A 57,671-nucleotide genomic window follows, 5' to 3' on the forward strand; every position below is an offset into this window, starting at 1 on the left:
AGCGGTCAAATGCTTGGATGGAAAGATGCAAAATCCTCGTCAAGAACTTTGAGAGAACTTTAGCGAATGCGACTGCCAAGGTTAATCTTTGTTTTATTCGGTTGATGGTTAAGAGGCTTGCTGCACCCTCTTAGATGTCAAATGGGTTCTCTAGAATGAACCTATCCCACTAATACCAGATTGTGGTAATCTATTTTTGACTTGAGTTGGGTATATTCGTTGATGGCTGGACGTTTTGAGGGCTTGAGCGACCTGGAATGGAAGTTATTTGAAGATATATTTCCTAAGCAGGCATCTAAGCGTGGTAAAGGAATGCCTCATGCACCATATCGTCATGTTTTAAATAGCCTGTTGTACATCCTGATTACTGGATGTAGATGGTGTGATATACCGCGTGGGGACATCTGGGCATCGAAAAGCTCATCCCACCGATGGTTGAAAAAATGGCGTTGTGATGGGACATTTGAACATTTACAAGGACGTATTCTAGCGATCGCAGATGAAAAAGGACTGATAAATTGGGAGTTTGGCGCGGTTGACGGGTCTTTTTCCCCCTGGGAAAGGAGGGGGTGAAGAGGTTGCCTATGGTGGCAAAGGCAAAGGTATTCTAATTCACACCCTGACTGAGGGTAATGGTATGCCTTTAGCTAACGCTACTACTCCCGCTAACGGTAATGAGAGAGAACAAGTTTTACCTCTGCTGGACAAGATAAAACTCAAAACTTTGAGGCGGGGCAGACCACGTAAGCGAATTAAGGTGCTGGCGGCGGACAAGGGTTACGACTCGAAACAAAAACGCGCTGACCTACGCTTTCCAAGTATTCGTCCTCAAATCCCCAAACGAGTCTGGAAAACCAAGAAAAATAAAGGAAGACCCATCAAAATCTCCGTAACGAGATTTCAGCAGGAACGGTGTTTTGCTTGGTATCAACGCAAATATCGTCGTCTGGTTGTTAGATGGGAACGTCAAAAGATTTATTTTGACGCATTTATTGACCTAGCTACCATCCACATCTGGATTAACAAAATATTATTAGTGGGATAGATTCGGCAATCACACCACGATTGTCAGCTCACTCTCAACCAGCAATCCAACACAAGTAGAACAACTCTACTTAGATACAGTGCAGCACAACTGGTTTTGGGCAAATGCAGCCAATGCCCTTGATCCAAGATTGGTGGCAACTCCGATTAAGCATGGCTGGCAGTTCGATGGTATTAAGCGATTTGCCACTGGAGCAAGCTTATCAGACAGGATGATTGTCAGTGCCTTAAGTGCTGATTCTAAACAGCCCGTAATTGCAGTTTTTCCTAGCGATCGCCCCGGCATTCGCTTTAATGAAGATTGGGACAACATGGGGCAACGTCAAACTGACTCAGGTAGCGTCACGTTTGAGCAAGTTTTGGTGACACCAGATGAAATTCTAACTTCTATTTATCCAAGTGACAGCCCGATCGCCAGCCTACTCAATATCTTCAAGCAACTCAACCAGGTCAACATTTATCTAGGCATTGTTCAAGGTGCGTTTACAACTGCACGAGAATATACTACAACTAGAACTCGCCCTTGGATTACATCAGGGGTAGAACAGGCGATTCTAGACCCTTACATTCTGCATCATTACGGTGAATTTTGGATGGAGTTAGAAGCCGCAAGCTTGCTTACGGATCGAGCAGCCCAAGTATTGCAAGCCGCCAGTGAAAAGGGCATTAATCTAACAGCCCAACAAAGAGGAGAAGCGGCGATGCCTGCGGCGAGCTTCGCTAACGCTGTTTACACGGCAAAAGCATTCGTCACCAAAATTGGTTTAGCAATTACAACGCAAATGTTTGATGTGATGGGTGCAAGCGCCACAGCACGGAGTTATGACTTTGATCGCTACTGGCGAAACCTCCGTACAGCAACGCTCCACGATCCTGTGGACTACAAAATTCGGGAAGTCGGCAACTGGGCATTGACAGGCACAATGCCAACTATCACACCTTACTCTTGATGAAATGATCTTTGCTTCTCTGTATAACGAGCGCTGTTTGCGATGAACTTTATCGTACATTCAAGGGTTTCAGACCCCTTCGTCTACACGTAGCAGATTTTCAGTGGGGGTTTAAATCCCCACTGAAAATGTCTTTAATGAGCGAATGTGTGAATTTTGAATTGTTAAAACTTTTTTTACCCTTGATAAATTGTTTAATTCCCCCCTTCTTCCCTATCTTGATAAAATTTCAGAAGATGAAAAATGTGATAGCTGGATTGCTGTATAGTTTGAGGTATGCCAGATTATAGTCTTGAGAGTTACCCTATGATTGCTCTACCTGGTATTAACATCCAAGACAATATCTACGAAAGTTCTAATTCTCTAGTGTACCGGGGCATCAGAGACGATGGAGTAGGGATCGTAGTAAAAATACTTAAGCAAGATTATCCCTCACCTCAAGAACTAACCCGCTACAGACAGGAATATAAAATTACCCGTTCCCTGAATCTGGAAGGAGTTGTCAAGGCATACAGCCAGCAGGACTATCAACGCACTCTGGTGATTATCTTAGAAGATTTTGGGGGAGAGTCCCTAGAGCAATGGATGCACAAGCGCCCAGATATCTTCTGCCCCATGCCTTTATCCACTTTTCTAGGTCTTGCGATCGCCCTCACCGACATTTTAGGCAGAATTCATGCAGCCAATGTCATTCATAAAGATATCAACCCTGGAAACATAGTCTTTAATCTAGATACTGGCGTTGTCAAAATTATTGACTTTGGGATTGCGACCCAATTTAACCGCACCAATCCGACGTTCAAAAGTCCCCATGTGTTAGAAGGCACGCTTGCCTATCTGTCGCCAGAGCAAACCGGGCGGATGAACCGGATGCTCGACTATCGCACCGATTTCTACTCGCTAGGCGTAACCTTTTACGAACTGTTAACTGGACAGCTACCGTTCCCCACTCAAGACATCCTGGAGCTAGTTCATTGCCATATTGCCAAACCGCCGATTCCTGTGCATGAATTGAACGCCACGATTCCCAAACCCATTTCAGGCATAATTTTGAAGTTGATGGCGAAAAATGCGGAGGATCGCTATCAAAGTGCCTGGGGCATCAAAGCGGATCTAGAACGCTGCGCCGGGAAACTGGCAGAAATGGGTCAAATCAACGCCATGTCGTTGGGACTGCAAGATGTTTCAGAACAGTTTTGCATTCCTCAGAAACTGTATGGACGAGAAGCCCAGACTAAAGCATTATTGGCGGCGTTTGACAGAGTGGTTAGAAAAGAGAGGTTTGGCGAAATTTGTCAACTAGAGTCAGGCATAGAAAATGCTCAATTCAATGTCGAACTTATGCTCGTTGCTGGTTACGCTGGCGTTGGCAAAACAGCATTGGTGCAAGAACTCTATAAACCCATCACAGCAAAGCACGGCTATTTCATATCGGGTAAATTTGACCAATTCAGGCGCAATATTCCTTACAGCGCCATTGTGGATGCCCTGCAAAAGTTGGTGCAGCAACTTCTGGGGGAACCGGATGAGCAAGTGCAACAGTGGCGATCGCGCCTGCTCACTGCTTTGGGAAGCAACGGACAAATTATCGTAGATGTCATTCCTGAAGTTGAATTAATTATTGGCAAACAGCCACCCGTACCCGAAGTTGGAGCAACGGAAGCTCAAAATCGCTTTAATCTCACGTTTCAAAGGTTTGTGCGGGTGTTTTGTGCAAAAGAGCATCCCCTGGTCGTCTTTTTAGACGATCTACAGTGGATCGATTCTGCGACGTTGAAGTTAATTGAACTCATATTACTTGACGAGCAAACTCAATCTCTGTTTTTGATCGGAGCCTATCGAGATCATGAAGTGTCTCCAACGCATTCATTAATTTTGATGCTGGAGAGCTTGCGAAACCAGGGGGCAGCGCTTCAAGAAATTACCCTGACTCCTTTAACGCCCGAACCGTTGACTCAACTGGTGGCTGAGACATTACATCGCAATCCTGATACCGTTCGTTCTTTAGCCCAAGTCGTGTTGCGTAAAACCGAGGGCAACCCTTTCTTTGTTGGTGAATTTTTGAAGCTGCTGCATAGCGAAAACCTGTTGACCTTTGATGCCCAACAGTTGAGTTGGCAGTGGAACCTAGCTGAGATTGAAGCTCAAGATATCACTGCTAATGTGGTGGAGTTGCTGCTGCGTCAATTGCAAAAATTACCGGAAGCAACACAGCAAGTTCTCTCCATCGCTGCTTGTGTTGGGTCTGAGTTTGATTTAGAAACGTTAGCGATCGTTTGCGAAAAATCACCGAAAGCAATTTTCCAGGATCTATTAGAAGCAATACAAGCGGGATTAATTCAACCTCTGTCTGAATTGGACGAAGATTTGTTAGTTCAAGAGTATAAGTTTCTGCACGATCGCGTTCAGCAAGCGGCTTATGCTTTGATTGATGATTCGCAGAAACATGTTGTTCATCTTCAAATCGGTCGCAATTTACTCGAAAAAACTTCACCAGAGCAACGATCCGATCGGTTGTTTGAAATCATCGATCATCTCAATCAAGGACTTAAGCTAGTCACTGCTCGATCAGAACGAACTGAAATTGCCAGATTGAATTTAATGGCAGGTCAGAAAGCAAAGGCAGCAACGGCTTATGAAGCAGCTTTTAAATATTTCAATACAGGGCTTAAACTCCTCAATTCAGAGAGTTGGCTCAGTGAGTATGATCTCACCTTAGTGCTGTACTCAGAAGCAGCAGAAGCGGCGTATCTCCAGGGTTGCTTTGATGAGATGGAACAGTTGGTAGAAGTGGTACTCGCTCGTGCCAAAACAGTGGTTGACAAAGTGCAGGCTTACGATAGCAGAATTCAAGGATATTCGTCACAGGGCAACCTGAAAGAAACACTAAAAACTGGGTTGGAAGCGTTAAAGCTCTTGGGAATAGATTTAATAGAAAATCCAAGTCGGGCAGATATTCAAAGGGAATTGGAGTCAACGGCTGCACTACTCGCCCAACGAGAAATCGAAGACTTGAGTAATTTACCAGAGATGACTGCACCAGAACCACTGGCAGCTATAACAATCCTATCGAATATGGGGTCTGCTGCATTTATAACGTTACCAGCACTGTGGATACTGATTATATGCAGAACGGTAAATTTATCAATCAACTACGGTAATACTATCTGGTCACCGCTGTATTATGCCTGCTATGGGTTTGTTCTATGTGGAGTTGTTCAAGACATTGAACTCGGCTATAAATTTGGTCAATTGGCTCTTACCTCGGCAGAACGATTGAATACCAAAAAAGGCAAGGCTAGAGCATTACAGGTATTTAGTGAGCATGTTATGCAATGGAAAGTACATCTTAAGGAGCCGATACCACTGCTGGTTGAGGCTTATCAGGAAGGAGTGGAAACCGGAGACTTTGAAATCGCTGGTTATGCTGCATATTACGTATGCCATAACTCATTTTTTGCTGGAGAGGAACTTACTCAACTGGAACAAAAAACAGTAATTTACAGCAAAGCGATCGATCAAATTAGACGAGAAAGTCCCTCGAATTGGCTGACAATATTGCGGCAGACTATTCTTAATTTGTTAGATAGGTCTCTTAATCCCAGTCGCTTAGTTGGTCGGGTGTGTAATGAAGAGGAGGCGTTATCACACGCTATTGCAGTTAAAGATGAAACTGCAATTCAAATACTCTATTTGCACAAAGTCATGTTGTGTTATCTATTTGAAGAACACCATCAAGCTGAACAGACTGCTATTTTGGCAAGGCAACATTTTGAAGAGGTGTCAGCAATAACGGTTCTACCTATATTCTGTTTCTATCATTCTCTAGCGCTTTTGAGCCTATCGCTCGATGCTTCAAACTCCCAAAGAGCAGCTTGGCTAAACTGTGTTAACACCAACCAAGAAAAGATGCAGAAATGGGCAGAACACGCCCCAATGAATTATCTACATAAATTTTATCTAGTCGAGGCAGAGAAAGCACGAGTCTTAGGGCAATTTCTTGAGGCTGAGGAGTTTTATGAACGGGCGATCGCAGATGCTACTGAGCATGAGTTTATCCAGGAAGAAGCACTCGCGTATGAATTAGCGGCTAAACATTATCTAGCGCGAGGTCGGGAGAAGATTGCTCAAACCTACATGAAAGAGGCGCACTATTGCTACGATCGCTGGGGCGCGACCGCTAAAGTTAAAGACTTAGAAAACCGCTATCCACAGTTCTTTTCTCAGTCGTCTAGAGCCGCTTCCACATCAATTCCTATTACTGCTGAAACTATCTCTAATCCCTTCCATACTGCTTTCGATTTAGCAGCAGTGATGAAAGCTTCACAGGCGATTTCTCGTGAAATTGAACTGAAGCAATTGCTGCGATCGCTGATGCAAACTTTAATTGAGAATGCTGGCGCACAAACCGGATATCTGATTTTAGAAAACTCAGGAGAATGGTCGATTGAAGCGGCTTGTGAACTCAATGCCGATGAGAATGCTTGTGCGACTCAGGTGTTACAGTCTATTTCAATTGCCGATCAATTGCCAGAATCAATCATTCAATATGTGATTCGGACTCTGAAGCCTGTCATCTTAAATGATGCGACTCGTGAAGGTGCTTTCATTAATGAGCCATACATTCAACAGAACCAGCCTCAATCTATTTTCTGTTTGCCGCTGCTGAATCAAGCCAAACTGGTCGGTGTATTGTATTTAGAAAATCGGTTAGCAGCTGGAGTATTTACACCAGAGCGATCGCAGGTCTTGCAGCTATTATCGACTCAAGCAGCGATCGCCATCGAAAATGCCAACCTTTACTCAGAACTACAGGCTAAGGAAAGCAAGATCACCCAGTTCCTCGAAGCGATTCCGGTGGGAATTGCGATCGTGGATGCGACGGGTTGCCCTTACTATACCAACCAATGCGGCAATCAACTCACGGGCAAAGAAACTGATACTTCCATAGCACCGGAGCAGATATCAGAGGCTTATCAGCTTTATGTAGCGGGAACGGATCAAATCTATCCAGCAGAGAACTTGCCTACTGTGCGGGCATTAAGGGGCGAACGCATCAGGACTGAAGATATAGAAATTCGTCGAGATCATGTCACAATTCTAATTGAGGCACGGGGAACACCAGTTTTTGATCAACAGGGCAATATCACTTATGCGATCGCTACCTTTCAGGACATTACAGAGCGCAAACAAGCCGAGAAACTCCTGGCTGACTACAACTGCACTTTAGAGCAACAGGTTGCAGAACGAACTGCTGCGTTACGACAAAGTGAAGCCAATTACCGTAACCTGATTCAAACTGCGAATTCAATCATCCTTCGCACGGATAGGCAAGGACGAATTCGATACATGAATGACTATGGGCTAAGTTTTTTTGGCTATGAGGAAGATCAGATTTTAGGGCGTACCCTACTGGAAACAATCGTTCCAGAAACCGAAACATCTGGACGTAATCTCAAGCAGTTTGTTCACAATCTGTTTCACAATCTTGAAGCTTCCTTGCCTCAAGCTTACTTGCAAACCGAGAATGAAAACCTCTGTCGAGACGGTAGACGGGTTTGGATTGCCTGGTCGAATCAAGTCATCTTCAATGACCAGGGAGAGGTCGTTGAAATCTTATCGGTGGGCAATGACACCACCCAGCGTAGACAAGCAGAAGAGGCATTACAACGCAGTGAAGCTAAGTTCCGCAATATTTTTGAAAACTCACAGGTTGGCATCTTCCGCACCCGCCTCTCGGATGGATTACTTCTCGATGCCAATCAACGCTATGCCAATCTGCTTGGCTTTGATTCATCAGAGGAGATGATTGGGCTTGAACTCGCCACAGACTACTATGTAAATCCCAGCGATCGCCAACAATTCCTTGAGGTGCTGAAGCGGGATCGGGAAGTGCGAAGCTATGAAGCACAGGGGCGAAAACGAGATGGGACAGTGTTTTGGGGACTTTTCTCTGCTTATCTGAATGCAGACGATGACTACATTGAAGGGGTGATTGCGGATATTAGCGATCGCAAGCAAGCAGAAGCCGCTCTACAAACGAGTGAAGAACGACTACGCTTAGCATTAACCGCTTCAAATCAAGGACTCTACGATTTCGATTTAAAGACTGAAGAAAGAATTGTTAACCCGGAATACGCTTTAATGCTGGGCTACGATCCAGCAACATTCCACGAAACCATTCCTGAATGGATTGCTCGTTTGCATCCTGATGACAGAGAATCAGTTGTCGCAACCTACCGTGCTTGTATTACTGGAGAAATCCCCAACTTTCAAGTAGAGTATCGCCTTCGTACCCAGGATGGTCAGTGGAAATGGATTCGTTCTGTCGGCAAAATTGTTACCTGGAATGAATCCGGTGAACCCATCCGAGCGTTGGGAGTTGTTACGGATATCAATGATCGCAAGCAAGCAGAAGCAGCATTGCAAGCCTCTGAAGCAGAACTGCGGGCGCTCTTTTCAGCCATTCCCGATCCATTATTTGTACTGACTGCTGAAGGGCGATTCCTTGAAATCATCGTACAGGAGCCAAATCTGCTATGGCAACCCATTGAGGAGATGATTGGTAAAACCATGCATCAACTCGGAAAGGAACAAGCCGATGAATTTCTAAGTTATATTCAGCAGGTGCTGAGAACCCAACAAACCCTCACAGTCGAGTACAGTGCGTTTCTAAGTGGACGAGAAGCCTGGTTTTCGGCTCGCATTGCACCAATCGACCACGATCGGGTGATTTGGCTAGCGCGAGATATTACGGCGCTGAAGCAAGCAGAAGAAGCCTCAATTTTAGAGGAGCGCAACCGCATGGCACGCGAAATTCACGATACACTCGCTCAGGCGTTTACAGGCATTCTGGCTCAGGTGGGAGCGGCAAAACAGGTGCTAACAGATGATGTAGAAGCAACTCAGGCACACCTGGATCTGATCAAAGAATTGGCACGAACTGGATTGACTGAAGCGCGGCGATCGGTCGTGGCACTCCGTCCCCAGCTTTTGGAGGAGGGCAGTCTACAGAGCGCTCTACATCGTCTCATCGCTCAAATCAGAACTGCCGCAATGGATGTCACTCTATATTATGAGATTGAGGGTGCAGTGTATTCTCTACCCACTGAAGTCGAGAATAACTTACTACGAATTGGGCAGGAAGCATTAACTAATGCGATTAGATACGCCAATGCTGATGAAATCCGAGTGCAGCTAGTGTATGATCGCGATCGATTCTGCTTGCGCGTGAGAGACAATGGGCAGGGCTTTGGAGTTGGGAGTATTTCAGCCTCTGAGGGTTTTGGCTTACTCGGCATGAGCGAACGGGCAGAACGCATCGGCGCACAACTCACGATTAGGAGTCAACCTGGACAAGGAACAGAAATTATTGTCACCGTCAACCCTTGAGTGAGCATTACAATGAGCCAAGCTACGACCATTCGGGTTCTGATTGCGGACGATCACGCCATTTTTCGGCAAGGATTAGCCACGATTATTAACCGTGACCCAGATATGCAGGTGATTGCACAAGCCGAAAATGGTGAACAAGCGATCGCCGCCTTTCGGGAACACCAACCAGATGTAACGCTAATGGATCTGCGAATGCCTGAAGTAGAGGGGGTCGCCGCCATCGGTGCAATTTGTGCTACTGCTAAATCTGCTCGGATTATTGTACTGACCACGTATGATAGTGACGAAGATATTTATCGGGGATTGCAGGCAGGCGCAAAAGGATATCTGTTGAAAGAAACTGAACCTGACGAGCTTCTGAATGCGATTCGCACCGTTCATCGGGGTCAGAAGTATATTCCGCCCGATGTGGGAGCAAAGTTAGTACAGCGCCTCAGCAATCCAGAACTGAGTGAACGAGAACTAGAAGTACTCGGCTCACTGGCGCAGGGGATGAGTAACGCTGAGATTGCGGTTGCTTTGAGCATCGGTGAAGGTACTGTTAAATCCCATGTCAATCGGATTTTGAATAAGTTGGATGTCAGCGATCGCACCCAAGCGGTGATTGTTGCCGTTAAACGCGGCATTGTCTGCTTGTAGAACTTTTGATCGAATTGGGATTCTAACTTAAGTTATAGCTAGCCTTCTACTTTGCGATGGCACGGTTACTCTATCAATTTGTACTGTAAAAATTTTAACTTGGTATAGACGACAGCTTGAAGGCGATCTCCTATATTGAACTTATTCCGAAAGAAGCTGAGTACTAGAACTCGAGACGCCCCAGATAGCTAGGAAAAAATGACATTGACTGAATTTGAATGAAAAAGGAGACAAACCCATGAGCAACACCATCGACACAATGATCGATCCCAACGACGCCGTGCTGCTGCTGATTGATCATCAGAGCGGACTCTTCCAACTTGTGCGTGACATCGAACTCCCAGTCCTCCGCTCCAATGTCACGGCACTCGCCAAGATTTCCCAACTCGCCAAGATTCCGACCTTCACGACTGCTTCGGTGCCCGATGGTCCCAATGGTCCCCTGATTCCCGAAATCCACCAGCACAATCCTGAGGCGGTTTACATTCCGCGCACAGGACAGATTAACGCCTGGGATAACCCAGCTTGGGTAGATGCTATCGAGAAGACCGGGCGAAAGACTCTCCTCATCGCCGGAACTCTCACCAGTGTGTGCATGGCGTTTCCGACCCTGAGCGCACTGGCCGCTGGTTACAAGGTCTTCACGATCATTGACGCTTCCGGCAACTGGAGCCAGATGGCGATCGACCTCACTCTGGCCCGCGTCGTCCAGGCGGGAGCCATGCCCATCGACACTTACGCAGTAATCGGCGAACTCATGAACACGTGGAACCGTCCGGACGCAATGGAGTTTGCCACTGTCATGGTTGACCTCATGCCGATTTACCGCGCCCTGATGGAGAGCTATGACAAAGCTCAATCCGTGCAACGAGATGGACTAGAGACCAAGCTCGATCGGCAAATGGTACCTGTGTAAAAGCACCTAATTGCAACGCGCACGCACAAAATAAAAAAAGGGCAGGTGAGGAGTTGGTTATCAGTTCCTCGCCCCACATTTCCGATAAGAGTATCCGTAACGCCCCAACAAGCAGGCTAATCGGGTCGAGGCAGGTGTTTCTCCTGCCCCTCTTACACCCCACCCATCATGCGGAGCAGCAATGGGCGGCTCATACTGTTAAATTTCATGTCAATCGAATTTTGAATAAGTTGGATGTAAGCGATCGCACTCAAGCTGTGATTGTTGCCGTTAAGCGCGGCATTGTAAGTTTGTAGGGTGTACTTGCAATTGATTCCCAACAGCCTCAGAATTTCACTGATCTGATGAACCGCGAAGCGCAACGAGTCGCCAGTCCAGGGACTAAATTTGTTGCAGTTACTGCTCCCTTCGGGCCCAAATACATTGGCACTCGCACCACCCTTGCCATCGCTAGCCATGCTGTGGTCGATGGATAACTAGCCAATCTTCGCTCAAGCTGTCCGTAACCGTTCAATGTCTCGAATGGGCGGCGCACCGAACAGGCGCGAATATTCCCGGCTAAACTGTGACGGACTTTCATACCCCACCTGGTAGGCAGTAGAGGTCGCATCGAAATCCTCAGCGAGCATTAGACGACGCGCTTCTAACAGTCTTAACTGCTTCTGATACTGAAGCGGACTCATCGAAGTAACTTGCTTGAAATGCTGATGCAACGACGAAGTAGACATGCCGATCTGACTCGCTAAATCCTCGATCCGCATCGGCTGGGTAAAATTAGATTTAATTTGTTGAATCGCTAAGGCAATTCGCTGCATATTACTGCCGGATGTGGCAATTTGACGCACGGCTTCCCCTTGTTCACCCATCAGGAGATGGTAATAGAGTTCACGAATCATCAACGGTGCCAGCATGGAGATGTGTTGCGGAGTGTCCAAGAGCTTGATGAGGCGAAGGGTACACTCCATCAAGGCTGGATCGACGTTGCTAACCGATACACCTCGAACAGAGTTTTCTTTCTTTGCCGAACTGGTACCCATTTGGGCAACCATCTCACACAATTGCATCAAGTCTAAGTTCAGCTTCAGCCCTAAATACGGCTTGTCAGGTGTCGCCTCAGTTACAAAGCCACTCAGCGGTAAATCAACGGAAACGACGAGATACTTCATTGCACCATACTGATACATCTCCTCACCCAGAAATGCTTTTTTCTGACCTTGAACGACGATCGCCAGAATTGGTTCGTACACGCTATGAGGTGCATTAGATACTGTATCTGAGCGTGTAAAGTCTAATTGCTCAATCGCCGTGGGTTGAATTATGTTGCCACTAGATTGGGTATGCCGCATGATCCGTGTGGCAATTTCCTGGCGGTGATCCGCGATTACGTCAGGATGAGAGACTACGACTGTCATAGCAGAGACTCGACTAACTCAATACCTCACACTTGACCATTATAGAATCTCTGCAAACGATCGCTCTGGAGAATCAGGCAATCATCGGATAGGTTCAGGCATTTCAAGAACAGCTTTTCAAACCTATGCTGAACACAATAGAGAGGAAAACAACGATGTTAAACATTGAGAACAAAGTCATTGCGATCACTGGAGCCAGTAGCGGGATTGGCGAAGCCACAGCTAAGTTACTCGCTCGAAACGGTGCAAAGGTGCTTTTGGGCGCACGGCGCACCGAAAAGCTCGAAAAAATTGTTGAGGAGATCCACACCTCAGGTGGTACAGCAGAATTCAAAGCCGTAGATGTCACCGATCGAGAAGATGTGAAAGCGTTCATTGGGTTTGCGAAAGACAAGTTCGATCGCGTCGATGTCATCTTTAACAACGCAGGCGTGATGCCTCTATCCCCGATGAATGCTTTGAAGGTCGAGGAATGGGACAACATGATTAACGTGAATATCAACGGGGTGTTAAATGGCATTGCAGCAGCTTTGCCGATTATGGAAGCGCAAGGTAACGGACAAATCATCAATACTGCGTCGATTGGTGCCCGTGTGGTAGTACCCACTAGCGCAGTTTACAGCGCTACCAAGTACGCAGTTTGGGCAATCTCCGAAGGACTGCGGCAGGAGTCGAAAATGATTCGCGTCACCGTCATCTCTCCCGGTGTGGTTGAAACCGAACTCGGCTCTGATATCACGGACGAGCCAACAAAAGGCTTCTTGAAAGACCTTCGCAAAGATGCACTCAACCCAGATACGATCGCCAGCGCTGTCCTGTATGCCGTATCCCAGCCGGATGATGTCGATGTCAACGAAGTGATTGTTCGACCGATCCGTCAGATGATGTAGGCAACAGCTCTTGATCACGTCAGACGGATAGGATTGACCATACAATTAAGCGTTAAATCTAACTTAAGTTAGAGCCTACCTTCTATCTTAAGAAGGAGCGGCTGCTCCATCAAATTACAGCCTAAAAATGTTAACTCACTGTAGACGACAACTAAAACCCAATTGCTTATATTGAATTCATGTGGATTGAGCAAGTGAATCGCAAGGTTCCATGCTTGATACAGATGTAGAAAGATGATCGACGACCATAGTTCCAGTTCTTTAGTTGTGCCAGCTTCAACCCAAGATCACAGTCAAGGTGTGCTAAGTGCCGCCGTGGTATTAGTGATGTATGGGGATTATCAATGTCCTAGAAGTGCAGCCGTTTACAAGCTGATTAAAATTATTCGGCAAGAGCTTACGGTTCCTTTTGGAGAGGATTATTTATGTTTTATCTTCCGCCATTTTCCACAGATCCAGATTCATCCCCAGGCACAACGGGCAGCCCAAGCAGCCGTTGCCGCCGCCGCCCAAGGAAAGTTTTGGTTAATGAGCGATACTTTATTTGACCATCAACAAAGGTTGGAGAACGGTTATCTTGTCGAGTATGCCAATGATTTAGGGCTTGACATTCCTCAATTTCTCAAAGAGTTGTCTAAACAAGTGCATGTCGATCGCATCAATGAAGATATCGAAGGCGGAATACAGAGTGGAGTGACGACTACCCCAGCCCTGTTTATCAATGGAATTCGGTATACCGAGCGCTGGAACACGACGGAGTTGATGGCTGCCATGATTGCTGCAAGTCATTAAGTTCCCCGATCTTTGCTCTCAATTCATATCTGACTTGTCTGTAAGTGCTGTAAGCTATCTAATTTTGATGGCTAGGATTTTGCCTGTTTCACTGAACAAAATTGCCACTTTTTGAACCATGACAACAGTTACCATGCCAACAACTGAATTCCTGGGTATTGATTTAGTCAATTACAAATCAGTATTTCATTGAGGATAGTTCTATGACGCATTCACTAGTACAAGGCAAGAATAATCCTGGGCATGAAGGTAAACCTCAGACTGGTTCTCTTCGCGACTCTTCAGTTAATCATGCCCTGATTGCGATCGCGCAAGAAGTCACTGAGTTGCTGAGGCAAGCTTACCCGATACAAACCGATGAAATTGAAACAGGAGAAACAGAATGATACTGCAAGATAAAGTGGCGTTAGTCACTGGCGGCACATCAGGAATTGGTCGTACAACCGCGTTAGCGTACCCCTACGGGGAAGCAAGCTACGCGTAGCGTTCCGTTGGCGCAGCCTCTCGTAGACAAGGAAAGCTTAACGAAGTTATCGCCTTCGGTGCTGCTGGAGCAAAGGTTGTATTCTCAGGCAGACGCGATGCAGAAGGTGAAAAAACTGCCAAACTAATTCGTGAAACAGGCGCTGAATGCTTATACGTCCATTGAAACAAGTTCACTAACATCACAAAAATCTGACAAATCATTTTAAGAATCTGAAAGCAGTCAAGCATTGGAACTCAAGACACTTTAGATAGATAGAACCAGGAGTATTTAATCATGGTCAAAGAGCAAACTGTAGACGGACAAGCAAATTTACAAGCAACTACCAATTTGACACCAGCCCAGGAGTCTTTGCAAGCACTTTGGGAAGAGCATTTACAGTACGAGTTTGGCACTCACAGTACTGAAGATGCCCTCGCTACGATGGTTGAAGATGCTTACGTTAACCACATCCCGGTAATGACTGGGGGAGTCGGGAAACCAGCACTGCGCAAGTTTTATTCCAAATACTTGATTCCACAGATGCCGCCGGACATGGAGTTGACCTCAATCTCGCGCACGATCGGGACAGATCAACTCGTGGATGAAATGGTGGCTAAGTTCACTCATACTGTTTGGATGGAATGGATATTACCCGGCGTTGCTCCCACCGGAAAACGGGTGGAAGTGCCCTCCGTAGCGATCGTCCAGTTCCGTGACGGCAAACTAGCCCACGAACACATTTACTGGGATCAGGCAAGTGTATTGGTTCAAGTCGGCTTGCTCGATCCGGGTACACTTCCCGTCGTGGGCGTTGACAGTGCGCGTAAGGCGATCGATCCCAACTTACCTTCAAACACACTAATCGAGCGCGACTAAATGTAGGAGCCAGCAAATATCAATGTCTAAACCCGCCATTTTGCAATCAGGATCGTACTCATCCTGGTTATAGGAGGTGCTTCTTATTGCTGGCCCCTACACGTATTGCTCATTGAGTTTTTGACAAAGTGACACAGCCATTCACAACAAGAGGTAACTATCATGATGCTGAAAGACAAGGTTGCTTTGGTGACTGGCGGAACATCGGGCATCGGTCGAGCAACCGCGATCGCTTATTCCCAACAACAAGCAAAGGTGGTAGTAGTTGGTCGTCGAATGGATGAAGGTGAAGAAACGGTTCGATTGATTCAGGAAGCTGGCGGAGAGGCTATTTTTGTGCAAGCAGATGTCACGAAAGAAGCCGATGTTAAAGCAATGGTTGATAAAGCGGTTGACGTTTTTGGTCGGTTGGATATTGCCTTTAATAATGCAGGAATGGGCGGCGAAAACCCCTCATTGATTGAGCAAACAGAAGCTGAATATGACCGCACGATGAACGTCAATGTCAAAGGCGTTTGGTTGTCGATGAAATATGAAATTGCTCAGATGTTGAAACAGGGAAGTGGTGCAATCGTCAATATGGCATCTGCGCTTGGAGTCGTTGCACTTCCTAACGTACTCCTCTACACCGCGAGTAAACATGCGGTAGTAGGCTTAACAAAAGCTGCTGCACTCCAATATGCCAAAGCGGGTATTCGTATCAATGTCGTGGCACCAGGGTCAATCAAAACAGATATGTTTGAAGCTGCTGCACTCCAATATGCCAAAGCGGGTATTCGTATCAATGTCGTGGCACCAGGGTCAATCAAAACAGATATGTTTGAAGCCGCTACAGATGAAGCCAAAGCTTACTTGGCAGGACTTCATCCGATCGGACGAGTTGGAACACCGCTTGAAGTTGCAAATGCAGTCCTGTTTTTATCATCTGACATGGCATCGTTCGTAACAGGTGAAACATTGATGGTAGATGGTGGGTTTGTAGCGCAGTAGTCGAAAGGCAGTGCGAAACGTTGCGACCAAATAGTGATCGACATCAATATGAATCCTACAGACAGCGACTTTGCCGCAGACCAAGATGACTGCCCTCGGTCGCTATGGACAGGATGACGAGGTGGCTGGCATGGTCTCTTATCTCGCCAGTTCTGAAGCTGATTTTGTTACGGGCGCAAGTCTCAAAATTGATGGCGGCTATACCGCTTGAACAACAGGTAATCCAAATCTGCAACCACTACAGCAATCCTAATTGGAGTCTGACGGGTCGTAGGGATGGAACTTTGGCTAGAGGCGCAGCCCTCACTCCCCTTATTCACAAGTAGGTCGTAAACGCTACAAACCTTATTCAGAGAAATTCAGAGGACATCATAATTTCGCAAAAAGTTTCAGAAAAAGTTGCACTCGTTACATAGCTCATCCACACAGCAGAAAACAGCAATGATTAACTCTTCGATATCAAACATTTTTCCCAACTTCTGTTCTGGCACAATTGCTTACCAGAAGCATACGGTGGGATTTTCCTTATTGAAAGTTGCACATTGCCTGTTAGTTATCATCGTTCTGGTTGTTAGTGTGCTTGTTGGCTCTGGTTGGCTGAATCGCGCAACTCCTGCTTCAACTTGTGACATCGCAACTCGCTCTACCCAAATCGGGAGTGGAACGCTTTCCTATAATCAAGCAGGGACAGGACAGCCGATTTTACTGCTGCATGGATTATTTGCCGAGAAAGAGCAGTGGAATGGCATGATGTGCGAGTTGGCTAGAGCAGGCTATCAAGCGATCGCACCCGATCTACCCGGTTATGCCAAGAGTACTGGATTTACCGTGAAAGACTATGCACTAGAGAATCAGGTAGCCCTCCTGCACCAGTTTGTCGAGCAGCTAAAGATTCAATCCCTTGATGTTGCAGGTAGCTCGATGGGGGGCACGATCGCAGCCCTTTACAGCCAGCTTTATCCCAACCAAGTTCGCAGCCTCGCCTTTATCGGTTCACCGCTAGGCGTAACGAATTGGGCAACTAACGTCAGGAAATCGATTATTGAGGGCATCAATCCCTTTATTCCGATTACCAAAGAGCAGTTCGATCTAGAAATCAGTCTGCTTTTCGTGACACCTCCTACGATTCCGGATGAGGTCAAAACCGAGAAAGTGAACGATTATGTGAATCGTAATCGAAATTATCAGCAGACTTGGGACATTGTGAATCTTTATGATGATGTGCTTTGTCAGTTGCCTCACAGTCGGGTTCCGACCCTGGCAATTTGGGGTCAGGAAGACAAAATCTATGATATTCGGGATGTCGATCGCTCACATCGCTGTCTTCCAGGGAGTCAAATTATTCAATTACCCAAAGCAGGACATTTGCTGTTGATCGAAAACGCTCAGGAAGCAGCATCGAATTATCTTGGTTTTCTGAAAACAATCAAAAATCGATAGACGAATCAAGCATTCAGCAATTAGGCTTCAGTGTCGAGGAATTAAATCTCAGTCAGTTGTTGGCTAATGACCTGAACCTTAGGCTTACAAAAGAAAGGAGATCGCTATGAGAAACAATGGAACGACATGACTATTTAGTTAAGTTGCACATCGCCTTTAGCTGGGAGCGAGAAAACTTTTTGGTGTGCTACGAGGCTGTGATATCTGCATTTGCTACTAAACGGTAACTACCTTACCAAATCGTGCTGACTTACGAAGTTAGGGAGAACTTACCTACGCTGAATGGTATTGAAATCCGTCACTGTTTATTCTAAATCAAGGAGAGTTGGCACAGATGGAATCTATGAAAGCAGCCGTATTAACTGCGTTTGGTGATGCTGAGAAGTTTGAGATTCAAACTGTTCCCATACCAACACTGAAGGCGAATCAGGTGTTAGTCAGAGTTTGTGCAACCTCGATTAACCCGGTCGATTACCAAACTCGTCGTGGTGATTACAAGGAACTGGTTCAATTACCTGCCATCCTTGGAGTCGATGTTTCAGGGGTGATTGAGGCAATTGGCGAAGCTGTGACCGATTTCAAGGTGGGAGACAACGTGTATTACTCGCCGCAAATTTTTGGAGAATTCGGTAGCTACGCTCAGTATCATGTGGCTGATGCAGCGATTGTTGCATTGAAGCCTGCAAATCTATCGCACATTGAAGCAGCTTCTTTTCCGCTTGCAGGCGGGACTGCTTGGGATTGTCTAGTGACTAGGGGCAATCTACAAGTTGGTGAAACAGTTCTCATCCATGCGGGTGCGGGTGGAGTGGGTTCGATCGCAGTTCAACTCGCCAAAGCGATAGGGGCATACGTCTTTGCGACGTGTAGTTCTAGAAACCGAGATTTCGTGACAGAACTGGGCGCAGATCGGGTGATTGATTACAAAAATGAAGATTACGTAGAAGTCATTCGTCAAGAAACAAATGGACTGGGTGTGGATTTAGTTCTAGATACGATCGGCAAAGAAACAATTCAGCGTAGTCTAGAAATCATCCGTCCCTTTGGCAGGCTTACAAGCATTGTAGACATTGCAATACCGCAATCGCTTCTTGAAGCATGGGGTAAGAATCTGACGATTCATTTTGTTTTTTCACCCCAGTACCGAGCAAAATTAGAGGCTTTGACAAAACTCATCGAGCGTCATCAGCTTCGCCCAGTGATTGATTCAGTATTTTCTTGGGATCAGGTCGTTCTGGCACATCAGCGTATAGAGCAGGGAGGAACACGGGGCAAACTTGTGCTGAAGTTTACAGATAACTAGACCAGCTTTACGGCGTTAGTAATTGCTAAACGGATCGGAGTTTGATTGTGTGCTGAAGGTCAACATTGATTGGAACAGGAGAAACAGGATGATACTGCAAGATAAAGTGGCGTTAGTCACTGGTGGTACATCAGGAATTGGTCGTGCAACCGCGATCGCTTATGCCCAACAACAAGCAAAGGTGGTGGTGGTAGGTCGTCGAATGGATGAAGGTGAAGAAACGGTTCGATTGATTCAGGAAGCTGACGGAGAGGCGATTTTTGTGCAAGCAGATGTCACGAAAGAAGCCGATGTTAAAGCAATGGTTGATAAAGCGGTTAGCGTTTTTGGTCGCTTAGACATTGCCTTTAATAATGCAGGAACTGTCGGCGAAAATCCCTCATTGATTGAGCAAACAGAAGCGGAATACGATCGCACGATGAACGTCAATGTCAAAGGCGTTTGGTTGTCGATGAAATATGAAATTGCTCAGATGTTGAAACAGGGAAGTGGTGCAATCGTCAATACATCATCTGGGGCTGGAGTCGTTGCAGTTCCTACCCAATCCCTCTACACCGCGAGTAAACATGCAGTAGTAGGCTTAACAAAAGCCGCCGCGCTCCAATATGCCAAAGCGGGGATTCGCATCAATGTCGTTGCACCAGCAGCAATCGAAACAGATATGTTTGAAGCAGCTACAGGTGGGCAGGATGAAGCCAAAGCTTACATAACAGGACTTCACCCGATCGGACGAATTGGAACACCGCTTGAAGTTGCAAATGCAGTCTTGTTTTTATCATCTGACCTGGCATCGTTCGTAACAGGTGAAACGTTGATGGTAGATGGCGGGTATGTAGCGCAGTAGTCGATCAACAGTGCGAAACGTTGCATCCAAGTCGCGATCGACACCGATATGTTCTCACACCAATACTGAAGGCGAATCAGGTGTTATGCAGCGAGAAGGTTCGTGTTTGAGTTCTTAAAAAGGAGGTTTGCTATGAAGATTCTCATTGTTCTCACGTCTCATGACCAACTTGGCGATACCGGAAAGAAAACTGGTTTCTGGCTGGAAGAGTTTGCTGCTCCCTATTACGTGCTGAAGGATGCGGGAGCAGCGATCACGCTAGCCTCACCGAAGGGCGGTCTGCCGCCGCTCGATCCGAAAAGCGAGATGCCCGACTTCCAGACCGAATTAACGAAGCGCTTCCGCACAGACACTGGAGCGCAGGCTGAACTTGCCAACACGAAAAAGCTAGCCGACGTGTCCGCAGACGATTTCGACGCAGTTTTCTACCCCGGCGGACATGGCCCGATGTGGGATATGCCCGACAACGCGACATCCATCGCACTGATCGAAGCCTTCGTGAAGGCCGACAAGCCAATCGGTGCAGTGTGTCACGCGCCAGTTGCGTTGGTCAATGTGCGCGGAAAGGACAGTGAGTATCTAATCAAAGGCAAGCGCGTGACCGGGTTCACGAATGCAGAAGAAGAAGCGGTGGGCTTGACCGCGGTCGTACCTTTTTTGTTGGAAGACCGACTAAAGGAACGGGGTAGCATCTACAGTAAAACCGCCAACTGGGCCCCCTATGTCCAAGTGGACGGGAAGCTCGTGACTGGACAGAATCCGGCATCTTCGGAACCCGCAGCGGAAGAGTTGCTGAAGTTGCTTCGCTCTGTTTGATCTGTGCGGTAGTAGGCTTAACAAAAGCTGCTGCTCTCCAATATGCCAAAGCAGGTATTCACATCAATGTCGTTGCACCAGCAGCAATCGAAACAGATATAAGTGACTGTCTATCCAGTTGGAGAACAGAAAAAGATGATGAACCAAAACAAAGAGATTTACGAGTGCGTCATTGTCGGTGGCGGTTCTGCTGGACTCAGTGCGGCACTGCTTTTAGGCAGAAGTCGCCGTCGCGTGTTAGTCTGCGACAAAGGGAATCCGCGTAACGCTCCCGCACACGAGTCGCACAGTTTTTTCACCCGCGATGGCATCAGTCCACATGAACTTTTGAGCATCGGGCGCGACCAACTCAAACCTTATAAAAGCGTTGAATTTCAAGCGATCGGGGTCAAGGAAATTAACCCATCCGGCAATCAATTTGAAGTTGTGTTTGAGGATGGCACGATTAAAAAAACGCGCAAAATTTTGCTGGCTTTCGGGGTAATGGATGAATTTCCAGCTCTCGAAAACTTTGGTGATTTCTGGGGCAAAAGCGTGTTTCATTGTCCCTATTGCCATGCCTGGGAAGTGCGCGACGAGCCGCTTGCCGTTGTTGGAAATGGCGAAACGGGAATCGAAATGGCGGCATTGCTGAAAAATTGGAGTGCTGATTTAGTCCTCTGCACCAACGGCAAAGCCGATCTAACCGCTGATCAAAGGACACTCTTGGAAAACCACAAAATCCTTGTTCGCGAAGAGAAAATTATCCGACTCGAAGGCGATAACGGACAATTAGAAAACATCGTTTTTGAGACAAACGAGAAAATTGCGCGTCGCGGAATACTGATCCGACTAAAGCAAACACTCCGTTCAAACCTAGCTGAAAAGTTAGGCTGTGAGTTGAATGAATTCAATTTAATAAAGACGACCAATGTTTTTAACGAAACTAGCGTCAAAGGCATTTATGCGGCAGGTGACATCACTTCACCCATGCAAGTGATCTCCGCTGCTGTTTTTCAGGGTAGCGTTGCTGCTGGCGGCTTAAATCACTCTCTGATTATGGAAGATTTCGTCTAAATCAAGGTAATTCAATCTTCATCAGAACAAGCATCGTGGCTGGTCTAGTTTCATAGACCAAGAGAGTAGGGAAAGTCATGCGTGTTAATTACATATCAAGTCTACAGAGCGATCTAATGATGCAGTCTTTGTGGTGGTGGGTTGGTAGCGCAGTAGTCGCTCGGCAGTGCGAGATGACAACACTTGCAGGCAAAGTTGCACTGATATAGCTGTAGCCAATTAGATTAGGACACAGACTATAAGTCAAGATAGTCGCTGTAAAACAACCATCATTAATCACGTAACTAAAAAGGAGTTTGATCGTGCAGAAAATCGCACTTGACACTATCACTGAAGCCGTCATTAATCATGGCGATCGCGGCAAATCTCACCCGCGACTGTATGAAATTTACACGAGCTTGGTTCGACATTTGCATGACTTTGTGCGTGAGGTGAATCTGACCCAATCAGAATTGCAGCAGGGACGTAATTTTCTCAACTCTGCAAGTCATCACACTCAAGAGATTCCCACTGGAGAGATCCATGTGTTGACGGATCTACTAGGGATCTCAGAGTTGGTAGAATTGCTGCACGATGCCCATCGCAGTACAGAAAGCAATTTAGAAGGACCCTTGTATGTGCCGAATGCACCAGAACGGCAGATGGGCGATCGCTTGGGTATTGATACAGAGGGAGATTCACTTTTCCTGTCAGGCAGGGTTTTAGATTTGAACGGTCAACCGATCGCCAATGCTCTGATTGATGTTTGGCAACCCAATTCCAAAGGATTATATGATGTCCAAGAGCCGTCTCAGCCCTTGGGGAATTTTCGCGCACGTTTCAAAACGAACAAGAGTGGAAAGTATATGTTTGAAACCGTCGTGCCACTAGGTTACAAAGTGCCAAGCAGTGGTCCATCTGGCGAGTTGCTGGGACTCTTGGGACGGCATCCCTGGCGGGCGGCTCACATCCATTTCAAACTCAGTGCTCCGGAGTACACTCCACTGACAACACAAATTTTTATTGCTGGCGATCCTCACCTGGATTCAGATACAACCTTTGCCGTGCGATCGGCGATCGTTGAATTACAAAAGCACGAAGCGCTAGACGAACTCAAGGCACACAATCAAAGTAAACTGTTTTACACGACTGAGTTTGATTTTGTGTTGAAACCCGCTACTCTCTCTAGCAGAGAATTATAAAGCAACGGTTGCACACTATGTATACACCATCAATCCAGAACAATCCGCTAATTGGCATTTGGAAGTTAATTTCTGCAACCGCCATTTACGCTGATGGAACGGTGACTCCAGACGTGTATGGAACTCATCCGGTTGGCTACATCACTTACACATCAGATGGTCACATGATGGTGATGTTTTCTAAGAGCGATCGCCCATCGTTGAGTCAGGAAGTGCGATCGCCGCTGACTCCCCAGATGCAATCTTTACCCGTGGAAGAGCTTGCTCAAGCATTTACAACATTCAATGCTTACGCTGGAACTTATACGTTGAGTGGCAACACAGTAACTCACCAGATCAAAATTGCATCAATTCCTAATCGGGTCGGTACAACGTTAGTTCGCACCTTTACTCTTAATGAGAGCCGACTAACGCTCGTGACACCGCCAGTCTTGAGTGATGGTGTTGAAGCGGTTTTTGAGCTGCTGTGGGAACGCATATAGCAAGTGGAGTTCGTTGTCGATGACGAAGTAGAGGCAAGTACGATCGCTTTTCACTCACTGAAAACGTCGCTATCCTCGGTTATCTCGACGGACGAAACTGGCTCACTGGCGAACGATCAATTGCCGCTCCCTACCTGTTCGTCATTCTGCGCTGGGCGATCAACACTCAGGCTGGTTGTCATTCCCGGCAGGCCGCACGCCATCAACTGGACTCACGCTGATCAGATCAATCCCCTGTTGCTGGACTTTCTTCAACAGGAATAATCAGCGATCTGCTGCATTTCTGGCTTGCGAAAAAACTCTGTGATTCACCCCGTTGATTCAGGCTCAAATGATACACATACTTGTCTAGTTTTGAAGAGGCAATTCTATGACTGTCCCCACTCAAACGTCTCGAACCGTTGCCGGAGTAATCAACAGCGTTGAAACACTCGAAGGGGCTGGATTTCTTGTACGTCGGCCCTTTCCCAAAAGTAGCTTCTCTGAATTTGACCCGTTTCTCCTCCTCGACGAGTTGGGGCCGATTAATCTAAAGCCGGGTCAGGCAAAAGGTGCACCCGATCATCCGCACCGGGGCTTTGAAATCGTCAGCTATGTCTTGGATGGACGGTTAGAACACAAAGATTCTGCGGGGCACTCCGGGCTACTAAATCCAGGTGATGTCCAGTGGATGACAGCAGGTGCCGGGGTTGTGCATTCCGAGATGCCGGAGTCAATGTTTACCCAAACTGGTGGACGGCTCCACGGCATTCAACTATGGGTCAATCTGCCACAACGAGACAAAATGATGCCACCCCGCTATCAGGAAATTCCAGCGGCTCACATTCCGGTAGCTCAAACCGAAGATCGGTCTGTGACGGTGCGGGTGATTGCGGGAGAAGCGTTAGGGGCAAAAGCCGTAATTCAGACGCGCACGCCGATAATCTACCTCCACTTCACACTGCAACCAGGGGCAACGATGATCCAGCCTGTACCCAAAGAGTACAACGCCTTTGTCTATGTACTGGAGGGGTCTGGGTTGTTTGGGACAGAGCCAGCGCCTGGTGATGATGGGCAGATGGTGCTCTTTTCTCAAGATGGAGAAAATGTAGTGATTTCTAACCCTGCTGATGCTCAGCGTCCTCTAGATCTTCTGCTGATTGCAGGTGTAGCCCTTAACGAACCAGTCGTGCGCTACGGTCCGTTTGTAATGAACACTGAAGCTGAAATCACCCAGGCGATCAACGACTACCAGGAAGGAAGGATGGGACGGATTGATGCTTAACACATCTCAATATCAAATTAGTCAACGTCAACGCTTGAGTGAGTTACGAATCAAACTACTGCGTCTGCACAAGCTTTTACTAGAGACTGAGCGGATTACCTATGAGCAAGTTCGAGGGCACGTTTCTGGAGGTGAATTGCTACAACTGGTGATTAGTCATGAGCAGTTTGCCTGGTTGCATCGACTCTCAGAATTGATTATCCAAATCGATGAGTTGCTTCATGCCGATGAACCTGTTACATCAGAGGCAATTGAAGCGATCGACAGTGACATTCGGACACTGCTCAGCCCCGATGAATCGGGCAATGAATTTGCCATGAAGTATAACACGGCGCTTCAACGCCACCCAGATGTCGTGTTAGCTCATGCAGATGTCGTGATGTTGCTGACCTCTGACAGTATTTAACCCGCTTAACCACAGTCTGGAATTGCTTCGGGAACAGCTTTTGAGGATCTGCCTGAAGATTGGTTCTGTCCAGCCTGTGGCACGAAGAATGTGAAAAAACTGTGTGATTCACCCCGTTGAGTCAGACTCACACACTAGGGCGTGTCTGAAAAGTAAACATTGAATGGAGACTTATAGCGATGTCTAAAAATTCAAAAATCGGACTGGAAGGACTGCTTCGTCCAGAAGATAGCATCCTGGTACTGATTGACCACCAGCCTTACCAGTTCACCAACCTGAACAGCCATGAACCTACGATGATCATTAACAATGTTATTGGTCTTGCTAAATCGGCAAAGTTGTTCAACGTACCCACAATCCTTACCACAGTAATTGAAGAGAGAGGAGGTTACATCATCAAGGGACTACAGGATGTTTTTCCCGATCAAAAACCGATCAACCGCACTTTCATCAATACTTGGGAAGATTCAAACGTTACAGATGTAGTGAACAAAAGTGGCCGCAAGCAACTTATACTTGCTGCGCTTTGGACCGAGATCTGTCTCGCAATGCCAGCAATCCAGGCGCTGGGTGAAGGTTATGAAGTATTCATCGTTACCGATGCTTCGGGCGGTGTTACTGCGGAAGCTCATGACATGGCGCTTCGTCGGATGGTTCAGGCGGGTGCAGTTCCAATCAACTGGATGGCTGTACTTGCTGAATGGCAACGTGACTGGGCACGCACAGAAACATCTGCGGGTGTATCAGAGATTCTTCTTGAGCATGGCGGTGCTAGTGCAGTGGCCCTTGCATGGGAACTTCAGCTCCTTGCAACAACCCCTCCAGTGACATCAGGTGGACATTAATACTTGAGGTTTTCTCTACGGAAGCAACAAGTAAAATAGGAGACAGCATTTTGAAAAAGATAAAATACTGTCTCCGTCTCAAGCGTTAGTGATTCATCTGTTGCGCCACTATTCTGAGGTCGTACAAATTATCATGCCTGAGAATAGAAGCTTAACTTACAGCCAATTGCAGCAGGCGATCGATTACATTCATGCTCATCTGAATCGTGATTTATCCTTAGCCGAACTGGCAAGTGTAGTTAACATCAGCCCGACTTACTGTGCAAGTTTGTTTAAGCGAATGATGGGGATTTCGCCCCATCAGTACGTAATTCAACGGCGCGTGGAACAGGCAAATTTCTCCTCCAAAATTTACAGATTTTGAACTTGCTCCGATTGTGTAATTGCAAGCCTAAACTTATGCTGATCCAAAAACTAAACGACTGTGAAGAAATTATCGCTGGAGATGGAACTGTTCTGCGCGAACTGCTTCATCCTGACAAACAAGACATCAACTTGCGTTACAGTTTGGCGTATGCGATCTTGCCGGTTGGCAAAACTTCGATTCCCCATTCCCTAAAGACTTCTGAGGTTTATTACATCATTAGCGGTGTTGGGGAAATGGCGATCGACAGTGAAGTTCGTCGCATTGAACCAGGTGATGCGGTTTACATTCCTCCAAATGCAATCCAGTTCCTTCACAACTACGGCAACGAACCCATTGTTTTCGTTTGTCTAGTTGATCCAGCTTGGCGCAAAGAAGACGAAACGATTTATACCCCTGAAATTGAGGCAACCGGATCACTCTAATCTAATCGCTCAAAACTATGAATTCACAAACAGCTCAAACCACTACTACTGCTGACGAGTCCACAATCCGTACTTTCCATCGCCAGATGATTGATGCTTGGAATCGAGGCAGCAGTGAAGACTTCGCTGCTCCGTTTAGCGAAACTGCCGATTTCATCGCGTTCGAGGGAACGCATCTCAAGGGTCGAAAAGAAATCGCTGCGTTTCATCAGCAAGCGTTCGACACAGTTATCAAAGGAACATGCCTGGAGGGTGAGGTGAATTTTGTCCGCTTCGTGAACTCGCAACTCGCGCTCATGCACGTAGTTATCAGGGTAATACTGCCCGGACAAACTGAAACTTCACCGTCACGAGATTCGCTACCGCTATACGTCGTAACGAAATGCGACGAAGGTTGGCAGATCGAAGGGTTGCTCAATACCCGGAAGTTAACGCTAGAACGTCAATTCTTCTTAGACGACTTTGACTCCCTGAGTGCAGAGGCTCAACGTCAAGTGACCGACCTCGTTGCAGGTCTCAAGCAGCGTCATCAAGCAGATCAATCATCGAGTTTTTAATAATGATCGCTGGTTGATCGGATTTCTGCCGAGATTGGCGACGAAATTTTAGGGACACCTGGAACTTTACCTGCCGCTGCTACAGAAACGTAATGAATTCGTTGCAGACAGCAAAAGAGAAACTTTCAATGTCATTAGAACAGAATAGGACTTACGCATTGTAAGGAGTCATCCAATGTCAACTTTTGTCTTAGTTCACGGCTCGTGGCACGATGGTTCTGCGTGGAACGCGGTTATCCAACATCTAGAAGCGAAAGGTCATCAGGCTTTTGCTCCCACAATTGCCGGACATGGAAAAGGCGCGAATAAAAACGTCAACCACGCTCAATGCACGCAATCGATCGTCGATTACATTGTCGATAAAGACTTAACCGATATCGTCCTACTCGGACATAGTTTCGGCGGCAGCATTATTGCCAAAGTTGCTGAAGCCATTGGCTATCGGATTCGACGGCTAATCTTTTTCAATGCCTTTGTCCTCAATGATGGTGAGAGCCTCAGAGACAACATCCCACCTGACACTCAAGCGTTATTCGACTCTCTAGCGAAAGAATCGGACGATAATACGATAACGATGCCATTTGAGATTTGGCGAGAAGCGTTTCTCAACGATGCTGACCTCGACCTGGCGAAATCGAGCTACGCGCAATTATCGCCTGAACCGTATCAACCGTTTATTGACAAATTAGACCTGAAGCAGTTTTACTCGCTGCCCATTCCCAAAAGCTACCTCTACTGTACAGAAGACAATGTCTTACCTCAAAGGGAGGGGGGTTGGCATCCCAGGATGTCTAGCCGCTTGGGGCTATTTCGACTCGTGCAAATGCCGGGTAGTCATGAGGCGATGTTTTCTAATCCTATCGGTCTAGTAGAAAAGATTATTGTCGCAGGGCGCGACTAGCCGCGAAAGTTGATCGCAGGCATCTGAACAAATCATCGTCCCGTGAATTTTGCAGATGAACAGGGAAAAGACTATTGATAGCGATTGATAGCGATTCTAATTTCATCTAGATTTCCTTCTTCTTCAACATGTTCTCCTCATGTGGGTGATTTTTATGGCTGTTTCTAATCAAAGTACTTCCATTGACATCGTTTGGCCCAGTTTGCCCTTAGCAGCTTGGCAGGATACCTATGCAACTCTCCATCTATGGACGCAAGTCATCGGTAAAATCCGGTTGGCACTGGCACCTAAACTCAATCACTGGTGGCAATCTACTCTTTATGTCACACCGCGTGGACTAACAACTGCTTCAATCCCTTGCGGAACTCGTAACTTTCAAATTAGCTTTGATTTTCTCGACCATCAACTACAAATCGACACTAGCGACGGCATCGCTAAAAGAATTGCACTGTCTCCTCGCTCTGTGGCAGATTTTTACCAAATGGTGCTAACTACATTGAGCAACATCGGCATCGAAGTCCGAATCTGGACGATGCCGCAAGAAGTGTCAGAACCCATCCCGTTTGATCAGGACTATCAGCACGCAGCTTATGATCCAGAATATGCACAACGATTCTGGCAAATTCTTGTGCAAGTCGATCGCATCATGACCGTCTTCCGTTCACAGTTTACTGGTAAATCCAGCCCTGTGCATTTCTTTTGGGGCAGCTTTGACTTGGCTGTGACCCGTTTCTCTGGTCGTCGTGCGCCAGAACATCCCGGTGGGGTTCCGAATATGGCAGATTGGGTCACGCGCGAAGCCTATTCACACGAAGTTAGTAGTTGCGGCTTTTGGCCAGGGGGTGGGTCAATTGTGGAGCCTGTTTTTTACGCTTACGCTTACCCTACGCCGGAAGGTTTCCGTGATTACCCGATCCAACCCAGAGAAGCTTTTTACAGCTCAGAGATGCAAGAGTTTATCCTACCCTATGAAGCAGTGAGACAAGCTGACGATCCAGATGCAATGCTCCTTGCTTTTCTCCAAAGCACCTATGAAGCAGCAGCCAACTTAGGACATTGGGATCGAGTCGCCTTGGAGCGTTCCCCAACTGTGTAAGGCTAACAAATTGCAAATTGCTAAAGCAGACAAGGAGCATACCCAAAAATGGTTAAAGGTAGGTTAGAAGCATTCAGTGATGGGGTAATTGCTATTATCATCACCATTATGGTACTGGAGTTGAAAATACCTCATGAGTCAGATTTAGCTGCGCTACGTCTGCTGATTCCAACCTTTCTAAGCTATGTGTTGAGTTTCGTGCATATTGGTATCTACTGGAACAATCACCATCACCTGTTTCAAGCAGTCCGACAAGTGAATGGTTCAACTTTGTGGGCAAACCTACATTTGTTGTTCTGGTTATCATTATTTCCCTTTGTCACCGCATGGATGGGTGAAAATCACTTTGCTGCGTTGCCTGTGGCGCTTTATGCTGTGGTTCTATTGCTGGCTGCGATCCGAAGGAATCCCGTCAGAGTTATCGCCTACTTCACTCTGACCCGCACCCTTATTTTTCACCACGGTCAAGATTCCACACTTGCGAACGCTCTGGGTCGGAATTTGAAAGGCAAGTTATCGGTCTTGATTTATGCAGGTTCAATTCCACTTGCTTTTGCAACCCCTTGGCTTGCATGTGCATTATACGTTCTGGTTGCAGTCCTGTGGCTCATTCCTGATCGCCGGATTGAAAAGACGTTGAACTCATAAATGGTATTTGCTGGCACGGGCTGAATTTTCAGCACAAGGATGAAAGGAATTGATCGCTATGAAAATTTTTTCTGATCACCCGCAAGAACGAAATCTGGACGAAGTGTTCGAGTCCGATCAATCGCGGTCAGACCTTCCTCGTAGGCGATGGCGATCGCTCTGGATCACCTCTAGTATCCTCGTCACAGGTGCGATCGCCATCGGCATCGTCACTGCGGCTTTCCAGTTTGGGCTGCCCTGGTGGATGCAGGCAGGAGACCACAATCATGTGTACAAAAGCGATATCGGTTCTCTGCGTTACCAGGTTCACCTTCCGCCTCAGTTTGATGGCACAATCAAACTGCCAGTGATCATGGCGATTCACGGCTGCGGAATGACGGGTTACGGATGGAACTCAATGAAGTCCACAACGCAGTTCAACCGCTTGGCTGACAGCGAAGGCTTCATCGTTGTCTACCCGACACAACGGATGTTTCGCAACATGATCAATTGCTGGAACTCGACTGACCCACGAGAGCAGCACCGCTACAGCGGAGAACCGGCGCTTCTCGCTGGCGTTGCCCAACAGGTGGTCGAGGCGTACAATGCAAATCTAGCACAAGTACATGTCGCCGGTGCCTCATCGGGTGCGGGTGCTGCTGTTATTCTCGCCGTGACCTACCCCGATGTCTTCGCAACGGTGACATCGGTTGCAGGGGGCGAGTACGGACTGAACCAGGTGAACCCGGACAACCCTAATTCCACGCCACCAGACTACACTGCACGTCAGGCGTGGTCGCAGATGGGCGAGCGGGCGCGGCAGGTGCCACTACTCGTCATCCAAGGTGAGGAGGATGCCGTCGTTCCGCCCCTCGTTGCCACTCGGCTGGTTGCACACTGGACTGCGGTAAGTGATTTTGTTGATGACGATCTGCTTAACGACAGCCTGAACCTACTCGAAAAGACGACAACGGTGCCTTCAGAACAGGGCAAGCATTCGTACACCCACACTACCATCACTGCGCCGGACGGTTCATCTCTCATTGAGTCGTATCTCGTCCAGGATATGGGACATGTCTGGCCAGGACCTGCTGGAGACGGTATTTATATCGATCATGCCGGTCCCGATGCCAGTGCCATTATCTGGAATTTTGCCAAGCGCCATCCGAAGTCGTAGTCAGTCGGGGCAACGTTTTGAAAGGAGTTCATCATCATGTCTCAAGATTCTTCTAACCACCTGCCGGACTTAGGAAAGACTGCCGCATCCTCGTCTCAACCTAACAAGGTTCCCCGTCCAGGTTTGCCCGAATGCATTGTTGGTCTTGTCGTCCTTTTCGTTGGGTTTGTGGGCGGCTCGCAACTCTCGCGGCTCGGACTCGATCCTGTGGTCTACGGACTGGTCTTCAGCGCTCTGTCTGGTATCGCTGGCATTGCAGGGTTTGCAGCCGCTGTGCTGCTACGCATTCGTTCCCTCAGACCCTTCGGCGTTCGTCGAACCACCCGGCGGTGGCTCCTCATTGGAGTCGGAGTCGGACTGGTTGCTTTCGTCCTCAAAGGACTGGCGATTCTGGTCTGGATTCAGATTACTGGGAACACCGAAAATATTCAGGGGGTGTACGCTCAGGGTGGCAGTGGCGGGGTGCTATCTCTGGTTCTGGCTACGGTGTTTTTTGGTTTTCTCACCCCCCTTGGCGAGGAGTTGCTCTTCCGGGGTGTGATCACTACTGTTCTGCTCCGCTACAGTCGTCCGATTATCGCAGTCGTGGGCAGCACTTTGATCTTCGCGATCGCTCACGGCATCAATATCGTCTTTCCTGCGGCGGTGGTAGCAGGTCTTGCCACTGCCGAAATCTACCGCCGTAGTGGATCAGTCTGGACTGCTGTTGTCGTTCACGTCGTTTTCAACTTGCCCACAATTCCGGTGATGATAGCTGCTGGCATGGGCTGATAGGATGGATCATCTGGAGATTAAGCCAATGGCAATTTTGAAACAATTCGGCATTTTATTTGTATTGGGTAGTGTGGGAATTGTGATGTCTACGATCGCGTCTATTCCTTTAGTCGAGGAACAGTTAGCGAAACTGTCTCCAGAAACACTGGAAAAATTGCCTCCACTGCGGATTTTAATGCTTCTGCAAGGACTACAGCTTACAGTTCTACTGGCAATCAGCATTCTGATCGGAATTGGTTGTGCCTATCGTGTTGGATTACGCTCCCATTTGATTGATCATTGGGTGTTTCACATCGCTAAGTCTCCATCTTTTGCCGTTGAGATGAAGTGGAGCTTGGGTGTAGGTGCAGCGACGGCGATCGTTCTCTTGTTGCTCGATCAGTTGATGCAACCTGTCCTACCTGAAGCGCTACGGGCAGCCAATAATACAGAGCCAAGTGGGTTGAATTTGCTTACAGCAATGTTCTATGGCGGCATCACTGAGGAAATTCTGATGCGCTGGGGTTTAATGTCGCTGCTTGTTTGGATCGCGTGGAAAGGGCTAAAACAAGGCGTTACGTTGCCAAGTCAAGGGATTTACCAGGGTGCGATCGTTCTAGCCGCGTTGGTATTTGGACTACTACACCTGCCAGCGACTGCCGTGATCGTTTCCCTCACTCCAGTTGTGATTGTCCGAGCGATATTACTCAATGGGATTGCTGGCATTGCTTTTGGTTGGCTCTTTTGGCAATACTCGCTTGAGGCTGCGATGTTATCCCATGTCAGCGTTCATGCCTTTTCCTTTGCTCTTAGTCTAATGCTTGCAAGATTTGTCTAAGCTTTTTTCTAAAGTGATTTCACGATTGCTTCACCTTAAACCGATCCACTAGCTATATCACGGGACAACCCTTAGCGATCGATGGTGGATATACAGCGAGTTGATTGAAACAGTTCTATCTAGAACATGAAACTATAGCCCTCTACACACAAGGATATTGCGATGCGTAGACTCGTGAGTTCACCAGATGCCGTTGGCAACCTCACCTTTCAAGACACTGAAGTTCCTACTCCGAAGGCTAACGAGTGCTTGATTCGCGTCAAGGCATTTTCGATGAATCGGGGCGAATTGAAGCGATCGCAAAATGATCCACTGGGCACTCCAATTGGCTGGGATGTCGTTGGCGTTGTTGAACAAACAGCACAGGACGGTAGTGGTCCACCCACAGGGACAAAAATTGTTGCCCTCTCTATCCGCTCGGAGGGCTGGGCAGAATATGTAGCAATTTCGACTCGCTTTCTGGCTATTATTCCCCAGAGCATATCACATACCGATGCGGCTACACTGTCCGTCGCAGGGTTAACAGCACTGTATGCAGTGGAAAAGGGATCTCGTTTACTAGGAAGTCGGGTGCTGATCACAGGGGCAACAGGGGGAGTGGGACTCTTCGCCATGCAGCTTGCTCGGATGATGGGAGCCAGCGTCGTTGCCCAAATTCGTCAGCCAGCGCAAGAAGCATTTGTGCGAGATTACGGCGCGGATGAAGTGGTGGTGACCGAGATTGGGCAAGAAGCCGAGCAGTTCGCGCCTTATCGACTGATTGTCGATGGAGTAGGAGGTGAATTGGTCGGGAAGCTAACTGCGTTTTTGGCTCAAGGAGGCACCTGCGTTTGTTATGGCAGTAGCAGCGGCAACGAGATGAAGCTGTCCCTACCAGACTTCTATTTCGAGAATGGAGGACAGCGCACGCTTTAGGGGTTCACGCTGTATACCGAAGTAGAAATGGAAAGTGCTAGTTCTGGGCTGGCTCGTCTACTGAGGTTAGTTGAGCAGGGGCGGCTCAAAACGCACATCGATCGAGCAGTTTCATGGCGTGAAGCAGGCGTAACAGCGGCTGATTTGATCGGGCGCAGATTTTCAGGTTAAGGCTGTGCTACATGTGGACTAATTGTTGTTCATCGGCTGAGTTATGTCAGCCACACAGGAATATATTATCGCTGAGCTTTATTTGCAAAAAATGAAACAATTTACCTTGTTTACTTTCCTGTATCTGGCGCTGGGAGTTTGTCTAACGGCGATCGCGCTTGGATACCCAAACCTGCCTTCGGGTCTTCAAACAAGCTTGTTCATTAGTGCAGGAGCGTCCTACATCGCTTGTATTCTCAGTACCTTTCCATTTTGGCGTGAGACAGCGATTCGCTTCTATCGCAGGCGGAATTCAGCGGTAATTCTACCCTGGTTGGTGATTGGATTCAATATTGTTTGGATGCTCTGGGAAGTTCAGAGTCAGAACTGGGCAATGGAAGCCATTTTACAAGCGTTTTCGCGGCTAATAGTTGTCTTACTGTTTGCAGAAATCATTGTGATTACATGGCAAGTGAATTCTGAACATTAGGGTCTAAATCGGATGATGCCGAAACAAACTCGTTTCAGCAACGCGAGATAGAGTCAAACGTACTACATGAGGAACACCATGAATAAGCCAAAGTTTTTTGTTACCCCTGGTTATGGGGAATATCTGTTAAATCAATTGCATTACTCACAAGCGGTAAAAATTGACAATCGAGTGGAGATATCAGGGCAAGGCGGCTGGGATGACAATCTGCAAATTACCGAATCGCTTGCAGACGAGATTGCTCAGGCGTTCCGGAACGTCGAGCGAACCTTGGCGACGGCTGGTGCGGGTTGGGAGCATGTGGTTCACGTTAATTCTTACCATGTTGGCGGGTTTCCCCCGGAGGTTAACGAAGTGATGTCCAAGCTATTTCGTCATTATATGCCGAACCACGCTCCGATCTGGACACAGGTAGGAGTCGCGGCGCTTGGACTACCCACGATGCGGATTGAAATTCGCGTGACTGCAATTGTCCCGTGAGTTTTGCAAGCGTTAATAACACAATTTATGCTGCTCGAAAACTGGTCTATCACTTAAAAGGAGAACTCAAGAGTGTGAATTCACAAACAGCTCAAACCACCACTACTGCTGACGAGTCGGCAATCCGTGCTTTCCTTCACCAGATGATTGATGCTTGGAATCGAGGTAGCGGGGAAGGCTTTGCTGCCCCGTTCAGCAAAACTGCCGATTTCCTCACGTTCGAGGGCACACATCTCAAGGGTCGAAAAGAAATCGCTGCATTTCATCAGCAAGCGTTCGACACAGTTATCAAAGGAACACGCCTGGAGGGTGAGGTGAATTTTGTCCGCTTCGTGAACTCGCAACTCGCGCTCATGCACGTAGTTATCAGGGTAATACTGCCCGGACAAACTGAAACTTCACCGTCACGAGATTCGCTACCGCTATACGTCGTAACGAAATGCGACGAAGGTTGGCAGATCGAAGGGTTGCTCAATACCCGGAAGTTAACGCTAGAACGTCAATTCTTCTTAGACGACTTTGACTCCCTGAGTGCAGAGGCTCAACGTCAAGTGACCGACCTCGTTGCAGGTCTCAAAGCGAGTGGAGTAATCACTCCGACGCAAATTGATGCGAAATAAAACCAATCTCCATCAGGAGGACAATCATGAAACCTCAACTCATTTTCGGAATACTAACGATCGCAACAGGATTGCTCGGAGGTTCATTCACTCATCCCGCGATCTCACACAGCATTCCTCCACAACAAACCTCCCCCATTCTAATCGCCACTGCCTACACTGATTTAACCTTACCTACCTTACGCCAAGGCGATCGCGGCAAAAACGTGCAATTGTTACAGCGCATCCTTCAAGACAATGGCTTTTTAGGAGCCGCAGGTGTGAGGCTAGGCAATCCAAGAGGGGCGATCGTCGATGGCATCTTTGGTGCGGTCACAGTGTCTGCGGTACGCGATCTCCAGCGACGATACAGAATCCCAGTTACAGGGCGAGTCAATCCAACCACCTGGGAAGTCCTGGATATGCACGAAAACCCCTATCGATCCCCGCTTCCCTGGAAACAACAGAACATTACACAACCATAAGCCACAGAAGATTTCTAATGAACCGAAAGATTCTTTCAATCAAAATCACAACTACAACCACAATCGCAATCACAATTCTGTTCGGCGTACTCCTACTGTTCAATTTTCCATCCCTGGCTCAAGTCAGTTCACAAGTGATTCCCAGAATCGAAGTGATCGAAGGTTCTGAAGGGATTCCACCCAGCTACCGTTTGGTCATCAGCCTGTCGCAGGACAATGTTTATGTCTTCTGTCCTACTGACTTCGAGCCACAGTTGAACTATCTGCGAAATGTGAAGGCGATTCAATGTAAGCCGTTTACCAGTCCCTAGAAGTAAACCAGTGAGGGGCAACAGCATAACAACTCACACCACTTTTTTGCTTTGAACAGAGGAGAGATTCAGATGTCACAGAACAATAAAGCAATTTTAGAAGCGGCAAACGCGGCGATCGCCCAAGGCAACTATGAAGGATTCTTGTCGTTCTGCGCCGACGACACGGAATGGACATTTGTAGGTGACAAGACCCTTAAAGGAAAAGAAGCCGTTCGTCAATGGATGGTAACAGAGTATGTGGAACCGCCTTTGAATATCGTTGCGAACTTAATCGCTGAGGGGGATTTCGTCACGGCACTGGGCGACCTCACCCTGAAGGACAAAGACGGGAGGGCGACTCATTACTCGTACTGCGATGTCTGGCGCTTTCGCGGCGGCAAGATGGTCGAATTAAAAGCATTCACCGAAGTCAAGGATGAAACCAGCAATGCAGCGTAAAAGGAATCGATTACTGTGAAATTTTTTTCTGATCACCTACGAGAACAAAGCCTGAACAAGGTAATCGAATCCGATCGGTTGCGGTCAGACCTTCCTTTTAGGCGATGGCGATCGCCAACATTCGCGGCGGCTCCGAATATGGCAAGGCATGGCACGAAGGCGGCATCAGCCTCGCCAAGACGCTCGGCGCGAGCCTGCTGACCGTCGAGGGCGAACAGCACGGTGTAGCCCTCACCGTCGGCAATGCCTGTGTCAACGACATCGTCGCCGACTACCTCATCGGTCTCAAAATCCCCGCAGACGGCGCTCGCTGCGTCCTTTAGGCGCGTTGGGACACTGAATCCATCTCGCAACAGCTTACGCCATAAGCTATTTAGAGCATTCTGCAATTCCTCATTCCCAATAACTCAAATTAGGATCAATAACTCATGTCTACATTCAAGTACAACCGGTTAGACAAAAATAATGCTGCGGTGCTGCTGGTCGCTCACCAAACTGGACTGTTCTCACTTGTGCGTGATATTGGTGCAGCCGACTTCAAAAATAATGTGTTAGCACTGGCAAGTGCAGCCAAGTTTTTTAACCTGCCTACAGTTTTGACAACTAGCTTTGAGGATGGCCCCAATGGTGTCATCATCCCTGAACTGAAAGAGAAGTTTCCCGATGCTCCCTTTATTCCCCGCCCCGGACAGATCAACGCTTGGGACAACGAGGACTTTGTGAAAGCAGTAGAAGCCACAGGCAAAAAGCAATTAATCATTGCCGGGATTGTCACCGATGTATGTGTTACTTTTTGTGCGCTTTCGGCATTGGAGGCAGGTTATGACGTTTTTGTTGTCACCGATGCCTCTGGAACCTTTGATGAAGCCTGTCGCTATGCAGCTTGGGATCGAATGTCTCGTGCTGGAGTTCAATTGGTCAATTGGTTTAGCGTTGTGGGTGAATTGCACCGTGACTGGCGTAACGATATTGAAGGGCTAGGTAGTCTTTTAGCAGGGTTTATTCCTGACTACAAAAACCTGATGACCAGCTATGCAGCAAACTCAAGTGCTGGATCTCCCAGTAAATAATAAGAAAGTGTCTATTTTAGCTCGTGTGTAACTGAGTTGGTATTGTCATCGCTAGGTTATCAACTTTACTTGAAACATAGCGGTGACAACTACTTCTTGGTAAAAAATTGCCGAACAATCTGGTGTCTCTAAGGTGGTTGTTCTCAATGAAACTTTTTTCTCAATTAATTCTCTCGTCATCTCTGATCTTTGGAGTATGCCTTACTCAGCAATGCCTTTCTAGGTCTGCTACTGCCGAAGATACGTTGCCCGAGCAAGTCACATCTGTGAATCAGCTTACTGATGTGCAGCCTACAGATTGGGCATTTCAAGCATTACAAGCATTAGTTGATCGCTACGACTGCATTGTTGGTTATCCCGATCAAAAATTTCAAGGCAATCGCTCAATCACTCGCTATGAATTTGCTGTCGGGTTGAATGCTTGTCTGGCTCGGCTCAATCAGCTACTAGAAAGTACGACAGCAGATGTGATTAAGAGAGAAGATTTACAAACTTTGCAAAGACTTCAAAAGGAATTTGCAGCAGAACTCTCAATATTGCGTGGACGGGTAGATTCCTTAGCAACACGCACAGATCAATTCGAGTCTCAGCAATTCTCGACGACGACAAAATTTACTGGAGAAGTAGTTTTTGCGATGAGTGGTGCATTTGGCGATGATAAAGCTGTACCAGCAGGAGAAACACCTGGCTCCAGGGGTAAGGTCGGTGATAATATCATTTTTAGCGATCGCGTGCGGTTGATATTTAACACCAGTTTTACGGGGCAAGATTTACTGAGAATTCGATTTCAGGCTGGCAATATTCCCAACTTTAGGGAAGCCACAGGCACAAATATGGCTCGCCTCAGTTTTGATAGTGATACAGGTAATCAGTTAATTCTCAATCAACTCTATTATCAATTTTCCATCGGGTCTGCTGTTAAGGTGAGTGCGATCGCTCAAGGTACGTTGTTTGATGTGGTCGATACCATTAACCCTCTTTTGGGAAGTGATGGCAGAGGTTCTATCTCCGCATTGGGGATTCGCAGCCCTATCTATCGTGAAGAAACAGGTGGGACAGGCATTGGTATCAGTTATAACTTCAACTCAGCCATCAATTTGGCACTGGTTTATCTTGCTAGTGAAGCCAACAACCCGACTGCGGGATCTGGATTATTTGATGGTTCCTACTCTGCCCTAGCACAACTGACATTAAAACCTACGAAATCCTTAATTTTTGGCTTAACCTATGCTCGTTCTTTGAATGCGATCGATATCAGTACAAGTAGTACTATTACCAATGACCCGTTCAATGGAGCCAGTAAAAACATTGTTGGGAATAGCTATAGTCTTGCAGCTTCCTGGCTCGTCAACCCTGCCTTCAGATTAGGGGGCTGGGTAGGATATCTCCAAGCATCGGCACAAGATATCCCCAATGATCCCACGGCTGAGATTTTTTACTATGCTGTTAATTTTGGATTCCCAGATTTGGGCAAGGAAGGCAATCTATTGGGCTTTGTCTTTGGACAACCCCCCAAAGTAATCAGCAATGAGTTTGGGGTAATAGATCGCAACACCTCATTGCATTTTGAAGCCTTATATCGATTGCAAGTGAACGATAATGTCTCAATTACTCCTGGTGCGGTTGTCATTATCAACCCCGATCACAACAGCAATAATGACACCATTTTTGTTGGCACCATTCGGACGACGTTTCAGTTTTAGGGTCTGTACAGGCAAGGTAAGAGCCGTTTTTCTTTTTTAAAGATCAAATTACCTATAAAGTTAGATTCTATGTTGGATGAACCATCGGCGATTAATAGCAGTGAAGAAAATTATTTAGTCACAGCTGTGATCTGTCATGTAGTGAGACCGGGGCGCGAGGAAGGTTACGAAGCATGGTTTCATGGCATTGCGGCAGATGCACGAAAATTCAAGGGGCATCTGGGTGTCAGTACTATTCGACCCCAGGATCACGCCCATCCTGAGTACGTGGTCATTCTCAAGTTCGATTGCTACGACAATCTCAAGACCTGGCTAGAATCAGATCTTCGGCGGGAATGGATTGAGCGATTGCAACCCTTGATTGAAAAGCCAGAAGATATTCAAACCCTGACCGGATTGGAAACCTGGTTTACTCTCTCAAACAAACCTATGATGTCTCCACCACCCCGCTACAAAATGGCGTTAGTGAGCTGGTTAGGAGTATTCTTCACGCTTCCTCAGCTCAATCGTTTGCTAGTACCGTTGCTGTCTGGGCTACCTCTATTGCTCAATCAACTGATTAGCACAGGACTCGGTGTCGCTCTGCTCACTTATGTGATTATGCCGCGTCTAACGCAATTATTTCGCAAATGGCTGTATCCCATTTCATACCCCTCTTCTAAAACTCAACTGGCTTTACCCATTAATTCAAAGTCGCCACAGCAGTAGCGGGAGCTATGCGGTTTTGTCAGAGCCGGTGAAAAACAAGCGATCGCTAAATCATTTCCCCAGTAGTGCAAATAAATTTATACTTATTAAGCCGTATTAACACTTTAAAAAGAAAGATGAGTTTGAGTCACAAGTTGCAAGACTCTCTTTTTTGACCCAAAAAAGGCTAGGATTCCCTTTGAGCAATAATTTAGAGACAGGGATTATCTATCTTAATGGAAAAAAAAATATGTGCAACTTTAGATTTAAGTAAATCATTATCAGACTTTTCTTCACAGGTAACAAAATATTTAGAATTGACGAACATCACGGAATGGAATGGGAAAGTTCTTGAAGAAAGAGAAAGAGAAATTAGAGAAACTGCACTTATTTTAGCTGGTCAATGTATTGCTATTTTGTTATATACCCTCTCACAATCTGAATCAGCTAATCAAACAGCTATGATTCAAACAAGAGGCTGGTGGGATGGTAAGATGCAAAAACACGGTTATAGAAAGCGAGAAATATTAACCGTCGGAAATGTTTTAGTTACTTTAAAATTACCATATATGGTAAGAAAGAATTCAACAGTTAAGACCAAAAATAAAATCTCTACTCACGGAGTATACCCGTTATTAACGTGGTTGGGGATGTCAGATGGCCTAACCCCATTAGTATCGTCAACAGTTGCCCAATACGGCGCAATCACTAGCTCATTTGAAGCCGCCTGTACAACTTTGACGGGTTGGGGAATTAACCTTAGTTTAAAACGAATTGAACGTTTAACATATAAATTTGGTCAAATTGGGATCCAGGGCAAACGCATCTAAATATTGACGAGCCTGAATCAAGGTGAAATACACCAAGACTCAAACTACATAAGGCTTTGAGGAAATTAAATCTCACTCATTATAAAAATGATAATCATTACGAGGGGGAGTTAGAGGCAGCTGACGGCTGCCTAAGCTTTCACAGTCAGTTCTCCACTCTTCTAGCGTAGGTTTTCTCACAGTCTGATTCTCAATAGTTTTAGATTAATGACTAGGAATCATGAGAAGATCAGCACAAAGAAAAACTCACTTTATGCGATCGCCACCGGGAAGGGCGGTTACACCATCGCCCTCCGGATCAAAGTGACTTTTACAGATGCTGTGAAAGTGAGGACGGCTGCCCTTCATTGAACGTGGTATTCTCACATTTATCAGAAAGAAGAATTACGTTCTTATTCTCCTCTCTATGAAGCTCAAACCCAAAATTACGATTGCTGACCATTTTGCGGTGATACAAGATCCACGAATAGATCGCACCAAACGACATAAATTAATCGATATCATGACCATTGCCGTATGTGCTGTGATTTGTGGTGCGGATGGTTGGGTAGCCGTAGAGACTTATGGTTGTGCAAAGTATGAATGGTTAAAAACATTTTTAGAATTACCAAATGGGATTCCGTCCCACGATACATTTGCAAGAGTATTTGCACAAATAAATCCTCAACAGTTCCAGGAATGTTTTCTGAGCTGGATGAAATCAATACAGAAGATAACTGATGGTGAAGTTGTCGCACTTGATGGGAAAACTTTACGTGGTTCTTATGATACAAGTAGTGACCAAAGCGCAATTATAATGGTAAGTGCCTGGGCAACTACAAATAAATTAGTGCTGGGACAAGTAAAAGTAGATGAGAAATCAAATGAAATTACAGCAATTCCAGAAGTGAAACAACGGTTGAAACTCGGTATTTTATCAGTAGCCTTGAGTCAGATGCTAAACAGTTTGGTAATTCTATTCGCAGTCATTGGGGAATTGAAAATTCATTGCATTGGCTATTGGATGTTGCCTTAAGAGAAGATGACTGTCGTAGGGGAAAAGATAATGCTCCACAGAATTTTGCAATTCTCAGACATATTGCAGTCAACCTTTTAACTCAAGAGAAGCGTGTCAAACGTGGAATCAAAAATAAACAGTTCCTCGCGGCGATGGATAACAAATATTTACTAAGTATTTTAGCGTTAGCTTAAAATAGTACATCAAAAGTTGAGTTGAATGTTTTACATAAAAGTTTTATTTATTCTCTAAGTAAATATATTTTTATGTAGCTCATAATTGAATTATTTTAGTATTGATGATTAATCATTCAGTTGAAGATAAGCTAATTCACATTTTGAAAAAAATATTTGATTTGTTTTATTTATGATTTTACCAATTTTTACAATTATTTATGTCATTTTGGAATTTCCCTTAGTTTTTATTAGTAAATAAGATGCGTTTGCCCTGGATGAGGGAGTAAATAATAGGGGCTAAATTCTTCCCAATGCCTAATGACTAATATTTAAGGAGATTTAATGTGTCTAATCTTAAATTATCACAGTTATTAAAGGTAGTAGTTATTACATTGCTTGCTGGTGTAGGTAGTGGGGGTCTCAGTCTGCTTGTAGGCACAACTAAACTTGACCATCTGTTCGAAATTCAAAAGCCAAAAGCCGAGAGTGCTAAAACGAGTTTAGGTAGGGAAATGAGTGCAGATGCAGAGTCTATCACCCCAGTTAAAGACCAGATGAATGAAGTACCAAAGCTTTTTCAGGGAACAATCATTTATCAGGCGAAACTAAAAGCAAATGAGAAAGTCATCGCCTTGACCTTTGATGATGGCCCTAACCCCAAAAATACGGTACAGATTTTAGAAATTTTGAAGAAAAATAACATTAAAGCGACATTCTTTATGCTTGGGCAAATGGTAAAGTCTTTTCCCCAAGTTGCCAAGCAAGTGGCTGCTGATGGTCATGTAATTGGGAATCATACATGGCATCATTGGTATCGTCACATGGACGCAGCTACTGCGGCTAATGAAATAAATCACACAGCAGACATCATCTACAAGACTACAGGAGTGAAAACTACTTTGTTTCGTCCTCCTGGCGGCTTTTTGAATAATGGATTAGCCAACTACGCCAAAAATCAGAATTACGCTGTCATGATGTGGTCAGAAGAGTCAGGAGACGCTAAACGTCCTTCGCCTCAAGTGCCAACATTGGTCAAAAATGTGCTAAACAACGCCAAACCAGGGGCAATTGTCCTGATGCATGATGGTGGTGGCAATCGTTCTCGGACTGTCCAAGCTTTACCACAAATTATCAATGCTTTGAAGGCACAAGGTTATAGATTTGTGACAATTATCCAACTACTGGAAATCCAAGCCCAAGAAAAAAAACTTGGTAACGGCAGCATCACCTGTCGTCACAAATCATGAACATCCAAATCATCAGCTTAATCATCAGTGATATGCTACGGGCAGCTACACCTCAAATTTTGGCGACACTAGGTAAATTAGTGACTACCCTTTTGTCCTACTCATTAGGAGTTTTGAATTTGGAGTAATCAGTATCAACTGTACCTACTTGCTTGCGAAAAGAATAAATTTTTAATTTTTAATTTTTAATTGTTCATGATGCAGCCTCCATTTTTTCAACCGATTACGCAACGTCCCGGATTAAAATTGCCGAATAATGCCAGAGTTGCTGTGTGGGTGGTGATGAATGTAGAACATTTCAGTTTTGGCACACTAGGAACAGCAATTCAACCTCATTTAAATAGTTATCCAGAAATTGCTAACTATGGTTGGCGAGACTATGGTAATCGTGTTGGTATTTGGCGTTTATTTGAACTATTTGCCGAGTTAGAAATTCCGGTAACAGCCGCAGTCAACGGCGAAATTTGTACATTTTACCCCGAAATTATGGCAGCTATACATAAATATGGCTGGGAAGTAATGGCACATGGCATTAATAATTCTACTGGTCATAGTGGCATGGTTCGGGAAACAGAAATAGATATAATTGATAGAACTCTAATTTTGCTACGTCAAGCTACTGGAAAAACACCTAAAGGCTGGTTAACTCCAGGATTTTCGATTACCGAATCAACTTTTGAATTATTGTATTCAGCCGGAATTGTTTACACCGCTGACTGGGCAAACGATGACCAACCTTATTGGTATCCATTACCCAATGGTCGTTTATTGGCTATTCCTTATACGATAGAAGCAAATGATATTAGCTTATGTTTGAGTAACCGATTTTCTGGTGTAGAATTTGCCCAAGCAATAACAGACCAATTTGACCAACTCTGGCAAGATGGAGAATCCCAAGGACGAGTAATGGCAATTGGCTTACATCCATTTATTGTTGGTCAACCACTACGGTTAAAATATTTGAAACAATGTTTACTACATATTAAAAATAAACCTGATACTTGGCTAGCTACAGGCGAAGGTATTTACAATTGGAGAAATCAATCACAATAAAATCATTCCTCTCTCTGCATCCTCTACGGTAGCCTGCGGCAAGCCACTACGTGTCTACGTTAAAACTATGACTATTTCACAAAACCAAATTCTAAAAATCCCTGTAATCGAAGCCGACACAGAAAACATCAAACCCTATGGACATCTATTAGGCGATGAAGTCAGCAAACCTGGATTAGGAATTCCCTTTTATCAAGAAAGAGTAATAGAAGGCGAAAATATTGACTTTAGCTATCGGGGAACAGCAACCTTCAGAACAGCAAAAATTATGCCAGGATATCCACCGATAATCTGGCTAGAACGCCATATGCACATGACCCAAATGTTTATTGGTTTGGGACAATCACCATTTATTATGGTGTTAGCATCGCCTAATCACGATAATGGCGAAACCTTGCCAGACTTAAATCAAGTGAAAGCATTGCGGTTCTCCCCTGGCTACGGATTATTGCTACATATTGGCACCTGGCATGATTTTCCCATAGCTTGCGATCGCTCCGTCATCATTCTCACGGCAAATTCTGATGAAGTCGTCACTGCCTTAAATCAAATGCAGACACCAGACGAGATGAATCAAGGCGATGTTTATAAGATTTCCCTACCCAAAAGATTAGGCTATACAATTCAGCTAGATATTTAATATAACCCTGAAAAACCTCTGCGTTTCCCTCAACGTTCCTCTGCGTTTAAATGAAAGATGGATTTGCCAAATGTCGAAACTTATTTAAATCCTGAGAATATTCAAACTATCACCAATTGGGATGAAAGTTCTGCTTGGTTAGCTGGTGGAACTTGGCTATTTTCCGAACCACAACCATATCTAAAAGTATTGGTAGATATTCAGCAGTTAGGATGGTCAGAAATTGAAGTTGAAGAAAATTATTTAGCTATTGGTGCGACTTGTCCATTAATTAAATTATTAGAATATCCCTGGTTAACAGAATGGACAGCAATCGAGGGATTAAAAAGTGCGATTGCAGGACTAGCAGCATCATTAAAAATAATTAATGTAGCAACAGTGGGAGGTAATATTTGTCTGGCTTTATCAGTGGGAACCTTAGCACCATTAATGGTGGCTTTGAGGGCAACTTATGAAATTTACAATATTAAAGGAGAGTCGCATCAAGTTGCCGCAAAAGATTTTCAACTTGGTTTTAAATCCACAATTTTGCAACCAGGAGAAATATTAAGGCGGGTTTTGATTCCACTATCCCATTTAAAATGGAAAATTCATTATCAACGCTTTGGAATTACAGCAACTGACCCAGCTTTAGCAATTGTGGTAAGCACTAGCAATTATCAACAAGTGCGCTGTGTTATTGGTGCTAGTGTTGCTGCACCCCAACTGCTAGAATTTGACGATGTAGAGATGAAAGATTTCGCGTTTTTACAGAAGGTAAATTTTATTGAAGATGCCAAGGCGAGTGCAATTTATCGTCGAGAATTAACGGCAGTTTTAATCAAGCGATCGCTATCAGCTTTATTATGCCAGAAAACTTAAAATTTGAAGTTAATAATCAATCTTATACACAAACTTGTCACCCTGGAACTAGCCTTTTAAGTTTATTACGTCAATTAGGCTGCTTTAGTGTTCATCGTGTTTGCGATTCTGGCGATTGTGGTGCTTGTACAGTTTGGGTAAATAATACACCTATCCATAGTTGCATTTATCCGGCAATGCGAATTAAAAATCAATCGGTAACTACTATTGAAGGACTTTCCCAGAATGGTAAACTTGCGCCAATGCAGCAAGCATTTCTGGAAGCACAAGGTTTTCAATGTGGTTTTTGCACTCCTGGAATGATTATGAGTGCAATAAAATTGCCGGAATTATCAGAAGATGAATTGCGTTTAGCTTTAAAAGGAAACCTCTGCCGCTGTACTGGATACCAAGCGATTATTGACAGTATTCGACTTTCTCAAAACTCCTCACTCCCTACTCAAAACTCCCCACTCCCCACTCGCCACTCAGTAGGAGAAAGCATTCCCAAACAGGATGGTGCAGCAATTGTCAGCGGAAAAGCGTCCTATACAGGAGATATTTCACCATCTGAATTATTACATCTTAAAGTACTGCGATCGCCTCATCCCCACGCCCGTATCTGCAAAATTGACACCAAAGAAGCCAAAGCACTCCCCGGCGTTGTTGCGATTTTCACCCACGAAGATGTACCTAGGATACCTTATACCACCGCCGGACACGCCGAACCAGTTCCCGATCCGTTAGATCATTACCTATTAGATAATAAAGTAAGATTTGTAGGCGATCGCATTGCTGCTGTAGTTGCAGAATCACCAACTATTGCCGAACAAGCTTGTCAACTAATTGCCGTCGATTACGAAATATTACCATATATTATCGACCCCATGCAAGCAATGAATGATAGTGGCGTTGTAATTCATGATGAACCAGAATCATCACAAATTACTGATAGGAACCGCAACATTGCTGGACAAATTTTTCTTGAATCTGGTGATTTAGAAAAGGGATTTTCCGAAGCAGATTTAATTGTCGAAAACACTTACAAATTACCAGCAGTACAACACGTCCACCTAGAACCCCATATTACTATTAGTTGGTTAGAATCAGATGGTACTCTAATTGTGCGTACCAGTACCCAAGTTCCATTTCACTGTCAGCGGTTACTCTCACAAATTTTCAACTTCCCTCAAGATAAAATCCGTGTTTATAAAGCCCAACTTGGCGGTGGATTTGGTAACAAACAAGAAATAATATCAGAAGACCTCTGTGTTTTAGCAACCCTCCGCACAGGTAAACCCGTGCAGTGGGAATTTACCAGAAAAGAGGAATTTACTGCCACAAATAGCCGCCATGCGATGACAATCAAAATCAAAAGTGGTGTCAAGGCAGATGGTACACTTGTTGCCCAAGATATGGAAATAATTGGTAACACAGGTGCTTATGGCAATCATGGACAGACAGTAGTATTTTTATCAGGTTACATCCCTCTAGGTTTGTATCGTTGCCCAAATAAAAGATTGCGGGGTTTTGCAGTCTATACAAATACCATGCCAGCAGGTGCATTTCGCGGTTATGGTGCAACTCAAGGCACTTTTGCAATGGAAAGTCAAATCGATGAAATTGCTCATAAGCTCAATATTGACCCTATAGAAATGCGTTTTAAAAATCTGATTCGTCCGGGAGATGTAATTAATTTAGGGAAGTCTGAAGACCATTTTAACTTAATTGGTAGTTACGGCGTTCTTGAATGCTGTAAAAAAGTTACGCAGTCACTTGGTTACGTTCCTGGTACACCACCAAGCGTAGAAGGTTCTCGCCGCCGTGGTGTGGGATTTGCTGTTTCTATGCAAGGTAGTGGATTATCTAAAATCCACATTGCCAAAGTTAAAATATCACTTTTAGCTGATAGTAAATATGAATTAAGAACTGGTTCCGTAGACGTTGGGACTGGTTCAGATACTACCTTACGGCAAATAGCAGCAGAAGTTTTAGGTGTGAGTGTTGCGGATATTAATATTATCTCTGGAGATACCCAAGAAACACCTTTTGATGCTGGTTCTTATGCTTCTGCAACAGTTTATATTTCTGGACAAGCAGTCAAATTAGCATCTGAAAAATTACGGGGAAGATTAGAAAACGAACCGCCAAGGTGCGGAGAACGCAGAGAAGAAATAAGTGAAGAGGTAACTTATGCAGCAGATGAATCAACTTTAACTTTTGCTGTTCAAGGTGTGGAAGTAGAAATTGATATAGAAACAGGTAAAATTCAAGTTTTACGATGTGTGCAAGCAATTGATTTAGGTAAAGCAATTAATCCGCGAATTTGTCACGGACAAGCAATCGGTGGAATAGCAATGGGAATTGGCTATGCTTTAAGTGAAGAACTATTATTTGATCAACAAGGATGTATTTTAAACTCAACATTGCGAGAATATCGCATCCCCACAGCGGCAGATATGCCACCAATAGAAGTAATTTTAATAGAACAAGCCGACCCCCACGGCCCATTTGGTGCTAAAGGTGTCGGGGAAATTACCACCAATTGTACAGCGCCAGCTATTGCAAATGCGATTCGCGCTGCGCTTGCGATCGCTTCGCATAATGCTAACGCCACAGGTTGTAGACTATACCAACTCCCCATGACACCCGAAAGAGTTTGGCGACAACTAAATAACTCTTCACCTTAAACTCTTTTCTTCCTCTGTGTACTCTGCGCCTCTGCGGTTTGTTCTCATCATGCTTAACTTCTATCAACAACTAGCAAAAACCTTAAAAAAAAGCGCTGTAGTTTTAGCCACCGTCACCAGTATCAAAGGTTCCACACCCAGAGAAGTAGGTGCGAAAATGTTCATTAGCGCCGATGGTAAAACAGTGGGAACAATTGGCGGTGGCGCTGGGGAAGCAAAAGTTTATCAGCAAGCTTTGCAAGTACTAAAAACAGGTAAAAAACAATTTGTAGAAATTGATTTATCTGGTGCACTACAACGAGAAACTCAAGGCGTTTGTGGTGGCACAATGCAGGTATTATTAGAGTTATGGTCAGGTAGTGAAAGCTTAAACTTAGTTAATCAAATTCTAGATAGTTTAACATCTGGGCAATCTGGAACAATTATTACGCCCTTTAATATAGATGAAAAACCTTACCTACTCCTAGAAATAGAAGTAATTGCATCTTTACACACCACAGCATTAATTGAACCTTTACTACCACCACCAACATTATTGATTATTGGTGCAGGACATATTGCCGTTTTCCTCGCGCAGGTTGCCCATATAGCAGGTTTTCAAGTTATTGTACAAGACGATCGCTCAGACTTTGCCACAAAAGAAAGATTTCCTGAAGCCTCGCGGGTGCTAGCACAACCTATTACCTCAATTCAAGAAATATTAGATAAAAATACTAGTTTATATGTCGCTTTAGTTACCAGAGGTTATCTACAAGACTTAGCAGCTTTACGTCTGCTATGCAAGTATAAAGTAAAATATATTGGCATGGTTGGCAGCAATAAACGAGTCAGCACTGTGTACAAAATGCTGCAAAATGAAGGTTACGAGCCGGAATTTTTAGATCAAATATATGCACCAATTGGTTTAGATATTGGTGCTTTAACACCAGAGGAAATCGCTGTTAGTATCTGTGCTGAGTTAATTAAAGTTCGTCGTGGTGGTACTGGAACTTCTTTATCTGAAAAAATTTAAGTCTCGATAATTAGTTATGATTCCTACAGTCATTGCACCTTAACCCTTAATCCTCTCCACGCTTGCGGCTCGGCAAAAGTTTCTATCTTACCATAAAAAAATTTTGCGCCTAATAATAGTTGGTAAACATCTCCTACTTTAGTTGCTGATTATCGCTTACAAATTCGCCTGATAGTTTACTTACCCTAAAAAGTATATTAGTAATTGAACAGCTAGAGACCGATAAACTATTAACTCCGATACAAAAAAAGTCGTGTTGCATAATTAATGGATGAACTGTTCATATTGTACGTCCATATCATAACCGTAATAGGAACGTTATTTTTACTAATAGATTATCCTACTTATGCCAATTAATAATAGTCGTCTTGTAACCTATAGTCCTGCTTATACAATTGTTCCTACTTACGAGTGTTTTAATCGCTGTAGTTACTGCAATTTTCGCAGTGAACCGGGTAAAATTGCCTGGATGAGTCTCTCAGATGCAGAAAGTATTTTAAAATCACTTCAAAGCGAAAAAGTCTGTGAAATCCTTATCCTTAGCGGGGAAGTGCATCCCCAATCGCCAAAACGTCAAGCGTGGTTTCAACGGATTTATGATTTGTGTGAGTTAGCGCTTGCAATGGGTTTTTTACCACACACCAATGCAGGACCATTGAGTTTTAAAGAGATGGAAAAGCTCAAGTGTGTGAATGTTTCGATGGGGCTGATGTTAGAACAGTTAACACCAACATTATTAAATACTGTGCATCGGCACGCACCGAGTAAATTACCAGAAGTTCGTTTACAACAATTGCAATGGGCGGGAGAGTTGCAGATTCCTTTTACAACTGGGTTACTGTTAGGAATTGGAGAAACCGCTGATGATTGGTGGGAAACTTTAGAAGCTATATCTGACTTGCACCAACGTTATCATCACATTCAAGAAGTCATCCTGCAACCTCATAGTCCTGGACATCAGCAAACTTTTGATGCACCACCTTTTGATCCCCATCAATTGCCAGAAGTAATTTTTAGGGCACGTCAAATTTTACCACCAGATATTAATATTCAAATTCCCCCGAATTTAGTTAAGGATGAGCGATGGTTACTTGCTTGTATTGAAGCTGGTGCGCGAGATTTAGGTGGAATTGGGCCAAAAGATGAAGTGAATCCTGATTATCCCCATGTTCAGGAACAGGCTTTGAGAGAAATTTTACAGCCTGCTGGGTGGGAATTGGTGCCGCGATCGCCAGTTTATCCGCAATTTGATAGCTGGTTGTCGGGAGAATTACAAACAGCGGTGAAGCGATCGCGGAATACTATGTTATTGGTTTAACATGGCTCGCCCAGGTGCAGACAAACACCACCAAAATAGCGTCAAATCAATAGCCGCCGTGAACTAATTCACAATGCATCCCTCAAAAGAGAGAGATAGGAGCCTAAACCCTGTTGTAAAATAGACATATAAGGATTCGGGGGGCCATTTAATTGGTCATAAACGCCTATAGAGACTATTTTTGGAAATCTCCAAGGTTTGAAGTCCAGCCAGCTGAAGCAACTACAGCGGCTGTATCACCAGCGTATACCAGGCGATCGCATCACCACGCCTGAGTTTTCCCAGCGTCTGGCAGCAATTAGCACAGAAGTCAATCAACCTGTGTGCGCCTACATCAACCGTCGCGGACAAGTAATTCGCGTCGGGGTAGGCACACCGCGTCAAACGCAAATACCACCGTTGGAATTGCCCCGTTACGGTGCAGAACGACTCAGTGGTATTCGTTGTATTGCCACCCATCTCAAGCCAGAACCGCCAAATGAAGCGGCACTCACAGCTATGGCAATGCAACGCTTAGATGCTCTAGTTGTCCTAAACATTACCGGAACGGGATTTACACGGCGGGGAGGCGGTGCGACTGGCTATGTCAAAGAAGCTTATTTAGCTCATTTGATACCCCAAGAGTCTCGCACTCTGATTACTAGTCCTGCTGCTTTCAAGGTAGAGGAAAGCCAAATCCAATCGCCAAGTTGGAATATATCGCCACCTCTGAGCTTGGATGATCTAGCAGACCAGGATTTAATAGACTTGGTAGAAAATCTGGAAGCAGAATTCCAGCGCGAATTTGTCGCCCAGGAAGTAGATGCTGACCACGATCGTGTGCTAATTGTGGGGCTGATGACCAGTGAGATAACTCCCCTACAATTCCAAGACACCCTAGCAGAATTGGCACGTTTAGTTGATACTGCTGGGGGAGATGTATTACAGACAATACAACAAAAGCGATCGCGCATTCATCCCCAAACCGTAGTTGGCGAAGGTAAGGTGCAAGAAATTGCCCTAACTGCCCAAACACTAGGAGTTAATCTCGTCGTCTTTGACCGCGATCTCTCCCCCTCCCAAGTTCGCAACTTAGAAATGCAAATTGGTATCCGCGTAGTTGACCGCACCGAAGTCATTTTGGATATCTTTGCCCAACGCGCTCAATCTCGTGCCGGTAAGTTGCAAGTAGAATTAGCACAGCTAGAATACATGCAACCGCGACTAGCTGGTAGAGGTCGCACCATGTCCCGCTTGGGTGGTGGTATTGGGACTCGTGGCCCTGGTGAAACCAAACTAGAAACTGAACGCCGTGCCATTGGGCAGCGCATTTCTCGACTGCAAAAAGAAGTGAACCAGTTGCAGTCCCATCGTTCGCGGTTACGGCAGCGACGACAGCATCGAGAAGTTCCCTCAGTGGCTTTGGTTGGATATACCAACGCTGGTAAGTCCACTTTGCTGAATGCTCTTACCAACGCAGAAGTTTATACAGCCGACCAGTTATTTGCCACTCTCGATCCTACCACCCGCCGCCTAGTGATTCCTTATGGCGAAACAAATGAACATCAAGAAATTCTCATTACAGATACGGTAGGGTTCATACACGAACTGCCTGCATCGTTAATGGATGCTTTCCGCGCCACTTTGGAGGAAGTCACAGAAGCCGATGCCCTACTACATTTAGTAGATTTGTCTCACCCAGCTTGGTTGCGTCATATTCGCTCAGTCAGAGAAATCTTGGCACAAATGCCAATAACTCCTGGCCCGGCGCTGGTTGTTTTTAACAAGATTGATCAAGCTGATAGTGAGACACTAGCTCTAGCTAGAGAAGAATTCCCGCTAGCGGTGTTTATTTCTGCAAGTCAGCGCTTGGGATTAGAAACCCTACGTCAGCGCCTTGCCAAGCTAATTGAATATGCAGTTGATTCTCGGTAAACACTGAATTTAAATCTATTTTTAGTTTTAAAAGAACCTAGTATTAATACTGGGTTTTTTGTTATATAAAGCCAAAAATAAAGTCTTTTTGAACTAGGACTGGTATTATAGACAACCTCTAATTGAATCTCTAGAGTAGTAAAAGAGCGTCAATGAGTGCATCTGATTTTACATGGATAGCAAACAGCAAATTCCCATCATTAGCAACTGAGTTTTACCATTTTGTTTTCAAAAGATTGATTAACATGAAACATCTATTTTCCACCGCAGCAATACCTTCTTTCTTAGCTGCTACTGCCGTTGTGATATCGTCTTCTGCTTTTGCTCCTGCTAATGCCGCTTCGATGAATTTCACTATCAATGACTTCACAGGTGCGGATACTCAGGTGAAGTTTACCTTGGATGACGCAATAGCAGGGTCTGGCAAAGTTCAGTTTAAAGTAGATTATTTATCCACTGGCACCAACACAATTGCTGATATACGCGGTGTTTTCTTCAACATTTTTGATGACTCACTTCTCAGTGGCCTCCAAGTAGTAGGCACAGATGTGACAGCCAGCAAATTCGGTACTGCTGGAACAGTTGACTCTGTTGGCAGCAGTAACAACAATCTGAACGGCAATGGCAACCAACACAACTACTTTGATGCTGGGATAGAAATTGGTCAAGAAGGTATAAGTAAAGGAAAAGGGGACATTCAATCGACGACCTTTACCCTATCACACAATTCAATAGCTCTAACGTTGGCTCAGTTTTCTCAGCAAAACTTTGGAGTGCGCCTAATGAGTGTCGGTTCTGGAAACAATCGTGAAGACAGTAGCAAACTCAAAGGACAAGCCCCTTACTACACTCCCCCGCCACCACCACCTCAAAAGGTACCTGAGCCTGCTACAGTATCTGCCCTTGGTCTGTTTGCTCTGGGTGCACTGAGAGTAGCAAAGAAAAAGTCTTTAGTGTCAGCTTCAATAACAGTCGCCTAGAAGCTCCTAAGGGAGACACCAGATCCACCCCCTTATAGAATATACAGTTAGGTCACCATATTCTTAATTCGCATCATGTGTGTCTCCCTTATTACTATAAAATTTGCTTATTAACTACACATTTAAACATCATATTACTGATTTATAGCGGTTCCCACTCAGATGCAGTACAAGATTATATCGCCAGGTGTAGGGGCACGGCAGTGCCGTGCCCCTACGGGTGTAACTCACGTAAACGAGAACCGCTATATGTAAATCCAGTTAGCCACTTTTGAAGATCAAGTCAAAACGGGATAGAGCAGCTATGGTCAGTGGCAAAGTTCTAAAATTAAGAAGTATTAAATCAATTTGAGGACTTTATGGCTGCAAAAGTAGAAATCTACACTTGGAGAACTTGCCCGTTTTGTATCCGTGCCAAAAGTTTGCTGAAGAACAAGGGCGTTGAATTTATCGAATACAGTATTGATGGGGATGAGGCAGCCAGAAATAAAATGGCTCAAAGAGCAAATGGACGGCGCTCTTTACCGCAAATTTTCATCAATGATGATCATATTGGTGGTTGTGATGATATCCACGCTTTAGATAGTCAAGGCAAGCTGGATGAGCTACTAACTTCTAGCAATAGCGTGTAGGTTCAGAAGATATTGCTAGAAGTTAGCGACAAGCCGCTGCAAATTACACGGCAGTCGCTACAACTTTAGAAGAGAGAGTACGAACTTTTTTATCACAAAAGTGATATCTATCCACAAGACTTTACCCTCCAGGTTCCACTCAACAGTACACATATACGTCAATTGGTGAGAGCATCAAGAGATAATGGTTGAATAACCATTTAATTTCTTGGTGATTGAGGTACAAAGGGTGAAACTGGCTTTTATCATTGATCCCATCCATCTGCTTGACCCATGTCATGATACCAGTGTTGCCCTAATTGAAGCAGCGCAAATCCTGGGACACGAAGTTTGGGTGACTCAGGCAAATCTGCTGAGTGTGGTGGAGGGCAAAGCTTGGGCTTTCCTACAGCGAGTTGAAGTTGTACCAGTACAGTTGGTGGAGGGACGCTGGGTAGCAGCGAATCCTTGGTATAAGTTGAGCGATTCCTGCTTAACTTCTTTAGAAACAATGGATGCCGTATTTATGCGGACAGATCCACCTGTCAATGATTCCTACCTCTATGCCACTTACATTCTGGATTACATTGATCAAAATAAAACCCTACTGATTAATAGTCCTAGCGGCATCCGAGGGGCAAATGAAAAAATGTATGCCCTCCAGTTTACCAAAGCGATTCCAGAAACGATTGTCAGTGCTGATAAGCAGTTTATCCGGCAATTTGTCGAAGTAAAGGAGGCAGCAGTTCTCAAACCTCTGGGTAACAAAGCTGGGGAAGGAATTTTATTTTTGCAATCAGGCGATCGCAATTTTAATTCCATTGTCGAACTCAGTACCCTCCAAGGTCGAGTGCCAGTAATGGTACAAACCTATTTACCAGAGGCAAAAGAAGGAGATAAGCGAATTATCCTGCTCAATGGCGAACCAATTGGTGCACTCAATCGCCTTTCTAGCGGAACTGATTTTCGCAATAATATGGCAACTGGTGGTACAGTCGCTCAAACCGAAATTACCCAGAGAGAGTATGAAATCTGTACCGAAATAGCCGAACGCTTACGCCAAGACGGCTTAATTTTTGTGGGCATTGATGTTATTGGTGGCTACCTAACTGAAGTTAACGTCACTAGTCCTACCGGAATTCGTGAGATTGATCGCCTAGATGGTGCTCACCTTGGTCATCAGGTTATTCAATGGATTGAACAGGCAGTAAAAATCAAAAAATAAATGCAAATTATTTTTTGCTTCGTGTCCTATTCTCCAGGAAACAGACTTCCTTCGACGCTGGCGTGGGCGTGTTCCCACGCAACTTTATTTAAGTAAATGTACTTATGTAGATCGAATATGAGTTTAATGGATAGCCGGGGTAGATGTAGCGATATCTACAACGAGCTATGTCTACGCATCTCTAGTTGGGCAGGTCTTCCGGTTTCTTTGTTCCAAAAGTACAGATGGACATGTGAGCCAGCAGACTCCTGCCCAAGTTCATTCTATAAGTAGCATTAACGAGAAGTAGCGTTAACGATTTTCTTTACCAATTGGCAAAATTAGAAATGGCAACGGATTGGTTACCCCTGCCTTTGGTAAAACCCTGAAACTAGCAGATTTTATACAGCACTCAGCCTAACCTGAGACTGCTAATTTAATCTAAAAATCATCACATCCAAAATCTTTTAATTCCTTGGTGTACGTCGGTTTCTCAGAAAATCAGGTATATCCAATCCAGGTTTTTCTTTTGGTTCTGGAATTGGAGTTGGAGTTGGAGTTGAACTTGGAGCTGAGGTTGGGGGATTAACTGCGGGTTGCTGTGTTGTTGGTCGTTTCGAGGTGTTAGGTGCTACTCGAACGTTAGCTACGCTTTGTTGTACCGCAGCTTGCACTTCACCTGTAAATCCGGTGGCGATTACAGTAATTCTCACCTCACCCTGGAGTCTGTCATCAATTACAGCCCCAAAAATAATATTGGCGTTGGGATCAACTACTTCATAGATTGCTTCTGCGGCTGCATTCACTTCATGCAAAGTGAGGTCAGTACCACCTGTAATATTAAAGACAACCCCTCTGGCACCTTCAATAGAACATTCTAGTAACGGCGAAGAAATAGCTGCGATCGCAGCTTCTCTGGCTCTAGATTTTCCAGAGCTAACACCAATTCCCATTAATGCCGATCCCGCATCTGCCATCACCGCTCGGACATCAGCAAAGTCAACGTTTACCAATCCGGGGATCGTGATGATATCAGAAATACCTTGCACCCCTTGACGCAGCACATCATCTGCATAACGAAAAGCTTCTTGCACAGGTGTTTGTTCGGGGATCACTTCCAGCAATTTGTTGTTGGGGATAATGATCAGTGTATCTACTCTACTTTTTAGACCTTCAATACCTTGTTCAGCTTGGCTGGTGCGGCGACGTCCCTCAAAGACAAATGGACGTGTGACTACACCAACAGTGAGAGCGCCCATTTCTTTAGCTACTTCTGCCACAATTGGGGCTGCACCCGTCCCAGTACCACCACCCATACCAGCAGTGATAAATACTAGGTCAGCACCCTCCAAAGCTGTAGCAATTTCGTCTCGTGATTCCTCAGCTGCCTTTTGACCGATGGCAGGATTACCACCTGCTCCTAAACCTCGCGTTAGCTTCTGTCCAATTTGCAATCGACTTGGAGCACCTGCCAGAGTTAAAGCTTGGGCATCAGTGTTAATTGACCAAAACTCTACCCCAGAGACATCAGACTCGATCATGCGGTTAACAGCATTGCCACCACCACCACCGACACCAATCACTTTGATGTTGGCTACTCGACCAGGAACAATCTCGCCAATTCGGCTATTTTCCGCAGAAATCTTCTTATTATCGTGATTTTGTCCGAAATTCAACCCGGAGTTATTAAAGGGATTGGTCGAGTTAACTGCCAGAGAAAACCCCGGCTGTCCCGTAGATTGGGAATTTTTATAAGAAAGTCCTTGGTTATTATCAAGTGTCATTGGATTTGTGAAAGGGTAGATAAACGACTTTTTCAGGTGTTATTCACCTAAGAGTCAACTATAGTTTGACACTGCCACAATACTATGGCACTGTTCTTTCTTGTTTCCACTACTGCCAAGCCTAACAGAATTGACAGTGCGAAAATTTGCTATGGGATAAGCTTTTAACGCAGCCGATCGCACAGCCAATTCTAGAGAAGTATACCTACATTTATCTAAAAGTGACCTGTATAACTTCAACCAGACATTAATCTCTTCATTATTCTCAGCAGAGGACATAACTTGTAAAGACACATTAC

The 57,671-nt window shown here is 45.4% G+C and carries 62 protein-coding genes and 4 pseudogenes (1 of these 66 running past the window's edge); 63 read left to right on the plus strand and 3 right to left on the minus strand.

The window, feature by feature from the left end; translation table 11 throughout:
- The first annotated feature begins 222 nt into the window (after nt 1–222).
- The 8 genes and pseudogenes from H6G92_RS12170 to H6G92_RS40260 all read left to right on the plus strand — a co-directional run bounded on the left by H6G92_RS12170 (nt 223) and on the right by H6G92_RS40260 (nt 11,420).
- Nucleotides 223–573 carry a transposase gene (locus H6G92_RS12170; RefSeq protein ID WP_190893949.1) on the plus strand — a complete coding sequence of 117 codons (351 nt, stop codon included), beginning with the start codon at nt 223–225 and terminating at the stop codon, nt 571–573.
- Nucleotides 536–1,045 carry a transposase gene (locus tag H6G92_RS12175; RefSeq protein ID WP_199344796.1) on the plus strand — a complete coding sequence of 170 codons (510 nt, stop codon included), beginning with the start codon at nt 536–538 and terminating at the stop codon, nt 1,043–1,045. Before H6G92_RS12170 ends, H6G92_RS12175 begins: the two co-directional genes overlap by 38 nt.
- Before the next feature lie 79 nt (nt 1,046–1,124).
- Nucleotides 1,125–1,994: an acyl-CoA dehydrogenase family protein gene (locus tag H6G92_RS12180; protein ID WP_190893951.1), complete on the plus strand. Its 870-nt coding sequence runs from the start codon at nt 1,125–1,127 to the stop codon at nt 1,992–1,994.
- Between the two features lie 306 nt (nt 1,995–2,300).
- Nucleotides 2,301–9,386: a PAS domain S-box protein gene (locus H6G92_RS12185; protein WP_190893952.1), complete on the plus strand. Its 7,086-nt coding sequence runs from the start codon at nt 2,301–2,303 to the stop codon at nt 9,384–9,386.
- 12 nt (nt 9,387–9,398) lie between these two features.
- A complete protein-coding gene (locus H6G92_RS12190; protein WP_190893953.1) occupies nt 9,399–10,028 on the plus strand; it encodes a response regulator in 630 nt (209 codons plus the stop codon).
- A gap of 238 nt (nt 10,029–10,266) precedes the next feature.
- Nucleotides 10,267–10,944 (plus strand): isochorismatase family protein, encoded by a 678-nt coding sequence (locus tag H6G92_RS12195; RefSeq protein ID WP_190893954.1) that lies wholly within the window; start codon nt 10,267–10,269, stop codon nt 10,942–10,944.
- A 194-nt stretch (nt 10,945–11,138) separates the two neighbouring features.
- Nucleotides 11,139–11,240 (plus strand): annotated as a pseudogene (locus tag H6G92_RS12200) (LuxR C-terminal-related transcriptional regulator); the annotation flags it as partial.
- A gap of 48 nt (nt 11,241–11,288) precedes the next feature.
- Nucleotides 11,289–11,420 carry a hypothetical protein gene (locus H6G92_RS40260; RefSeq protein WP_277875596.1) on the plus strand — a complete coding sequence of 44 codons (132 nt, stop codon included), beginning with the start codon at nt 11,289–11,291 and terminating at the stop codon, nt 11,418–11,420.
- 15 nt (nt 11,421–11,435) lie between these two features.
- Here the strand turns inward: H6G92_RS40260 and H6G92_RS12205 are convergent, their stop codons facing one another.
- A complete protein-coding gene (locus H6G92_RS12205) occupies nt 11,436–12,356 on the minus strand; it encodes an AraC family transcriptional regulator (protein ID WP_190893955.1) in 921 nt (306 codons plus the stop codon).
- A 155-nt stretch (nt 12,357–12,511) separates the two neighbouring features.
- On the opposite strand from H6G92_RS12205, the gene H6G92_RS12210 reads away from it, so the two are divergent.
- The 55 genes and pseudogenes from H6G92_RS12210 to gshB all read left to right on the plus strand — a co-directional run bounded on the left by H6G92_RS12210 (nt 12,512) and on the right by gshB (nt 55,609).
- Nucleotides 12,512–13,246 (plus strand): SDR family oxidoreductase, encoded by a 735-nt coding sequence (locus tag H6G92_RS12210; RefSeq protein ID WP_190893956.1) that lies wholly within the window; start codon nt 12,512–12,514, stop codon nt 13,244–13,246.
- Between the two features lie 234 nt (nt 13,247–13,480).
- Complete coding sequence (locus tag H6G92_RS12215; protein WP_190893957.1) at nt 13,481–14,038, plus strand: DsbA family protein; 558 nt, start codon at nt 13,481–13,483, stop codon at nt 14,036–14,038.
- A gap of 203 nt (nt 14,039–14,241) precedes the next feature.
- A complete protein-coding gene (locus H6G92_RS12220; protein WP_190893958.1) occupies nt 14,242–14,424 on the plus strand; it encodes a hypothetical protein in 183 nt (60 codons plus the stop codon).
- A pseudogene (locus H6G92_RS12225) lies at nt 14,421–14,681 on the plus strand (oxidoreductase); the annotation flags it as partial. The gene H6G92_RS12220 and the pseudogene H6G92_RS12225, both read left to right, overlap by 4 nt.
- Before the next feature lie 117 nt (nt 14,682–14,798).
- Nucleotides 14,799–15,380 carry an ester cyclase gene (locus H6G92_RS12230; RefSeq protein ID WP_190893959.1) on the plus strand — a complete coding sequence of 194 codons (582 nt, stop codon included), beginning with the start codon at nt 14,799–14,801 and terminating at the stop codon, nt 15,378–15,380.
- Between the two features lie 162 nt (nt 15,381–15,542).
- On the plus strand, nt 15,543–16,370 hold the full coding sequence (locus tag H6G92_RS12235) for an SDR family oxidoreductase (RefSeq protein WP_190893960.1): 828 nt from the start codon (nt 15,543–15,545) through the stop codon (nt 16,368–16,370).
- A gap of 130 nt (nt 16,371–16,500) precedes the next feature.
- Nucleotides 16,501–16,581 carry a hypothetical protein gene (locus tag H6G92_RS39360; protein WP_242059113.1) on the plus strand — a complete coding sequence of 27 codons (81 nt, stop codon included), beginning with the start codon at nt 16,501–16,503 and terminating at the stop codon, nt 16,579–16,581.
- A 230-nt stretch (nt 16,582–16,811) separates the two neighbouring features.
- Nucleotides 16,812–17,810, plus strand: a complete 999-nt coding sequence (locus H6G92_RS12245; RefSeq protein ID WP_190893962.1) for an alpha/beta fold hydrolase — start codon at nt 16,812–16,814, stop codon at nt 17,808–17,810.
- A gap of 334 nt (nt 17,811–18,144) precedes the next feature.
- On the plus strand, nt 18,145–19,113 hold the full coding sequence (locus tag H6G92_RS12250) for a zinc-dependent alcohol dehydrogenase family protein (RefSeq protein ID WP_190893963.1): 969 nt from the start codon (nt 18,145–18,147) through the stop codon (nt 19,111–19,113).
- A gap of 88 nt (nt 19,114–19,201) precedes the next feature.
- Complete coding sequence (locus H6G92_RS12255; RefSeq protein ID WP_190893964.1) at nt 19,202–19,957, plus strand: SDR family oxidoreductase; 756 nt, start codon at nt 19,202–19,204, stop codon at nt 19,955–19,957.
- 132 nt (nt 19,958–20,089) lie between these two features.
- The gene (locus tag H6G92_RS12260; RefSeq protein ID WP_190893965.1) at nt 20,090–20,773 is read left to right on the plus strand and encodes a type 1 glutamine amidotransferase domain-containing protein; all 684 of its coding nucleotides are present in this window, start codon (nt 20,090–20,092) and stop codon (nt 20,771–20,773) included.
- A gap of 135 nt (nt 20,774–20,908) precedes the next feature.
- Complete coding sequence (locus tag H6G92_RS12265) at nt 20,909–21,829, plus strand: NAD(P)/FAD-dependent oxidoreductase (RefSeq protein ID WP_190893966.1); 921 nt, start codon at nt 20,909–20,911, stop codon at nt 21,827–21,829.
- 77 nt (nt 21,830–21,906) lie between these two features.
- A complete protein-coding gene (locus H6G92_RS40265) occupies nt 21,907–22,038 on the plus strand; it encodes a hypothetical protein (RefSeq protein ID WP_277926739.1) in 132 nt (43 codons plus the stop codon).
- Nucleotides 22,039–22,131: 93 nt separating this feature from the next.
- On the plus strand, nt 22,132–23,010 hold the full coding sequence (locus H6G92_RS12270) for a dioxygenase family protein (protein ID WP_190893967.1): 879 nt from the start codon (nt 22,132–22,134) through the stop codon (nt 23,008–23,010).
- A 17-nt stretch (nt 23,011–23,027) separates the two neighbouring features.
- On the plus strand, nt 23,028–23,492 hold the full coding sequence (locus H6G92_RS12275) for a lipocalin-like domain-containing protein (protein WP_190893968.1): 465 nt from the start codon (nt 23,028–23,030) through the stop codon (nt 23,490–23,492).
- Nucleotides 23,493–23,862: 370 nt separating this feature from the next.
- Entirely contained in the window at nt 23,863–24,756 is an 894-nt protein-coding gene (locus H6G92_RS12285; protein ID WP_190893969.1) for a pirin family protein, read from the plus strand.
- Complete coding sequence (locus H6G92_RS12290; protein WP_190893970.1) at nt 24,749–25,162, plus strand: hypothetical protein; 414 nt, start codon at nt 24,749–24,751, stop codon at nt 25,160–25,162. The genes H6G92_RS12285 and H6G92_RS12290 overlap by 8 nt, the downstream gene beginning before the upstream one ends.
- A gap of 21 nt (nt 25,163–25,183) precedes the next feature.
- Nucleotides 25,184–25,282, plus strand: coding sequence for a rubredoxin (locus H6G92_RS40820; protein WP_190894082.1), 99 nt, complete (start codon nt 25,184–25,186; stop codon nt 25,280–25,282).
- A 59-nt stretch (nt 25,283–25,341) separates the two neighbouring features.
- Nucleotides 25,342–26,007, plus strand: coding sequence for a hydrolase (locus tag H6G92_RS12300; protein ID WP_190893971.1), 666 nt, complete (start codon nt 25,342–25,344; stop codon nt 26,005–26,007).
- Nucleotides 26,008–26,140: 133 nt separating this feature from the next.
- Nucleotides 26,141–26,371: an AraC family transcriptional regulator gene (locus H6G92_RS12305; RefSeq protein WP_163927133.1), complete on the plus strand. Its 231-nt coding sequence runs from the start codon at nt 26,141–26,143 to the stop codon at nt 26,369–26,371.
- Nucleotides 26,372–26,406: 35 nt separating this feature from the next.
- The gene (locus H6G92_RS12310; protein WP_190893972.1) at nt 26,407–26,796 is read left to right on the plus strand and encodes a cupin domain-containing protein; all 390 of its coding nucleotides are present in this window, start codon (nt 26,407–26,409) and stop codon (nt 26,794–26,796) included.
- Between the two features lie 17 nt (nt 26,797–26,813).
- Nucleotides 26,814–27,353 (plus strand): SgcJ/EcaC family oxidoreductase, encoded by a 540-nt coding sequence (locus H6G92_RS12315; protein ID WP_190893973.1) that lies wholly within the window; start codon nt 26,814–26,816, stop codon nt 27,351–27,353.
- 175 nt (nt 27,354–27,528) lie between these two features.
- Entirely contained in the window at nt 27,529–28,254 is a 726-nt protein-coding gene (locus H6G92_RS12320) for an alpha/beta hydrolase (protein ID WP_190893974.1), read from the plus strand.
- Nucleotides 28,255–28,408: 154 nt separating this feature from the next.
- Nucleotides 28,409–29,350: a DUF5996 family protein gene (locus H6G92_RS12325; protein ID WP_190893975.1), complete on the plus strand. Its 942-nt coding sequence runs from the start codon at nt 28,409–28,411 to the stop codon at nt 29,348–29,350.
- A gap of 48 nt (nt 29,351–29,398) precedes the next feature.
- Nucleotides 29,399–29,998, plus strand: coding sequence for a TMEM175 family protein (locus tag H6G92_RS12330; RefSeq protein WP_190893976.1), 600 nt, complete (start codon nt 29,399–29,401; stop codon nt 29,996–29,998).
- Between the two features lie 58 nt (nt 29,999–30,056).
- Nucleotides 30,057–31,154, plus strand: coding sequence for an extracellular catalytic domain type 1 short-chain-length polyhydroxyalkanoate depolymerase (locus H6G92_RS12335; protein ID WP_190893977.1), 1,098 nt, complete (start codon nt 30,057–30,059; stop codon nt 31,152–31,154).
- A gap of 36 nt (nt 31,155–31,190) precedes the next feature.
- Complete coding sequence (locus tag H6G92_RS12340) at nt 31,191–31,925, plus strand: CPBP family intramembrane glutamic endopeptidase (RefSeq protein ID WP_190893978.1); 735 nt, start codon at nt 31,191–31,193, stop codon at nt 31,923–31,925.
- A 28-nt stretch (nt 31,926–31,953) separates the two neighbouring features.
- Nucleotides 31,954–32,745, plus strand: a complete 792-nt coding sequence (locus tag H6G92_RS12345) for a CPBP family intramembrane glutamic endopeptidase (RefSeq protein WP_190893979.1) — start codon at nt 31,954–31,956, stop codon at nt 32,743–32,745.
- A 162-nt stretch (nt 32,746–32,907) separates the two neighbouring features.
- Nucleotides 32,908–33,660, plus strand: a complete 753-nt coding sequence (locus H6G92_RS12350; RefSeq protein ID WP_242059103.1) for a zinc-binding dehydrogenase — start codon at nt 32,908–32,910, stop codon at nt 33,658–33,660.
- 27 nt (nt 33,661–33,687) lie between these two features.
- The gene (locus tag H6G92_RS39365; RefSeq protein ID WP_242059104.1) at nt 33,688–33,831 is read left to right on the plus strand and encodes a hypothetical protein; all 144 of its coding nucleotides are present in this window, start codon (nt 33,688–33,690) and stop codon (nt 33,829–33,831) included.
- Nucleotides 33,832–33,874: 43 nt separating this feature from the next.
- Entirely contained in the window at nt 33,875–34,300 is a 426-nt protein-coding gene (locus tag H6G92_RS12355) for a hypothetical protein (protein WP_242059105.1), read from the plus strand.
- A gap of 78 nt (nt 34,301–34,378) precedes the next feature.
- Entirely contained in the window at nt 34,379–34,780 is a 402-nt protein-coding gene (locus H6G92_RS12360; RefSeq protein ID WP_041457408.1) for a RidA family protein, read from the plus strand.
- Nucleotides 34,777–35,400: an SgcJ/EcaC family oxidoreductase gene (locus H6G92_RS12365; RefSeq protein ID WP_313889959.1), complete on the plus strand. Its 624-nt coding sequence runs from the start codon at nt 34,777–34,779 to the stop codon at nt 35,398–35,400. The genes H6G92_RS12360 and H6G92_RS12365 overlap by 4 nt, the downstream gene beginning before the upstream one ends.
- A 26-nt stretch (nt 35,401–35,426) precedes the next feature.
- On the plus strand, nt 35,427–35,864 hold the full coding sequence (locus H6G92_RS12370; protein WP_190893980.1) for a peptidoglycan-binding domain-containing protein: 438 nt from the start codon (nt 35,427–35,429) through the stop codon (nt 35,862–35,864).
- Between the two features lie 17 nt (nt 35,865–35,881).
- Nucleotides 35,882–36,175 carry a hypothetical protein gene (locus H6G92_RS12375; RefSeq protein WP_190893981.1) on the plus strand — a complete coding sequence of 98 codons (294 nt, stop codon included), beginning with the start codon at nt 35,882–35,884 and terminating at the stop codon, nt 36,173–36,175.
- Nucleotides 36,176–36,247: 72 nt separating this feature from the next.
- Nucleotides 36,248–36,616, plus strand: coding sequence for a nuclear transport factor 2 family protein (locus tag H6G92_RS12380; RefSeq protein WP_190893982.1), 369 nt, complete (start codon nt 36,248–36,250; stop codon nt 36,614–36,616).
- 104 nt (nt 36,617–36,720) lie between these two features.
- Entirely contained in the window at nt 36,721–36,939 is a 219-nt protein-coding gene (locus H6G92_RS12385; RefSeq protein WP_190893983.1) for an alpha/beta hydrolase, read from the plus strand.
- Between the two features lie 105 nt (nt 36,940–37,044).
- Nucleotides 37,045–37,686 carry an isochorismate family cysteine hydrolase YcaC gene (gene ycaC / locus H6G92_RS12390; RefSeq protein ID WP_190893984.1) on the plus strand — a complete coding sequence of 214 codons (642 nt, stop codon included), beginning with the start codon at nt 37,045–37,047 and terminating at the stop codon, nt 37,684–37,686.
- Between the two features lie 146 nt (nt 37,687–37,832).
- Nucleotides 37,833–39,389, plus strand: coding sequence for an iron uptake porin (locus tag H6G92_RS12395; protein WP_190893985.1), 1,557 nt, complete (start codon nt 37,833–37,835; stop codon nt 39,387–39,389).
- Nucleotides 39,390–39,458: 69 nt separating this feature from the next.
- Nucleotides 39,459–40,097, plus strand: a complete 639-nt coding sequence (locus H6G92_RS12400; protein ID WP_190893986.1) for an antibiotic biosynthesis monooxygenase — start codon at nt 39,459–39,461, stop codon at nt 40,095–40,097.
- Between the two features lie 215 nt (nt 40,098–40,312).
- Nucleotides 40,313–40,888, plus strand: a pseudogene (locus tag H6G92_RS12405) (ISLre2-like element ISCst1 family transposase); the annotation flags it as partial.
- A 225-nt stretch (nt 40,889–41,113) separates the two neighbouring features.
- Complete coding sequence (locus tag H6G92_RS12410; protein ID WP_190893988.1) at nt 41,114–41,257, plus strand: hypothetical protein; 144 nt, start codon at nt 41,114–41,116, stop codon at nt 41,255–41,257.
- Between the two features lie 55 nt (nt 41,258–41,312).
- A pseudogene (locus H6G92_RS12415) lies at nt 41,313–42,097 on the plus strand (ISAs1 family transposase).
- A 326-nt stretch (nt 42,098–42,423) separates the two neighbouring features.
- Nucleotides 42,424–43,326 carry a polysaccharide deacetylase family protein gene (locus H6G92_RS12420; RefSeq protein ID WP_313889960.1) on the plus strand — a complete coding sequence of 301 codons (903 nt, stop codon included), beginning with the start codon at nt 42,424–42,426 and terminating at the stop codon, nt 43,324–43,326.
- Nucleotides 43,323–43,454: a hypothetical protein gene (locus H6G92_RS40270; protein WP_277926740.1), complete on the plus strand. Its 132-nt coding sequence runs from the start codon at nt 43,323–43,325 to the stop codon at nt 43,452–43,454. Before H6G92_RS12420 ends, H6G92_RS40270 begins: the two co-directional genes overlap by 4 nt.
- A gap of 70 nt (nt 43,455–43,524) precedes the next feature.
- Nucleotides 43,525–44,379, plus strand: coding sequence for a polysaccharide deacetylase family protein (locus tag H6G92_RS12425; RefSeq protein WP_190894086.1), 855 nt, complete (start codon nt 43,525–43,527; stop codon nt 44,377–44,379).
- A 67-nt stretch (nt 44,380–44,446) separates the two neighbouring features.
- Complete coding sequence (locus tag H6G92_RS12430; protein WP_190893989.1) at nt 44,447–45,019, plus strand: ureidoglycolate lyase; 573 nt, start codon at nt 44,447–44,449, stop codon at nt 45,017–45,019.
- Nucleotides 45,020–45,076: 57 nt separating this feature from the next.
- On the plus strand, nt 45,077–45,880 hold the full coding sequence (locus H6G92_RS12435) for an FAD binding domain-containing protein (RefSeq protein ID WP_190893990.1): 804 nt from the start codon (nt 45,077–45,079) through the stop codon (nt 45,878–45,880).
- Entirely contained in the window at nt 45,865–48,549 is a 2,685-nt protein-coding gene (locus H6G92_RS12440) for a molybdopterin-dependent oxidoreductase (protein ID WP_190893991.1), read from the plus strand. The genes H6G92_RS12435 and H6G92_RS12440 overlap by 16 nt, the downstream gene beginning before the upstream one ends.
- A 49-nt stretch (nt 48,550–48,598) precedes the next feature.
- Nucleotides 48,599–49,561 carry an XdhC family protein gene (locus H6G92_RS12445; RefSeq protein ID WP_190893992.1) on the plus strand — a complete coding sequence of 321 codons (963 nt, stop codon included), beginning with the start codon at nt 48,599–48,601 and terminating at the stop codon, nt 49,559–49,561.
- Between the two features lie 346 nt (nt 49,562–49,907).
- The gene (gene cofG / locus H6G92_RS12450; protein ID WP_190893993.1) at nt 49,908–50,879 is read left to right on the plus strand and encodes a 7,8-didemethyl-8-hydroxy-5-deazariboflavin synthase subunit CofG; all 972 of its coding nucleotides are present in this window, start codon (nt 49,908–49,910) and stop codon (nt 50,877–50,879) included.
- Between the two features lie 168 nt (nt 50,880–51,047).
- A complete protein-coding gene (hflX, locus tag H6G92_RS12455; RefSeq protein ID WP_190894087.1) occupies nt 51,048–52,793 on the plus strand; it encodes a GTPase HflX in 1,746 nt (581 codons plus the stop codon).
- Nucleotides 52,794–53,038: 245 nt separating this feature from the next.
- Complete coding sequence (locus tag H6G92_RS12460) at nt 53,039–53,773, plus strand: hypothetical protein (RefSeq protein ID WP_190893994.1); 735 nt, start codon at nt 53,039–53,041, stop codon at nt 53,771–53,773.
- A gap of 359 nt (nt 53,774–54,132) precedes the next feature.
- Complete coding sequence (grxC, locus tag H6G92_RS12465; protein WP_190893995.1) at nt 54,133–54,405, plus strand: glutaredoxin 3; 273 nt, start codon at nt 54,133–54,135, stop codon at nt 54,403–54,405.
- Nucleotides 54,406–54,634: 229 nt separating this feature from the next.
- A complete protein-coding gene (gene gshB / locus H6G92_RS12470; protein ID WP_190893996.1) occupies nt 54,635–55,609 on the plus strand; it encodes a glutathione synthase in 975 nt (324 codons plus the stop codon).
- A gap of 446 nt (nt 55,610–56,055) precedes the next feature.
- Here the strand turns inward: gshB and ftsZ are convergent, their stop codons facing one another.
- The gene (ftsZ, locus tag H6G92_RS12475) at nt 56,056–57,372 is read right to left on the minus strand and encodes a cell division protein FtsZ (RefSeq protein WP_190893997.1); all 1,317 of its coding nucleotides are present in this window, start codon (nt 57,370–57,372) and stop codon (nt 56,056–56,058) included.
- 54 nt (nt 57,373–57,426) lie between these two features.
- Nucleotides 57,427–57,671, minus strand: partial view of a hypothetical protein gene (locus H6G92_RS12480; protein ID WP_242059106.1) — the 3' portion only. The gene runs 46 nt beyond the window's last position; the window shows 245 of its 291 coding nt (coding positions 47–291); its start codon lies off the right edge, out of view — the gene reads right to left on this strand; the stop codon is at nt 57,427–57,429.

Origin of the sequence: Nostoc foliaceum FACHB-393, from assembly GCF_014698505.1 — a bacterium.
GTDB classification, from domain to species: domain Bacteria; phylum Cyanobacteriota; class Cyanobacteriia; order Cyanobacteriales; family Nostocaceae; genus Nostoc; species Nostoc foliaceum_A.

Bases quoted from the DNA above. Each gene is read 5' to 3' on its own strand.
- H6G92_RS12170 (WP_190893949.1), top strand. From the start codon at position 223: ATGGCTGGACGTTTTGAGGGCTTGAGCGACCTGGAATGGAAGTTATTT.
- H6G92_RS12185 (WP_190893952.1), top strand. From the start codon at position 2,301: ATGATTGCTCTACCTGGTATTAACATCCAAGACAATATCTACGAAAGT.
- H6G92_RS12190 (WP_190893953.1), top strand. From the start codon at position 9,399: ATGAGCCAAGCTACGACCATTCGGGTTCTGATTGCGGACGATCACGCC.
- H6G92_RS12195 (WP_190893954.1), top strand. From the start codon at position 10,267: ATGAGCAACACCATCGACACAATGATCGATCCCAACGACGCCGTGCTG.
- H6G92_RS40260 (WP_277875596.1), top strand. From the start codon at position 11,289: ATGAACCGCGAAGCGCAACGAGTCGCCAGTCCAGGGACTAAATTTGTT.
- H6G92_RS12205 (WP_190893955.1), bottom strand. From the start codon at position 12,356: ATGACAGTCGTAGTCTCTCATCCTGACGTAATCGCGGATCACCGCCAG.
- H6G92_RS12210 (WP_190893956.1), top strand. From the start codon at position 12,512: ATGTTAAACATTGAGAACAAAGTCATTGCGATCACTGGAGCCAGTAGC.
- H6G92_RS12215 (WP_190893957.1), top strand. From the start codon at position 13,481: ATGATCGACGACCATAGTTCCAGTTCTTTAGTTGTGCCAGCTTCAACC.
- H6G92_RS12220 (WP_190893958.1), top strand. From the start codon at position 14,242: ATGACGCATTCACTAGTACAAGGCAAGAATAATCCTGGGCATGAAGGT.
- H6G92_RS12230 (WP_190893959.1), top strand. From the start codon at position 14,799: ATGGTCAAAGAGCAAACTGTAGACGGACAAGCAAATTTACAAGCAACT.
- H6G92_RS12235 (WP_190893960.1), top strand. From the start codon at position 15,543: ATGATGCTGAAAGACAAGGTTGCTTTGGTGACTGGCGGAACATCGGGC.
- H6G92_RS39360 (WP_242059113.1), top strand. From the start codon at position 16,501: ATGGTCTCTTATCTCGCCAGTTCTGAAGCTGATTTTGTTACGGGCGCA.
- H6G92_RS12245 (WP_190893962.1), top strand. From the start codon at position 16,812: ATGATTAACTCTTCGATATCAAACATTTTTCCCAACTTCTGTTCTGGC.
- H6G92_RS12250 (WP_190893963.1), top strand. From the start codon at position 18,145: ATGGAATCTATGAAAGCAGCCGTATTAACTGCGTTTGGTGATGCTGAG.
- H6G92_RS12255 (WP_190893964.1), top strand. From the start codon at position 19,202: ATGATACTGCAAGATAAAGTGGCGTTAGTCACTGGTGGTACATCAGGA.
- H6G92_RS12260 (WP_190893965.1), top strand. From the start codon at position 20,090: ATGAAGATTCTCATTGTTCTCACGTCTCATGACCAACTTGGCGATACC.
- H6G92_RS12265 (WP_190893966.1), top strand. From the start codon at position 20,909: ATGATGAACCAAAACAAAGAGATTTACGAGTGCGTCATTGTCGGTGGC.
- H6G92_RS40265 (WP_277926739.1), top strand. From the start codon at position 21,907: ATGCGTGTTAATTACATATCAAGTCTACAGAGCGATCTAATGATGCAG.
- H6G92_RS12275 (WP_190893968.1), top strand. From the start codon at position 23,028: ATGTATACACCATCAATCCAGAACAATCCGCTAATTGGCATTTGGAAG.
- H6G92_RS12285 (WP_190893969.1), top strand. From the start codon at position 23,863: ATGACTGTCCCCACTCAAACGTCTCGAACCGTTGCCGGAGTAATCAAC.
- H6G92_RS12290 (WP_190893970.1), top strand. From the start codon at position 24,749: ATGCTTAACACATCTCAATATCAAATTAGTCAACGTCAACGCTTGAGT.
- H6G92_RS12300 (WP_190893971.1), top strand. From the start codon at position 25,342: ATGTCTAAAAATTCAAAAATCGGACTGGAAGGACTGCTTCGTCCAGAA.
- H6G92_RS12305 (WP_163927133.1), top strand. From the start codon at position 26,141: ATGCCTGAGAATAGAAGCTTAACTTACAGCCAATTGCAGCAGGCGATC.
- H6G92_RS12310 (WP_190893972.1), top strand. From the start codon at position 26,407: ATGCTGATCCAAAAACTAAACGACTGTGAAGAAATTATCGCTGGAGAT.
- H6G92_RS12315 (WP_190893973.1), top strand. From the start codon at position 26,814: ATGAATTCACAAACAGCTCAAACCACTACTACTGCTGACGAGTCCACA.
- H6G92_RS12320 (WP_190893974.1), top strand. From the start codon at position 27,529: ATGTCAACTTTTGTCTTAGTTCACGGCTCGTGGCACGATGGTTCTGCG.
- H6G92_RS12325 (WP_190893975.1), top strand. From the start codon at position 28,409: ATGGCTGTTTCTAATCAAAGTACTTCCATTGACATCGTTTGGCCCAGT.
- H6G92_RS12330 (WP_190893976.1), top strand. From the start codon at position 29,399: ATGGTTAAAGGTAGGTTAGAAGCATTCAGTGATGGGGTAATTGCTATT.
- H6G92_RS12335 (WP_190893977.1), top strand. From the start codon at position 30,057: ATGAAAATTTTTTCTGATCACCCGCAAGAACGAAATCTGGACGAAGTG.
- H6G92_RS12340 (WP_190893978.1), top strand. From the start codon at position 31,191: ATGTCTCAAGATTCTTCTAACCACCTGCCGGACTTAGGAAAGACTGCC.
- H6G92_RS12345 (WP_190893979.1), top strand. From the start codon at position 31,954: ATGGCAATTTTGAAACAATTCGGCATTTTATTTGTATTGGGTAGTGTG.
- H6G92_RS12350 (WP_242059103.1), top strand. From the start codon at position 32,908: ATGCGTAGACTCGTGAGTTCACCAGATGCCGTTGGCAACCTCACCTTT.
- H6G92_RS39365 (WP_242059104.1), top strand. From the start codon at position 33,688: ATGGAAAGTGCTAGTTCTGGGCTGGCTCGTCTACTGAGGTTAGTTGAG.
- H6G92_RS12355 (WP_242059105.1), top strand. From the start codon at position 33,875: ATGTCAGCCACACAGGAATATATTATCGCTGAGCTTTATTTGCAAAAA.
- H6G92_RS12360 (WP_041457408.1), top strand. From the start codon at position 34,379: ATGAATAAGCCAAAGTTTTTTGTTACCCCTGGTTATGGGGAATATCTG.
- H6G92_RS12370 (WP_190893980.1), top strand. From the start codon at position 35,427: ATGAAACCTCAACTCATTTTCGGAATACTAACGATCGCAACAGGATTG.
- H6G92_RS12375 (WP_190893981.1), top strand. From the start codon at position 35,882: ATGAACCGAAAGATTCTTTCAATCAAAATCACAACTACAACCACAATC.
- H6G92_RS12380 (WP_190893982.1), top strand. From the start codon at position 36,248: ATGTCACAGAACAATAAAGCAATTTTAGAAGCGGCAAACGCGGCGATC.
- H6G92_RS12385 (WP_190893983.1), top strand. From the start codon at position 36,721: ATGGCGATCGCCAACATTCGCGGCGGCTCCGAATATGGCAAGGCATGG.
- ycaC (WP_190893984.1), top strand. From the start codon at position 37,045: ATGTCTACATTCAAGTACAACCGGTTAGACAAAAATAATGCTGCGGTG.
- H6G92_RS12395 (WP_190893985.1), top strand. From the start codon at position 37,833: ATGAAACTTTTTTCTCAATTAATTCTCTCGTCATCTCTGATCTTTGGA.
- H6G92_RS12400 (WP_190893986.1), top strand. From the start codon at position 39,459: ATGTTGGATGAACCATCGGCGATTAATAGCAGTGAAGAAAATTATTTA.
- H6G92_RS12410 (WP_190893988.1), top strand. From the start codon at position 41,114: ATGACTAGGAATCATGAGAAGATCAGCACAAAGAAAAACTCACTTTAT.
- H6G92_RS40270 (WP_277926740.1), top strand. From the start codon at position 43,323: ATGAACATCCAAATCATCAGCTTAATCATCAGTGATATGCTACGGGCA.
- H6G92_RS12425 (WP_190894086.1), top strand. From the start codon at position 43,525: ATGCAGCCTCCATTTTTTCAACCGATTACGCAACGTCCCGGATTAAAA.
- H6G92_RS12430 (WP_190893989.1), top strand. From the start codon at position 44,447: ATGACTATTTCACAAAACCAAATTCTAAAAATCCCTGTAATCGAAGCC.
- H6G92_RS12435 (WP_190893990.1), top strand. From the start codon at position 45,077: ATGGATTTGCCAAATGTCGAAACTTATTTAAATCCTGAGAATATTCAA.
- H6G92_RS12440 (WP_190893991.1), top strand. From the start codon at position 45,865: ATGCCAGAAAACTTAAAATTTGAAGTTAATAATCAATCTTATACACAA.
- H6G92_RS12445 (WP_190893992.1), top strand. From the start codon at position 48,599: ATGCTTAACTTCTATCAACAACTAGCAAAAACCTTAAAAAAAAGCGCT.
- cofG (WP_190893993.1), top strand. From the start codon at position 49,908: ATGCCAATTAATAATAGTCGTCTTGTAACCTATAGTCCTGCTTATACA.
- H6G92_RS12460 (WP_190893994.1), top strand. From the start codon at position 53,039: ATGAAACATCTATTTTCCACCGCAGCAATACCTTCTTTCTTAGCTGCT.
- grxC (WP_190893995.1), top strand. From the start codon at position 54,133: ATGGCTGCAAAAGTAGAAATCTACACTTGGAGAACTTGCCCGTTTTGT.
- ftsZ (WP_190893997.1), bottom strand. From the start codon at position 57,372: ATGACACTTGATAATAACCAAGGACTTTCTTATAAAAATTCCCAATCT.